We start from the raw sequence: 57,671 nt of genomic DNA on the forward strand, positions 1-57,671 counted from the left end.
CCAGCCCGTCCAGCCCGTCGTAGCGAAGCAGGACGGAGCTCGCATCCGTCTCGGCAGCATGGGCCATGCCGCGCTTCAGCCTTGTCGAGCCGCGCACTTCGAACATGTCGCGGAAATCGGCGGCAAAATGCAGCGAAACGCGGATAGTGGAGTGGTCCTGGCTGTAATTGGAAAGGGTAATGCGTTCAAATAACCGGTCCTGCCAAAGCAGCCTGACGCGTTCGATATGGATCGCGCCCTGCGGAATGTCCCGGCCGCGGGCGCTCTGCATCGGCAGATTGGTCAGGTTGGAGGTGAAGAGCACATTGTCCTGGCTGAGCGACGCACCGAGCAGCGATGTCTGCCGGCCGCCGACGGTCAGCCGGAATTCGGAAAGCACTCGGGTGTCGTCACGGAAGAAGCCGTCGCCGGCGCCGCGGATACCGCCGTAGGCGTCGGCCACGGCAAAGCAATCGCCTTGTTTGAGGGCGAACAGCCGATGCGGCTCTCGAGGTGCGGTGGCGTCCAGGCAAGTGCTACCGCGGGATCAAGCTTGCTCGTCGAGTTGGGCCATTCGCTACACATCCCTCTCGTTTCGCCCCCGAGGTAAAGCCGCTCACAACGCTCTTGCTTCGGCCGAGGCGCCGATCAGGCGCGCATAGGCGGAAACGTAGTCGCGGGTCATTCTTTCGGCGGAAAACCGCCTTTCGAAGACAGCTCGCACCTTCCGCCTGTCGAGCCGCAGCATGCCCGGCACCGAGGCGACTGCGCCCTCCATGGAATCCACGATAAAACCGGTCGCGCCTTGATCGACGATTTCCGGCATTGCGCCGGAGTTCCAGGCGATCACCGGCGTGCCGCAGGCCATCGCCTCTATGACGGCAAGACCGAACGGCTCTGGCCAGTCGATCGGGAATACGAGGCCGGCCGCCTTGCCGAGGAATTCCGCCTTCTTATCCTCCTCGATCTCGCCGACATAGTCGACACGGTCACCGTCGACCAGCGGCTCGACCATCTCCCGGAAATAGGCGCGGTCGTCGTCGCCGATCTTTGCCGCAAGCATCAGTTTCAGCCCCGAGCGCAGCGCGATCTCGATGGCACGATCCGGACGTTTATCGCGCGACATCCGGCCAAGGAAGGCGAGGTAGGGCTCCCCTGGGCTCGTCTCGAAAACCGGTTTGTAGAGTTCGGTCGGCAGCCCGTGGTGGATCGTCGTCAGCCAGTTGGCGTTGGCGAGCCCCGTGCTTTGGCTACGGGATACGGAGATCATCGGAAAGCGCGGAAAACGCTCATAGGCCGGCGCCAGATCGACATAGTCGAGCCTGCCATGCGGCGTCGTCACCGTCCGCTCGGGCATATGCTCGAAGAAGGAAAAATGCAGGAAATGGCTGAGGTGGAAGTGAATGATATCAAAATCATGAGCTCGTTTCCTAACCTCGGAAAGCATCGAAAGGTGCGCGGCTGTCTCGGATTTCAGCGGGCGTGGGTCAAGACGCAGCGCACGCTCGCGACACGGCACCAATTTTGCCGACGTTTGTGTATCGCCACTGGCGAACAAGGTTACGTCATGGCCAAGCTCGACCAATCCTTCGGTCAGATAGGAGACAATGCGCTCCGTACCTCCATAAAGCCGGGGCGGCACGGATTCATAGAGCGGCGCCACATGGGCTATTCTCATAGGCTGGCATTTCCCTCAAACATCATCGCTGAAGTCGAAATGCATCACCCCCCTGAACGTTCCGCAACGGCAAGAAGTCGGGCGATGATTGGCGATTCGCCAGCCGACCATTTACCAAGGCCGTGGGCGTTTTTTGCCGGGAACCAATTGGCTGGCCGTGAATTTAATTAGGTTCGATCGAACGCATCGCGATCGACGGGGAGGAAAAGATGAATCGCCTGCAGTTCTTTACGCCGGTGCGAATTTCGCGCGGGCAGGGAAAACCTGTCGAAGAAATCGACAGTGTCAGCGAAGCGATGACGTTTTTGCGCCACTGGCCGAAAGGGCGGCGCGGCCCGGTGTATCAATGCGCGCTGAACTGCTGCGCTGCGGCTCTGGCGGGCCAGATGTCTGCCGAGGAAGCAAGAAAGGCTTTCACGGGCTTTGCCCGGATCACCCGGCTGCTGGATGACGACATGTCGCTGCCGACAGGCAGCGAAAGGATGGACAGCCTATACACGGCGAGGCGATAGACGGTAGACTCTACTCGCGACGATCCGAGCAGTGCGTCCACGCCGCCAAAAGAGACGGGGCTTCAAGCTGCAGTTCGTGCACCTGTCTCTGTCGGCGGGCGCGGGCCTTCACGCGAGGTCGTTTTCCCGTTAGCTCGTTCAGGTCACAAAGAATGCAGTTGCCGTGAGCGACAGACCTGGAGAGAGAGTGGCGAATTGTGTTTGAACCGCGCCGCCGATCCCGTCGCTGTCGAAAGAGAGCGCTCCGGTTGAATTGTTGTAGAGGATACGGTCGGAACTGTCGTGCGCGGCCGCACCGGCAAAGAAAGCGGTGGATGTGAGCGCGCCTGAGCTCAGCCCGGCAAATATAGCGTTGTCGATGTGGATCTTGTCCTGGGACTTATTGAAGTCGGTAATCCTGTCGATATTGCCGGCCCCCAGAGCGGTATTGAAAACAAAGGCATCATTGCCGCCATTGCCGGTCAAGGTGTCGGCGCCGCGGCCGCCATTGATGACATTGGCGCCGGCATTGCCCTTAATGGTCTGGGCGAATTCGTTGCCGGTGAGGTTGATTGCCGTGGTGGCGGACGGATATCTGGCGGCCAGAAGTTCGACCGCCGAGCCGGCCGCAAGCGCGTAGCTCACCGTGGTGGCCACGGTATCGCGACCGCCGCCTGCGGCCTCGATCACCTTGTCGCCGGCATTGTCGATATAGTAGCCGTCGTTGCCCCCATAGCCGATCATCGTGTCGGCGCCGCCGAGACCATTGATGGCATTGGCGCCGGCGTTGCCCTGGATTGTCTGGGCGAACTCGTTGCCGTTGAGGTTGATTGCCGTCGTGCCCGACTGGCTGGTGGTGGCGAGAAGCTCGATCTGCGAGCCGGCCGAAAGAGCATGACTCAATGAGGCGAGCACCTTGTCGGTGCCGCCGCCCACCGCCTCGACGACCCTGTCGCCTGCATTGTCGACATAATAGGTGTCGTTGCCGCCGTAGCCGGTCATCGTATCGGCGCCAGCGAGGCCGTTGATGACATTGGCGCCGGCATTGCCCTGGATAGTCTGGGCAAACGTATTGCCGGAGAGGTTGATTGCCGTCGTGCCAGACGGATTCGTGGTAGCGAGAAGCTCGATTTCCGAGCCGGCCGCGAGCGCATAGTTCAGCGAGGTGAGCACCCTGTCGGTGCCGCCGCCGGCCGCCTCATTCACCTTGTCGCCGGCATTGTCGACGTAGTAGGTATCGTTGCCGCCGTAGCCGATCATCGTGTGGGCACCGGTTCCCTGAAGTACATCGGCTCCGCTGGTGCCATAGAGCGTATCGTCGGTTGGAGGTGGGGTCGTGGTGCTGGTGTTGTGTCGCAGGAAAAAGTCTTGCATCGCCGGAGTGTTCCCAAGCGAGGTTTCGCCGTTCTGAGAGGACCATTTATAAGCCATGTCAAAGGCAGGATTGGGTACCAGCCTTTCCCAGTGGTCCATCATGGTCTGCATCTGGGACGTCGTGGGCATGACATATGACCCGCCCGTATTGGTCGTCCAGCCGCCGCCGCCAAACGCCTGATAGACGGGAACGATCGCGCTCTGCGGGATGCCTGCTTCCAACGCCGCAGCCACAGCTCTATCAATGTAGTTGAAGTCCACCGCAGTCGTGCGCACCGGATAAGGATTTATTCCGTAGTAATCGATCCCTGTGTTGGCAGGATTGTAGGTATTGGAATAATTCGAATCTGTGTACGACCCCATGTCCATGAGGGTGATGAAAGTCTTGGCGCCTGGAAAATGGGAATGGATCCAGTCGGATTCCGCCTTCAGATTGGCAGCGCTCACTTGGGTATGATATCTGCCGGTGGGATCCGGCTCGTCAGTCAGAAAAAATCCAAAAACCTTCGGATTATTGAGGAGAGGCGTTACCTTGTCGATAAACGACTGGGTTACACCATTGCTCTCGCCGAGCCAGATCAGGGCTTTCGAGCCATCCGGCAACGCGTTGACCGATGACGCATATTGAAGATCAACCAGATTGAAGCCATAGGCCTTGGCCTGGGCAGCTGAGGCGCCCCAGGTGTAGTGCATCGTGGCCATGCGAATATCCCCTCGTGTGATTCTGTAGCGCTCCGATCCCTGCCTACGCGACGGTCCATATTAGCGCCAAATCAATTAGCGACACGCTGTTGATAGAATCGTTGATCTTGGATGGATCACCAATTTTCATGCGATTTGACTGCAGGGACTTGCGCGAAACTTGATGACGGCAATGTTGGATATATAGTCAGTCAGTTGGGATTGCCTGGTTTCCCGAACGCTTCTAGAGCCGCTCTCTCGTGTGAGGAAGGCGTCGATGAAGGCCGCACCGAACCGCAGGCGCTTGGTGTTCGGCTGATATTGTCGCCATGTCGTTTGTACGACTAAGGATCGTTGATTGCGCTCGCCCTCCGAAGGCAGAGGTCGCACGTTCGACTCCTGTCGGGTGCGCCAAGTGGCGCCGGTCCATTCTGGACACATAGGTTACGGTTTATACCGCTGCGAGTGGCTCTGGGCCAGATATCGGACGAGGAAGCAAGGAAGGCTTTTGTGGGCTTTCCCCGGATCACCCGCCTGCTGGATGACAATGTGGCAGGGCCGATAGATGGTGAAAAGATGGACAGCGTCTACACGCCGAGGCGATATGCTGTGCCGGAGTCGGGCGCGAGCGGTTATCTGGCGGTGAGCCGCGTCTCAAGAGTGGTACTCAACCCAAGCTTCCTGCGCCCCGCCATGACGCTATATCCATCTTCTAAATCGAATGCCGGCTTCGCCGAATGCTTGCACCATTCTGGCTTCGAGGGCGCGCTTCTCCCGTCTCGCGGGATTCCTCAGTTTAAGAGAGTGGAATTCCACGTAGGCGGCATATAGATCACGATGGGTTCCAGCCCTGATCAAATCATCAAGAATTTCGTATTCTGCCCCCTCGACGTCGAGCTTGAGAACGATCACGTCATACAGCGTACGCTTTGTCCGGATCATTTTTGAGAGTGAAAACGTTTCGACGAGGTCCGGCGCAAATCGCTGTGATTGATACAGGCTTTCGTTGTGGTCCAAGACTATCGAGCAACTTTGGTGGGTGGCTTCCGCTCGATCTGGAGGAGGCCCAAACAATTCAGCGTAGCCGTCTTTTACGCTCGCCGCCTTTGGGATAATCTCCATAGTCAAATTTTTCGCGCGCAATGCATTAAGCTGCGCAAGGCAATTCTTGTTTGGTTCGATCAAAACGTAATCGTATTTGTCGGGCGTATAGTATGTAGAAAAGAATCTAAGACCTTGACCTATGTTTGAACCGCAATCGATAAACAATCCGCGACTTCGATTTGCCAAATTGAGATGGGACAATGCCTGCTTTGCATCAGACGCAACGCGAGGACGAAGCCCTTGCCATCTGAGCGGCTCGATCAGCGATAGGGCAGACAATTGGAGGAGTCGACCAGGCCCTTCGGTTCGTAAAACCTCCAAGGATCGCTTGATCTTTCCCATGACCCCTCATTGCCAATCGCCCTGCCGGCCCAGTTGCGCCCTGGCATCCCCGGTTTTAAAACCCGCTTGCTGCTTTTGCCCGCGGAACTGACGCCCACCGGATGCTCTCCAAAGTCAAACACGCATCGCCTGCGGAGAGCCTCCCTTTGAAGGGCAGGTCCACTCATCTTCAATCCCTAGCCACTAAGGTATGAATTCTCATCCTACGAATGGATGACAGCGACAGGCGTTTCGCCGAAACAATGCGTTAGCGAACCTGGCGTGGTTCCTTCGGCCTGCTGCTGGTTCAGGGGACTGGCACTTGAGCTAACCTTACCATTCTGGAACTCAAACGGTCCGGGGTAGCCTGCTTCGCAGGACGTGGAGGAGAATCGACAATGCCGAAATGGGCTTAGAACGGTTCTGGGGACGGCCGGCGCCACGCAGGTGCCGCGACGATCCGCGCAAGAGCATCCACGCTCGCCAAAGGAGACAGGCTTCAAGGTGCAGTTATCCACCTGTCTCTGTTGGCGACCGCGCGGGCGCTCGCGCGATCTCTCTTCCCGCTAACTCGTTCAGGTCACAAAGAACGAGGCTGCCGTAAGCGACAGATCTGGAGAAAGAGTGGCGAACTGTGTTTGAGACGCGCCGCCTGTGCCGTCGCTGTCGTAGGAGAGCGCTCCAGTCGAACTGTTGTAGATGATGTGGTCGGAACTGTCATGCGCGGCATTACCCGCAAAGAAAGAGTCGGATGCGAGCTTGCCTAACTTAAGCTCGGCAAAAATCGCGTCGTCGAGGTGGATCTTGTCTTGGTTGAAGTCGACGACCTTGTCGACATTGCCGTTACCAAGGGCGCTATTGAAGACGAAAATGTCGTTGCCGCCGAAGCCGCTCAACTTATCGGCACCGCCGCCGCCGTTGATGACGTTGGCGCCGGCATTGCCCTGGATGGTTTGGGCCGACTCGTTGCCGGTCAGGTTGATTGCCGTGGTCCCGGCGTCCTTTGTGGTGCCAAGGACTTCAATCGACGAGCCGGCTGAGATCGCATAGCTAACAGAGGTCCACACCCTGTCTTGACCTTGGCCAGAGGACTCGACCACCTTGTCGCCGGCATTATCGACGTAGTAGTCATCGTTGCCGCCAAAACCGCTCAACTTGTCGGCACCGCCGCCGCCGTTGATGACGTTGGCGCCGGCATTGCCCTGGATGGTTTGGGCCGACTCGTTGCCGGTCAGGTTGATTGCCGTGGTGCCGGCATCCTTCGTGGTGCCAAGGACTTCAATCGATGAGCCGGCTGAGAGTGCATAGCTCACAGAGGTCCACACCCTGTCTTGACCTTGGCCAGAGGACTCGATCCCCTTGTCGCCGGCATTGTCGACATAGTATTCGTCGTTGCCGCCGTGGCCGATCATGGTGTCGGCACCGACGCCGCCGTTTAGAGTGTTGGCGCCGGCATTTCCCTCGATGGTCTGGGCGGGGCCGTCGGATGGGGGCGTGCCAGAATCGCTAACTGGAGGCGTATCAGAATCGCTAACTGGAGGCGTGTCAGAATCGCTGACTGGAGGCGTGTCAGAATCGCTAACTGGAGGCGTGGCAGGATCGCTAACTGGAGGCGTGGCAGGATCGCTAACTGGAGGTGTGGCCGGGGCGTCATCCTGAAGATTGTGCTCCCGGAAAACAGCCTGCAGTTCCGGCGAGCTCTCAAGTGCGACGTCGCCTTCCTGCGAACCCCAGGCATAGGCAAAGTCGAATTCGGGCGACGGAACCAGTTCGTCCCAGTGGTCCATCATCGTCTGCAGCTGATCCGCGGTCGGCATGACATATTTGCCGCCCGTGTTGGTCGTCCAATTGCCGCCGCCAAAGGTCTGATGGACCGGAACGATCTGGCTGACCGGGATGCCCGACTCCACCGCAGCAGCCACGGTTCTGTCGATCATGTCATAGTCGACCGTGTCTGTTCCGGTGCGCACCGGATAGGCACTTATTCCAAACAGATCGATATGCGTGTTGTCATAGTTGTAGGTGTTGGAAAAATCCGGGTCTGCGGCAGACCCCATGTCCATCGCGGTGATGAAGGTCTTGGCGTCTGGCATGCGAGCGTGGATCCAGTCGGATTCGGCTTTCAGATCCTCAGCGTCTACCTGGGTGTGGTATTTGCCGGTGGGATCCGGCTCGTCGACGAGAAAAAAACCCATACACCTTCGGATTGCCAAGGAAGGGGGTGACCTTGTCGATAAAGGACTGGGTCACGCCCTCGCCCTCGTTGAGCCAGACCATAGCCTTCATGCCATCCGGCAGCTCGTTGACCTGGTCGATGTATTGAACGTCGACCAGATTGAAACCGGCGCTAGCGACTTCTGTGGCGGACCCACCTGCTGCGAAATGAAGTGCCATTAATAATCCTTTTTTCTTAGCGCCCCGCGGTGCCTGCCTACTCGACGGCGTATATTAGCTTCAAATCACATACCCACACCCCTCTGATAGATTCGTTGATCACCAGCAGGATCGCCTCACGGAAGCAGAATCTTACTTAGGATCACCACGGTATTTCCAAGTAAAATTCTATTTTATTATCGTATACATAACCACGGCGTTCAGATATATTGTCCGTTTTTTCAAAATGGTCTTTTACATTGCTTATATTTGATCCGTCTTCGACAGTGATGTCCTGTCGAGGATTTTGCCTTTCAAAAAAATTATAAATGGCGCCGAAGCCGGTATTTCGCGAAGATGCCTTGGTGGTGCTGACCCGCTGAAGTGGCGCCACAGAAGTCGGATTTTAACTGCCGGCAACTAGAGTCCATGAATACAACGGCAGCCAGAATAGCTTTTCTGTACAATATACACTTACCTGCGGGCAAATCTGACTGCGTTAAGCTAGGTGCTGAGCCAAGCCATGTTCTCTGGCGTCGCAACCCAATTTTCTGTGGACACAGTGGGCAGGTGCTCGCTCATAACGATGTCATCCGCCAACGACATTGCCGATATCGGAGATGATCGAGCTAGGTTACCTGCTGGTCGCAGGCAGATTCTACCAGGGGCGGAGTGACTGAGATGCTGTTCAACCAGCGTACAGGGGCACCGGCCCACGATCGGGACGATGCTCAGGCTGGCAAAGTCACCGACCGACCCAAACTGAGGTGACAACGGACGGTTATCGGAAGCGCAGTCCTTGATTGCCCCGCCCGCCGGCGAATGTGCCCGCAGGATTTTTCCTCAAGTTCGACGTGCAAACGATCCCGCCACACCCCTCATTGCGCAGAAGGATATGCGCGTCGAGGAGGCCCGCCATACGGCCTCGGTAGCACACCCTGTGCAGGTCCTTGGCGTGGATTGCCTCGCCAAGTCGGAGACTTAGCTGCCTGATGCTCGCAAGGCCTTGATCCAAATGCGGTTTGCGTCATGCAAACAGACGAGGACAGTAGGCAAGCCTGCCCGTACCGTGACTTGGCATCCATACACGCAGAAGAAGCGAAACCAAGATCATGAAGGCAGAGTCAAAAGCCCGCCACTTCCCGCGATTCGGGGACGGCACATGGTCGGGAGAGGCAGGATGAATCCGCATCTCGTGTGTGTGGGAGGCGAGGATCACGCCTTAAGAATTCCGTTCCTGATGTCGCTTCGCGAAAGGGGTTTTCGGGTCACCGCAGTCTCGAGTGGCGGTGAAACCGCGTTTTCGCGGCATGGCATTCCGCATCACCGCTATGGTTTCGACCGATTTGCCAGCGGCGGCAGCGGCGAGTGGGGCGCCATTCGAACGATTCGAAAATTAATGTCGGAACTGCGACCGGATGTTGTCCAAAGTTTCGACACCAAACCGAACCTGCTGACGCCACTTGCGGTGCGCGGGAAGGCTCCAGTCATCCGCACGATCAATGGTCTGGGCTGGACATTCTCGTCGCAGGAGCCACGGGCTCTGGCCCTGCGTCCAATCTTTTGCGGACTGCAATGGCTTTCGTCCTTCTGGACGGCTGCGACGGTCTTCCAAAATCGGGACGATCAGGCTTTCTTCGAGCGCTATCGACTGATCCGACGCGGCAGCGGACGGCTGATCCGCAGTTCAGGAATCGACATCGATGCGTTCGCCATGGCAAGGCATCTTGCCCCGTCCGCGATGAAAATGCGCGAAGAGCTTGGGCTCCAATCCGCTGAAGTCGTGATTTTTGTCGGCCGGCTGACCCGCCAGAAGGGTATCCCGACACTCCTCAAAGCAGTCCCGCACATCCTGTCCAAAAGGCCCAATGCGCGTTTCGTGCTTGTCGGCCCATGGGAATCCGAAGGGCCATTTGCCGTCGACAGATCGGACATCGATCGATATGCCCCCCATGTCATCGCCTTAGGCCCACGACGCGATGTTCCAGCCCTTCTTGGCATCGCCGATCTGTTCGCCTTTCCAACACAATATCGGGAAGGGATTCCGCGCGTCCTGCTCGAGGCCGGACTGGCGGGATTGCCTATCGTCGCCTCAAGGATGCCTGGCTGCAATGACGTGGTTGAAGACGGATGGAACGGCTATCTCGTCCCACCGCACGATGCCGATGGCCTTGCGGCTCGAATAGTAGACATCCTGTCCGACCGCGATCACGGAAAGATCATGGGCGGTCGTTCCGTCGAAATCGTCCGGGAGCAGTTCGCGCTGCCGTGGGTAGTCGACCAATATTGCGATCTTTACAAAAACGTCCTTAGCGCCGAATCCAATGGCGGTCTTGCTCGACCGGCGCCATCGATCGTGCTGGAAGAGGATGCCGCAAGCCGCGGATTGAGTGGAGCGCGCCGATGATCCGGAACGCGTTGCTGGCCGGCGGTATTGCGATGGGCTATGCGGTGCAGCTCAGTGTTCCCGGTCTGCCCTTCGGATATACCGAATTGTTGCTAGCGCTCTGGATCATGCTGTCGATCGGGCGAGTAGTCATCGGTGGTCGGTTGGAGGCCACGCCGGCCCTATTCCGTCTCGCGACCTTCTGGCTGATCATGACGTTCACCCTGGCGGTCGGTGCGATTGTCGGCTTGCTGACCACGGCGGTCCTGGACCTCTCGGCGCCGATTCACGACATAATGGCCTACATGCTGTTGGCCAGCGTCACCTGTCTGGCCGCCGCGGAGCCCGACGCCGATCGCCAACTGCGCCGCACTGCCTGGTGGGCGATCGGGATAGTGAGTGCATGCTTTGTCTTTCAGCTGGCGCTTGGGTGGGGTTGGATCCACCAGCCCGGCGTCAATCCCTGGTTCTGGGATCGCTTCACCGGCTGGTCCGAGAATCCGAACCAAATTGCTATTTATTGCGCAATCTTTGGTCCGCTGGCTTTGCATCTTGCTACGACCACAAGCAGTCCATGGGGGAGGGTGATCGGGTTCAGCAGCCTTGTTCTGACCGTCTATGTCGGTAGGCTGACAAAAAGTGATGCCTATCTTCTTACAGGCGTCCTGACCTGCCTGATATTTCTAGGACTGCGGGTTCGGACATGGCTCACGACCGGTGACAAGGGCAGCGTTTCCCGGCAAGTCGCCGTCCTCCTGATGGTCGGCTTCCTCCCTCTGGCGATGTCGATGACGCCCTACGTTCTCAGGGACATAAGCAGCATTGAAAATTTCGCCAAGAGCCTCAGCAAGGGGAGGGGCGGCGAGGATACCGCCGAAACCGCTACACTTCGCGTCAGGCTCTGGGGTAATGCAGTCTACAAGGGCGTGACGTCAGCGTCTCTTGGCCTTGGTCCTGGCCCGCATGTGGACCGCCCCTCGGTCGAATATCGGCAGTTTCTGCCCGAACCTTTCGAGGCTCACAACACGATCCTCGATCTGTACACGCAAGGTGGTCTGATCGCGGTCCTGGCCCTGCTTTGGATCGTCGGCTCGGCGGCCATGTCAGCATGGCGTGCGAAGCTCGATGCCCTTTTTGCGCTGGTGGTGGCGATCATGATTTACGGGTTTCCGCACCTGATCATCCGCCACCCGATCGTTTGGTTTGCGCTGACCCTCTGCCTTGTTGCCGGAACGCCGCGAGCAGTGTGGACTACTTCTAGTGAAACTTCCAGGGACTTGGGGTGACGGGATGTGTGGGGTTGCCGGAATCCTTCTTGCACCCGATGCGGCCAGTGCAAAGCCGCTGAGGGCAATAGCGCAAATGACGAAAGTTCTTCGTCACCGTGGGCCTGATGGCGACGGCTTCTGGACAGATCGTGAAGCCGGCGTTGCCTTCGGCCACAGGCGTTTGGCCATCGTCGACTTGTCAGAGGCGGGACACCAGCCGATGCATTCGGCGACTGGCCGATATATCATCACCTTTAACGGCGAAATATACAATTTCCAGGATCTGCGCCGCGAACTTGAAGGCGCGGGCCATTGTTTCCGCGGCACCAGCGATACCGAAGTCATGCTGTGCGCGATCGAGAATTGGGGACTTGACACCGCACTCAAGCGCTTTGCCGGCATGTTCGCGTTCGGATTGTGGGACCGGAGGACGAGGACCCTTCATCTCGCCCGCGACCGAATGGGCAAAAAACCGCTCTACGTTGCTTCAACACGCGTCGCACTGGTTTTTGCCTCCGAGTTAAAGGCAATCAACCGTTTTCCAGATTTCCGTCAGGAGATCGATCTCGATGCGGCGGCGGCGATGCTGTCGAGGGGATGGGTACCGGACAACAGGTGCATCTGGCAAGGCGTCTTCAAGCTGCCACCCGGCTCGGTTCTGTCCCTGACGGCCGCAGATTTCGCCCACGCACGCAGTGCCGGGTCCCTTTCGAACCGCATCCGACAATGGTGGTCGCTGGCCCGGGTTGCCGAGAAAGGTCGGCAGGAACCAATCGCCGGCACCGATCAAGAACTGACAAATGAACTCGACAAGCTGCTGAGACTTGCCGTTCGGCAACGCATGGTCGCCGATGTGCCGCTGGGCGGCTTTCTATCTGGCGGCGTCGACAGCTCCGCTGTTGTAGCCCTGATGCAGGCTCAATCCTCAAAACCGGTGCGCACGTTCACGATCGCATTTGGAGAAGGCGGGTTTGATGAGGCACCCCACGCCGCTGAGGTCGCCCGGCATCTGGGCACCGACCATACCGAACTTCACCTTTCGCCCGCCTCCGCGCGCGATATCATCTCAGAACTGCCGCAGACCTGGGACGAGCCGTTTGCAGACGAATCGCAGATACCAACTCTGCTCGTGGCGCGGCTGGCTCGCCAGCACGTTACGGTGGCTCTGTCGGGCGACGGTGGCGACGAATGCTTCGCCGGTTACGCTCGCCACCTCATGGCAGCCCGAGCAAAACGACAGCATGAGCTGCCGTTGCCGCTGCGTCAGACGCTTGCGACAGCTGTTGGGTTGCTGGCCCGTGCAGCCCGTCACGAACTCGTCAGCAAGCTGCCGCTTTCAGCGCATGCGCGGCATGCGCTGCGCAGCGACCGGCTGGATCGCCTGGCTCGGCTGCTCGCCGCGGCAGATGAGGATGAGCTGTATGAGCGGCTTAGGGGATCATCGACCGAGAACCTCACCCATCACAGGCCGCCCATATCGATCAATGGTGCGCCGCAGCTGGATGGTCTTCTGTCACGTCTCCTCTACGAGGACATGGTCGGCTATCTGCCTGGCGACATACTGGTGAAGCTGGACCGCGCCAGCATGGCTAACAGCCTTGAGGGCCGATGCCCGCTTCTCGATCATCGGGTTGTCGAGTTCGCCTGGCGGCTGCCGGCGGACGTAATGGTTCGCCGCGGCAGGGGCAAGTGGATACTTCGTCAGTTGCTGCATCGCTATGTTCCGGAGCGGCTGATCGACCGGCCAAAACATGGCTTCGACGTCCCTATAGCAGTCTGGCTCAGAGGGCCGCTGCGTATCTGGGCCAGCGATCTGCTCGCCGATATGCGCCTGTCCGGGGACGGGATCTTCGACTTTGCAAAGGTGCAGACGTGCTGGCGAGATCACTTGGATGGAAGGCAGGATCATTCTCGTGATTTGTGGGCGGCGTTGATGTTCCAGGCCTGGCGCAACGAGGCCCGTCGGCCACCGGCGCCCGCAACGGACCTGTATCGTGTACCCGAACCGGCAGGAGTATAAAATGGAAGGTTCCATAATCAGCCGCAAGCAACTTCCGCGCGCCACTGAGATGCACGTAACCGCGCACGAGACCAAGCCGCGCATGAGGCGGCCGCTGCGCGAGCAGATGGACGCGCAGAGCTCCATCCATCAACTCCTCATCACCATCGCGAGGAGAAAACGGTTCCTGCTCGCCATGGTGGTTCTGGGCGGTGTTTTGGCCGGGCTTGCGGGTTTTGCTGTCCCTGTCCGGTTCGAGGCGAGTACGCAAGTTATTCTCGATGCTCCAAGCAGGAATGGGCCCGCCGGCGCGGTACCTGCTCCGGAGATGCTGGATGCCAGCATTGACGACAATATAACCATGCTCTTGTCGCAAGGAAATCTGCGTCGCGTGATGGCAGAGCTGCGCAAGACGGAGTTCGGCGGCACCGCCGAACAAGCTGATGCCGGAACTGGAAGTTCTCGTCCCGACGCTGCTCGCGGCGGCCGGCCGATTTTGCGCTCATTTGCAGACGGCCTGCTGGCCGGAATTTGGCCGCAGGGCAAGCCGGAAGCTGCGGATGCGGCTGAACTAAAGGCGTTGCGAAAGGGCATGAGGGTTGGACAGGAACTGCGATCGAGAGTCATCAGCATAGGCTTTACCGATCCTGATCCGGCGCGAGCCGCTATGGTGGCTAATACGTTCGCCCGATTGTATATCGACGATCTCGCGAAGAGACGCCAGGCAGCGGATAGACTGGAACTCACCTCGATAGTCGCGGCTCTGCCGGGCGTACAACGCGATCTGGCAGCAGCGACCGATCGTCTGGAAAAGTATCGGCTGAGCCATGGTGCAGTCGACCAAGGTGCTGCGGACAACGCCGCCAAGGAGACAGCTGAACTCAGCCAGCAGATTTCCTTGTCGAAAGCGGATCTCTCCGCCACGGAATCTCGCCTTCAACATATTCAGGAGCTGCGAAAGGAGGGGGCATCGGTCGCCTCGCTGGCTCAAGCTATCCGATCACCGGCGCTGGCCGACCTGGCGGCTCGCCAGGCCAATGACACGGCAGATAAAAATTTGAGCGATGCGATCAACCGCGAGATCGAACAAGAAACCGCTCGTCTCGCTGCCGAGGCCAGCATCTACCGGGCCCAGATTGCAGCTCTGGAAAGTCGCAAGAATGTGCTCGACGCGGTTGTGGCCGATACGGCCGGCCGGCTGTCCGGGCTGCGTGCACTCGAGCCGCAGGTCAGTATCTTGACGGAACGATACAACCAGCTTCTGACCCAACAACAGGACTTGATACGGCGCATCGCAACTCCCTCGGCCGGAGTGTCGGTCCTTTCGGCGGCATGGCCGCCGACGGTTCCTAAGACCCTGTCGCCGATTTTCCTTATTCCACCTGGTATGGTTGTGTTTGGGCTTCTTGGCGGGGTCTTCGTTGTCGTTCGCAACCGCCTCGATCAGACTTTGCGGGGCGAGGCCGAAGCTGAGGCAGCGCTCGGGGTTCCGTGCTTGGGGCTGATACCACAAGCGGCCACAATGCACGCCAAACGGCTGAAGCAGCTGGTTTTAGGCCAGCAGAGGTCCAGATACAGCCGCGCCGTGACATCCCTGCTTGTCACCGCAGCACCCAAGCAAGCGAGGGATCGCTCGTCGCACATCATTCTCGTAACGTCCAGCGTCCAGGATGATGGCAAGACCGAGCTTGCATGGAGCCTGGCCTTGGCAGCCACCCGACTGGGGGGCCGAGTGCTTTTCCTCGATCTTGACCGCACGGGCGCCCGCCTCACGAACGAATTCCTGGATGAATTCACGGCGCTCAAGCCACACAACTTTTTCGGGGACTATGTGAGTGAACGCTGTGCCTTGCACGATGCAATCGCGGGAATGCCTGAAATCGGAATCGACTTTATGGCTCTCGCACCGTCGGAAGATCTGCTGGCGTCGCTGTCCACGGTTGACAGTTCCCTGTTCACGGATGAGCTGCACTCGATCTACACTGTCGTCATCATAAATGGACCGCTGGGACTTGGAGGACCGGAGGCCGGGCTTCTGACGGGCTGGGCTGATGCGGTTCTTTTCGCGGTTCGCTGGGGCAGGACGCGACGCAGTATCGCACGCGGTGTTTTGGAAACGCTTGCGAGCGATGCGTCAGTTTCGGTCCCTGTGGGGAGCGTCCTCACGCAGGTTAATCTCAAGAAACACGCCGGTTACCAGTTCGGGGACAGCGCTGATCTTTTGCTCGAGGAAACATCATGAGCGTCACAAGCGGACTTCGAAGCAACGATGGTCGCGGAAATCGCGCAGGTATCGCCACGAACGGATTGGACCCATGATCATTGAACTCTTCGGACCGCCTGGATCCGGCAAGAGAACCTTTGCTCACGCCCTTGCCCGGCGACTGCGGGAGGAAGGGTACCACGCCAAGGTTGCCCCCAGTCACCGCCCTCGCGAGAGGGGATCGAGTGTCGATCTTGGAATCTTTCTGGCTATTTTCAGGATCGTGTCGGCAATATTTTCAACATTAAAAATCCTGCTTTCGCCGAGAGGCAGGATCAAGGATCTTTCAACGTCGCTTTCCATGATAAGAGTGATGCCGCCAAAAAAAAGGATATGGCGGGCCCGGCTCTGGCAGCACATATTGAAGCTTTCGCGCCGCTGGGATGAGGCGAAGCAATCCAGAGAAGTAGTCATATTCGATCAGGGCTACGTCCAGGCGATTGCCTCGCTGGCAATGTTCAATGGATCCGCAGACAGGGTCGCGCTGGCAAAGGCGCTCAGCCTGGCGCCAGCAGCTGATTTCACACTCAGAGTTGTTGCGCCACGCGCGATCGTTGAGACGCGCTTGCAGCAACGGATGGAGCATGAAGCGCCTGCGGAGCGAATTTTCGAAGCAGATTTTGACACAAACATGCGCACGTTTGGGATATTTCAAAGCATAAATGATATTCTCGTCGGGGCCGACCGAAAAATCATTCCGATCCAAACTCTAAACGATCAGTCCTCGTTAGAAGGCATTCAGTGTGTCGAGCGGAGGATAATCTCGAAAATTTTGCAAGCGGGAGGTCGACCTGCGGCCAAAGGCAGCCAAGGCCATAAGATACTCGAGGTTGACCAAAGCGACGTCGACGATTGTGATGTGAAGGCCGCACGAACTTCTGCGGCCTCTCTTGCTGCGGCGGATGTAATTTTGTCCCACCAGGAAGACATGGGTCGGACTCTCGGCTACGCTAGCATCTTCGCCCTTTTGATCTATATCGGTGGCGCGGGGTTGACCAGCTTGGCGCAGTTGTTGATTGCCCGCCTCGTCGGTTCCACCAGCTATGGCATCTATTCCTATGTCCTGGCCTGGACCACCCTGCTTGGCTATCTTGCAATGCTTGGTTTCAATGTCTCCCTACTGCGCTTCGTGTCCGCCTACCGGGCAGAGGGGCGACTTGACCTGGCACACGGTGTCGTCAGGTTTGCTCTGCAAAGATCGCTGGCGGCGGCGACACTGTTCGGCATGATCGGCGCCGCTCTGATCTTTTTCTTTTCAGATCCTTCTCACAAGGAACTTGAAATCAGCCAACTCCTTGGCATGGCAGCCGTGCCTTTGTTCACCGCCTCGGCCTTGGGTGCAGCACTTGTTCGTGCCTTCGGCGGTGGTGTCTCAGCCCTTTTGCCAGAACGCATCGTACGCGACGGCCTGTTGGTGATGTTGCTGGGAGTCGCGGCCCTTTCCGGATCATGGACCCTCGACGCCCCCCTGGTGATGCAAGCGGTGCTGGCAAGTTCGGGCATCACAGTCGGACTGGTGTTCATCATGGCGACAAGGTTTCAGCCGCCTGGCTTGCGGCACACTCAACCCAGCGACGCGTCCCAAGAGTGGTGGGCGGCGGTTCCACCAATCATGCTCATGGCCGGGCTCGATGTTTTCATCGGTCGGGCAGGGGTTATGGTGCTGGGCTGGTCAGGTCATATTCGAGACGCAGGAATCTTCGCCTTGGGACTGAATGTCGCGTTGCTTGTGAGTCTTGCCCTCGTCGCCGTCGGCGTGATGTTTTCGCCAGCAGCGGCTGCCCTTCATACCCGAGGCGATCGGAAGGGCCTGCAGCAGTTATTTTCGCGAGCCGCCATACTTTCCTCTGCCGGCGCCATAGCGATGGCCCTCCCGCTGGTTGTGATTGTTAAACCTCTCATGAGCTGGTTCGGTGAGGATTTCAGCACAGGAGCACCCATCGCGCGGGTACTGATGCTCGGATATGTCTTTGTCGCGCTATGCGGACCCCAGCTGAATCTCTTGACCATGACCGGAAACGAATGGGCAGCAGCAGCAGCCATGATCGTTGGCGCAATCGCCGGCATCATAGGCTGTGCGGCAGGAATCGAGCTTTACGGTCCGCTGGGTGCTGCAGTGGGCCTGACGCTTGCATTGGCCGTTTGGAACCTGGCGATGGCGATCTATATCAGAAAACGACTGAAGATCATGCCTGCGCTGATTTTTGCGCTAACGTCGTTCAGAACAGGCGCAGGCGACAGCCGGCACCGGTATCGGTTCTTGCGCTGACCTGAGGTTGTCGGAGCTGGATTCCAAATTCGCTCCATTGGGCCGCGCCAACACTGGGCCGCTCCAAAATTGATTTTGCGGATATCAGATCACACTGACGCCGCCGCCCGACAGGTGCGCGGCCGACACATCCGGCTCTCAGACCCGCATGAACGCTTGTGCTGGCTGCAGCATCCGTCCCATGAAAGTGTCGACCATTGCGCTCCGTTCTCGAGCGCTGTCGCAGGTGCGGAGCCGACAGCATTGTGAAGGTCGCTGACGCCGGCGCGAGTGCCCAGAACGTCGCCGGGGCGGCAAAGGTACATCGCTGCCAGCCGTCTCGACGATTTAAACAGCCAGCTTGATCTCTTCTGGCCGGTTATTGCCGATATTGCAGCCGCGATGCGGCGCAATGGTTGCTCGGAAAACGGTATAGTCGGGCTCGACGAGGCGTAAACGAGGTGATCAATGCCGAAGTGCCGGCAGCCCTCAAGCACATTGAGAAACGCCACGATGTACGACTGCACATAGGCTGCGGCTCAGGGACGGAGTAACGCACGCCGGCCCTGAGCGGTGAGATGCACGGCTGAAAGTCTGACAACAGCAGCTGAAGGCGCCGAGTCCGCCAGATCCATTCGCAGCGGGGTGAACCCCGGCTCGGCACAGAGGCGTGCAAAACCCGCTTCGTTAGAGTTGGATCATAAAAGGGGTGTGATTGTCGACGCTACGACCTCGATTCCGTCCGCCCAAGCCGCAAGGCCACGTGATAGCAATGAAGCCTGCGGCCCCGGTGACGAGGATCGAACCCGCCCGGGCTAGTTCCACCGCGGAGCGGTCTGATCGCGATCAAACGGATTCCATCTTCAGCGCGCGGAAAGAGCAGACTGGTTGTGTGGATCATTGTCCAACCGGTGGTCCCCGCCTAGACGTTGTACGCCGGCGCATCGAAGCCAGCCGTGGTTGGGCAACCTATGTTGGAACAGCTCCAAATTCCGGCCGCCTGAATCCTGGTGGATGCTGACGCCTGGCGCCTGGGAACCAGACCATGATCCCGAGAAGCGCAAACCGGTTGTCAGGAAAGATCATTGTAAAATAATAAGTTAGGCTCCATCCCGATTCTCTCGGGATGGAACATGCCCCTAGGCGGCGGCCCTTATGGCAACACCGAAATGCGCCCCAGAAGAGCCACCAGTTCCGCCTGACGTCTCGTTTCGGTCTTGGCGAATAGCGAGGCAAGCTGGGAGCGGATCGTGGTGCGGCTGAGGCGCCAACTGCGGGCGATCTCCAACGGCGCATCGCCCTGAGCTAAGCGCAGCGCAAGGTGCGTTTCCGCGCTCGTCAAGCCAAACATCCTTTGCAGTGTCTGAGGATTTGGCCCCGACCTGTTCTCACGATCGAGCAATGCCACAATGCTCGTTCCGTCAGGAGCGATAAGGCCGTTCTCTTTCAGTATCACCGGCCTGTCGCTTCTGCTGCGGATCACCACCCAAGACAGTGAACCCGGCAGGAAATGGGCCGGAACATTTGCGATCAGCCGCCTTAGGGCTATCGAAAGCTCACCGGCTGTATCAGCCGCTTCGCCCTGGCGCTCCAGTGTGGTTTGGGCAGCTGCGTTCCATTCGATTACTTTTCTTTCTCGGTTCAGTACGAGATATCCACAGCCGATGCGATCCAGCATGCCAGTGATGGATTCCAGGCTGCGTTTCTTTGGTTCGTCGCCCTCTGCGTCCGGCCGATCTGATGCTCGAGTTGAAGGATAAGCATACGAGGGCCGCGTCATCTGCGTGCCGGCGTTATACTTGGTCCCTATTGTAATGTATCGTTTGCCCGCAACGACATCGCTGTGTCTATCGATCAGAGTCATTTTTCAACCTCCCCAAGTTTCACAGCCCGAAAATAAGTTGTTCGGGATTTACAAACAGTCTTGTATGCATAGGGCTCGCAAAAACGGGCCCTATTACGTTGAAACTCGATATATTCTGAGGAGTTCTGACCAAGTCATGCCTCCCCCCGTCGGTTAAAATGCGCGCTGTGATAGTGGTATGGCAATCCGGCAGTCGGACTAGGTTGTACGTTTTTTGCTCTAGTCTCGACGGCCTAGTCAAATGGTTGTAGTCTACACCTATGAACTCGCAGTCGCGCAGGCCGGATTCGAACCCATCGGGCAGGCTGCTAACTCATGTGGCCTCCGCAGTGGTACTGGCTGCTACACTGATATTTGAAAAAAAAGCGTCAGTATATGTTGGGGAAGGTTCGAGTTTTCTGGAATTTATTCCAGCTATTATAATCATTTCCTATCTTGAAGACCGTGGGCCTGCGCTTGCGGCGACAATCCTGATGGTGGCTGCCGGCCTGTGGGCACGAAGCACCCTGCATGGTCAGATCTCTGGCGAAGATTGGGCGCGCGCCATTCTGCTTGTGGTTTCGGGCGGCGTGATTGCCATGACGTTCCATCGGCTGCGGCAGGACTTGCGTGAGCTGCTGGAAGTAGCGGAAGCCAGACTCGCTGCCGTCGAAGCAACCGAAAACCGCTACCGTTGGGCTTTCGAACGCGCCGCCATGGGATTCGCAAACACCAACGAGAGGGGTGAGCTTCTGCAATCCAACAGACGCCTCAGTGAGATGACTGGCTACGAGGAGGAGGAGCTTGCCCAATTGCGGCTTGAGACACTCGTTCATCCGGACGACCGTGATGCCTTGGCGCAGTTGCTGGCGGGCCTGGGTAACGACTCTGCTTCGTTCGCTTCGGAGGTGCGTCTGTTAAAAAAGAACGGTTCGGCATTTTGGGCGCGGCTAACCCTGTCGTCATCCGTGCCCGACGGGGTTCTCTCAGAGAGCATCTTCGTGGTGGTCGACGATATCTCGGAACGACGAGCCGTACACGAAGCGCTTCGGGCTCAGAAGGAGTGGCTGGATCTCGCTTTGTCTGCCGGACGCCTGGCCACGTGGCGGATCGACCTTAAAGACGGGATCGTCACCGGCTCCGGCACGTTCTGGGACATTCTCGGCCTGCCCCCGGCCGCTAGCCGCCGTTTGGACGAACTGTCAGCCGTCATTCATCCGGCGGACTGGCCAAAGCTGGTAGCATCGAGAAAGCTCGCATCAGTCACGAATTACGACGTCGAGATTCGCGTCCGACGACCGGACGGACATATTCGCTGGGTTGCCCTGCGCGGAAGGGAAGAAAAATACGATGATCGTCTACAGCGGCTCGGCGTGGCTGCCGACCTGACCGAGCGACGACAAACCACGCTGCTACGCGCCGCGGCAAAGAAGCGGGAGCGCATTATGCTCGAACAACGCCACAGGTTCAGCAACCTATTCCCTGTGATCACGGCGCTGGTGAACATGGTCGATGTTCCCGAGAATAATGTCGCCAGGTACAAGGAGACGCTCGTCGACCGAATTCGTGCGCTCGAAGCAACGCATCTGCTGCTTTCACGCAACGGCAATGCGTCGGGGATGCTCCACGATCTCGTTGTCCAGGAGTTGCAGCCGTATATGGGAACACGCGACATATCGGTCAGCGGTCCTTCCGTTGTGATTTCAGGCGGCGCCGCCGAAAGCTTCGCGATGATTGTTCACGAGCTTGCGACCAATTCCTTGAAACATGGAGCGCTTGGCGATTCAAAAGGCCGGATCGAGGTAAATTGGACGTTCGCGTCTGAAGACGCAGGTAGTGACATCGTGTTCGAGTGGGTGGAATCGGGGCGACGGCGGACTTCAAAAGTTGTCCGTCATGGTTTCGGTTCCATGATACTCGGAGTGGATGGGGCGCCGCTTGTCGGTTACTCGCCCAAGTTGGAAATGTCGGATCACGGGCTGCGATATTCGCTGCGGCTGTCGCGCAAGGAAATCGGCCCATAACGCATTGGCGCAAAAATCGGCCTCGTTTCTAGAAGCCATAATGCGTAGATTCAAGTTTTAGAGCGTCCCTTGCGCGCCCAACAGGACGCGGCGCTCTAATTGCTATCCCTGGTTAGCCAAGTCTTCAGCATAACGGCAGCTTCTGTCCGATTCCGTACCCCAAGCTCACGCAGAACCGCAGCGGCATGAATTTTCGTCGTCGCTTCGGCGATTTCCAGATCGCGCGCAATTTCCTTATTCGAATACCCTTCCGCCATCAGCTTGAGGACCTCCTTTTGCCTCGAGGTCAGCCTGCCAAGATTGCCAGTGGTGGTACGTCGATGTGGGATATGCTCGGACGGAGTAGGTACGTGCGTTGCTTGTGCGGCTCCGGGGCGCGACAGAAGTGCAGGAACGTAGATGCGGCCCGAAAGGATTTCGTTGACGGCCATGATCACCTCCTCGTCTCTTTGCGACTTTACGATATAGCCGTGAAGGCCGATCGACAGAGCCGTGAGTATCTCCGAGCGGGAATCATTCCCGGAAACGATCGCAAAGCGTGTATCCGGATAAGCCGACAGTATGCCGCTGAGCACTTCCTGATTGAACAATCCCGGCATGTTCAGGTCCAGGATCGCAAGATCAACTGACGCCTGTTCCGCCAGCAGACTGAGTACGGCATCGAAACACGACGCCTCAAATATTTCCACACCTGGAATGCCTGCGGTCAGTGCCAATCGCAAGCCACGACGATACAAGCCGTGATCGTCGGCGATGACGATTCGATACATTGAACTACCCCAACGAATCCTGGAATGATTGAACGGTGATGGCCTTAAAGTCTTGGCCGACCACTCGTCGATTCATCCAGTCAACACCTGCGATGCCCCAACACCGCAAGCGTCAGATTGCTAATATAATCCTAAATAACGGGAAACGCTCCTCTTATTTTTGAATTCCGCGAACGGAGCCGGCTGACCTGTCGAACATTCGTTCTCAGCCTCCAAGACCCGTGTCCCAACAGCTCGCTTCGATGCCGATACCGCGCAATCGCCGGGTTGTCCTGGGTCGTTCCGGCGATTGGTGGATACTAGGCTCATTGTAAGCACTCATTCGGGTTTTGTCGGTCTTGTGGCCCCAAGCTGATCGGCCAAGAACTGATCGCTGAAGCGCGCTCCGAGCCTGCCTCTGCGACAGGCGCCAGCCTTCGTCGATCGGCACGGTTATTGAATACCAGAATGTCTGAATCGCTACCATTCGAATGCACGACGACATCCCCCCCGACGGCCACATACCATCTAGCTACAATGTCCGGATCAGGGCCGGCGGGAAACCTCACCGGTCCTTTAAGAGAACAAGAACGAGCTTTCCGGATGCTGTGGCGTAACGATGGCGTTCAGGTCGAGTGAACATGGGAGGACCAGATGAAAGCAGTGATTCAATGTGGTGGAATGGGGACACGCCTTCGCCCCTTCACGTCGGTCTTGCCGAAACCGCTCATGCCGATCGGTGCTCGACCGGTTCTTGAGATGCTTCTGAAATGGCTGCGACGCAATGGCATCCAAGAGGTCTACATCACAACCGGGTATCTCGGCCACTTGATCCGCACCGTATGCGGAGATGGCTCGCAGTGGAACCTGAAAATTCGATACACGCAAGAAATGGAGCCGCTCGGCACCATCGGACCGCTCTCATTGATCAGAGATGAGCTGACAGAACCATTCATAGTCCTCAACGGCGATGTCCTTACCGATCTAAGCCTCAGTCGATTTGTGGCAGCGCACCGCAGGCACACCGATCCGGTGACGATCGCGACAGCTTGCCGCCTGATCAAAATGGACTTCGGCGTCATAGACGAAGTCGACAACACCGTGCAGATCTTTCGCGAGAAGCCGACGCTTTCGCACCTGGTCAGCATGGGAATCTACTGCATGAATCCAGACGTTCTGCAGTTTATTCCATCTGGCATTCCCTTCGGGTTTGACGATCTGATGCTGCAGATGATGCAGAACGGTACAACTGTCCACGTGTACAAGCATGATGGCCTCTGGCTCGATATTGGGCGCGTCGACGATTTCCAGAATGCACAAGCCATTTCCTGGGAAGACCAGTCGGCCTCGATCGAGGTCACTGCCACGGCCGCATGACGACATCGCCAAGCCGATCCCACAGTCCAACAGTCTAGGAGGTTATGATGCTCTTGGTCAGTGCCCCAATTTTGGGTGTGCCGGAGAAGGCAGCTTTGTCCAAGGTCATCGATAGCGGCTGGCTGACCATGGGAGAGCAGGTGAGAGCCTTTGAAGAGGCTTTTGCCCACATGCATGGTGCAGAGGATTGCGTCGCGGTCAATTCTTGTACTGCAGCGCTTCATCTCATTCTACATGCACTCGGTATCGGACCAGGCGACGAAGTGCTGGTCCCGTCAATGACCTTCGTGGCGACCGCAAACGCGGTTCTCTACGTCGGTGCCACTCCGGTCTTTGTCGATATCGAGTCGGCCGACGTGCCGCTGATGTCGATCGTGGAAGCTGAAGCGCGATGCACTGCGCGCACCAAGGCGGTCATTCTCGTACATTTTGCCGGCTATCTCGCCAATCGGGAAGAATGGCAGAAGTTCGCTCGTGCCCGAGGGCTGCAGATCATCGAGGATGCCGCGCATGCGCCCGGCCTGAAGGAGGTAGGTACATTTGGTGCCGCGGCCGCCTTCAGCTTCTATGGCAACAAGAATATGACCACGGCGGAAGGTGGGGCCGTGATTGCCCGAGATCCCAAGCTGCTTGAGACAATCCGCCAGGCCCGTGGGCACGGCATGACCACGGGGACACATCAGAGGCTGAACAGTCGCACGCCGCAGTACGATGTCACCATGCTCGGATTCAACTATCGCATGGATGAAATGCGCGCTGCAATCGGACTGGTCCAGCTGCAGAATCTGCAGGAGTGGAACGAGATCAGGCGTATTCTGGTCATGCTGTATCGACGTCTGATCGCAAAACATTGTCCGGCCGTGACAGTTCCGTTCCACGAGCCGCGGACGTCCGCCTATCATATCATGCCCGTCCTTTTGCCGCGTTACGCTGACAGGCAAGACGTCATCGATGAATTGCGCAGGCAAGGAATACAAACCACCATCCATTATCCGCCGGTGCACCAGATGACGCTTTATCGCGAGCTTTTCCCCGGCACATATTTGCCGCGGACAGAGGACTTTGCCCAGCGTGAGCTCACTGTGCCACTGCATCCCCAGATCACCGCGCCTGTCGTCGAATCAGTGGCGGCCGCTCTTGCCGCTGCAGTCCACAGTTGCGCCCAAGCAGGAACAGCAGCATGAATGCCTTGGATTTATCCATCCATCGATCTGTTGTCTCAAGCGCCGCCCATGGGTTTGCGAGACGAGCAATTGATCTCGTAATCGCTGCAGCAGCCGCCATAGTCTTCGCTCCGCTGATGCTGGTGATCGCCCTGGCGCTCTTACTGGAAGGCGGCCGGCCCATCTTCTTTACGCAGACCCGCGTGGGTGCCGGTGGGCGGCCGTTCCGCATGTATAAGTTTCGCAAATTCGCGGTGCGGTGCGATCCCGGCGGCTTGGCGCTGACTATGGCCGGCGACAGCCGCATGACGAGAATAGGTCGGTTCCTCGCCCTCACCAAGTTCGACGAGCTCCCGCAATTGTGGAATGTCTTCAGAGGCGAGATGGCAATTGTCGGGCCGCGGCCGGAGAGCCTTGTCTTTGCCGATTGTTTCCGCGGTGGCTTCGAGGCCGTTCTACAATACAAGCCGGGCTTGTTGGGTCCGGCCCAGGTTCTCTTCCGGCATGAGGCCAAATTCTATCCGCGATCCGCGGATCCGGTACTGTTCTACCGCGAGGTTCTGTTTCCTGCCAAGGCCAGGATCGACCTCTCCTACTATCCGCAGCGGACGATCGCCGCTGACATCATCTGGATGATGCGCGGTTTTCTGGCGGTTCTCGGATTGGTCTCGCGGCCGCCGGTCGGCCTGGTCTCGCCGCCACCAATCGGCATGTGAGAAATGCTTGGCATGGCCAGGCTCTGGTGAATTCGCAAGTCAGCGCTTCACGTCATAGGGGGAGGAACGCTTAGTCATGAACTACAGGGGTAGGAAAGTTCTGGTTACGGGTGCCGATGGGTTCATCGGGTCGCATCTCACCGAAGCGCTCGTCCGGAGTGGGGCGGATGTCACGGCGCTCGCCCTCTACAATTCCTTCGACAGTCATGGTTGGCTGGATGATTTGCCGGACACCATTCGAAACCAGTTGAACCTCGTCCGCGGCGACGTTCGCGACAGCGCGTTCCTGAGCCGGATCATGCGTGGCCAGGCCGTTGTGTTTCATCTCGCCGCACTCATCGCGATTCCATACTCATACGCGGCCGCCCAATCCTATGTGGAGACCAACATCCTGGGCACAGTGAATGTCCTCGAAGCGGCGCGGCAATGGGAGACAGAGCGTGTGGTGCACACCTCGACCAGCGAGGTCTATGGCACTGCACAGACCATGCCTATCCGCGAATCCCATCCGCTGCAGGGCCAGTCACCCTATTCGGCATCCAAGATCGGCGCGGACATGATGGCAGAGTCCTACGCCAGGTCGTTCGACGTCCCCGTCGTGATTATGCGACCGTTCAATACCTACGGCCCACGTCAGAGTGAGCGGGCCATCGTGCCGACCATCATTAGGCAGGCTCTCGACAAAAACTGCCCGGCGATCATGGTCGGGGACACAAGTCCGGTCCGCGACCTTACTTTTGTGGAAGACACTGCGGCGGCGTTCCTGACCGCAGGTTCGGCCGAGCTCGAATTCGGCCATGCCTACAATGCCGGAAGCCAGCGCGCTGTGACGGTCTCGGACGTATTGGATCTGGTGCTCGAGTTGAGCGGCTCCAAAAAACCGGTTCACCGCGACGAACGCCGTCTGCGGCCGCAGAATTCCGAAGTCCGTGCCTTGCTGGCCGATTCTTCGCAACTCGAGACGAAGACCGGATGGCGGGCGCAGACCAGCCTGCGGGAAGGATTGGAGCGAACCATCGGATGGTGGCAGGCGCGCCTCAGCGAAGGCCGCGTACGCCGCGAAATGGGTTATATGACATGACCTTCTACCAGCGTGCATCGGCTCTGCTGTTGATTGCCGTTGCCATGTCGTTGGGTCTGCCCGCGGCCGGAAGCCGGCAAAGCAGCGAGCAGACACAATTTGTCGCGCCGGTGATGATGGATCTGCCCGACTATCTGCGCCCAGTGACGGATCCGGCGTTTGGGATAGTCTTTACGCGCATTACCAAGCCGGGAGTGCTTGGCAATGGGGTCGCATGCGGGAACAAATATTGCAGCCACCGTTATTCGAGTGCCCAAGCCTGGAATTCAGACCAGAGCCTTATCGTCATTACCAACGGCTGTAGCGGCGGCATGTGCTTTTTCAACGGGCACACATATGCTCCGCTGTTCCGCCGCGCTCGATCGACTGAATGCGAATGGCACCCTCAAAACGCCGATCTGATGATCTGCGTTCAGGGTCGGCAAGTGTCGAGCTGGGCGCCACGGACCAATCGCGAAGATGTCCTGTTTGTTTCGACTGAGTATCACGATTTCCATTTCGGGCCGGGCAAGGGCAATCCAAGCCGTGACGGTGACCGCATAGCCGTGCGTGCAGTGCGTAAGAATGGCGATGCGGTGGTCTTTGCTTACGATCTCAAGCAACGGCGGAAATTCCCGGACATCGATCTTGAGCATATTGGCGGAACCAACGGCACCTGCTCGATTTCTCCGCTCGGAACCAACATTCTATGCCTTCAGGAGATAACAAGCGGCATCGAACAGGGCTTCATTTTTAGTGTCGAGGGCACTTTGCTCCAGAGGTGGATGGAACATCACCGGCCCGGGCATGGCGATATGACAGTCGATGACGACGGCAGCGAAGTCTATGTCGGTATCAGCAAGTCCGATCCGGACAAGTATCAGGTGATCAAGCGAAGGCTGTCCGACGGCAAGGTCACCCCACTTATGAAATACGGCGAAGCCATGCATGCATCCCTGCGTGCGCTGGATAGGCCTGGTTGGGTGTTCCTGACCTATGGCGGCGATCCGGATGAGATATCGGCTCACCCGGACTGGGCGCCATATGCACAGGAAGTGATCGCGCTGCGCATCGATGGCAGCGGGGACGTCCGACGCATCGCACAAACGAGAAGCACTCAGTTAGACTATCGAAGCGAGAGTCATGCCTCACCGTCCCCTGACGGCTCGCAGGTAATCTGGTCGAGCAACTGGGGCGTGCCCGGCGGGCCAGTCTACGACTTCGTCTCCCGTGTCGATTGGCCGGAAGAGTCGACGTTGAACCGGAAGGAGATTGTCACCAATGGTCTTCACTAATCGTATCCTTCTTGCCGCGCTTGGTATGCTGGCTGCCGTGGGTATGGCCGCCGCAGCGGAGACGCGGGTCGCGTATCGAATTTCCGCCGGCGATACCGTCGAGATAGGAATTGCCTCCATCCCGGAACGAACGCAACGTGTCATGGTTCAAATGGACGGCACGATCGCGCTTCCCGAAGTCGGCATGGTTTCGGTCGGCGGCCTCACTCCGGCCGAATTGCAGACACGCATGGAGACGATCTTGACTACCAAGATATTTCACCAGCGTTTGCCCGATGGGCGGGAGCAAATGATCGTCGTCAAGCCGAGCGACGTCACCGCCGTGATCGCAGAGTATCGCCCGATCTACGTGACCGGCGACGTGCTCACTCCCGGACAGCAGGCTTACCGACCGCTCATGACCGTGCGGCAGGCGATCGCCGTGTCTGGCGGTTTCAGCCTTCTGCGGGCAAGGGCAAACCAGGTTGGCCCAGATCCGGTGGATCTGCGGCGCGACTATGAATCGGCCTGGGGGGAGTACACCAGAGACTATTTTCATAGCGCCCGCCTGCGCGCCGAACTTCAGAACCAGGCGAATTTCGACATGAAGCCACCACAAGGGTCACCCTTGTCGGCCGCTTTCGTGTCGGCAATCGCCCAGGCTGAAGCAGAAGGGCTCAAGATTTCCCTGGACAACTTCCAGCAGGAGCAAAGCTACCTTGAACAAAGTGCCAAGGCTGCTGCGGCACAGATCGAGGTCCTGCTCAAGCGCGAGAAGGCCGAAGCCGAGGCAGTGAAAGCGGACGAGGACGACCTGGCACGAATAACGAAAGTGCATAAAGCAGGCAATCTGACCAACGACAGACTCGCCGATGTCCGGCGCGGTGTGATTCTCTCTTCCAGCCGGGCGCTCGAAACGTCGGTTGAGCTCATGAGAACACGACGCCAGCAGGATGATTTTCTCAGGCAGCGCGAGCGCAATGACAACCTGAGAAGGATGGCTCTATTGACTGAGCTGAAGGACACCAACGTGCGTCTTGCCGACATCACCGCAAGACTTCGCGCCGCCAGCCAGAAGTTGCAGCCCACGGGGGCGTCCGCCCAGCCACTGCCAGTTGCCGGCGAAACCATCCAGGCTCAGGTCACGATCATTCGCAAGATGGGTGAGGAATGGCGCAAACAGCCGGCCGGAGAAGACACCGAGGTATCACCGGGTGACACGATTGAGGTAAGGTTCAGCAACGGTCTCGAGACCGCCGCGGTCCGATAGACTGCTGTACCTTGTTCTGTCGCGATTGCCGATTGCGTTACTGTCTGAAAGCTCTGGAAACCTGGTCGGTAAAGGGTTTCAGCAAATAGGACCATACATTGCGCTCGTCAGTGCGTATGTGAACTTCGGCGGGCATGCCGGGTTTGAGTATTTTCGCTCCCGTCAGACAGGTCGTGGAATTTTCGACATTGATGCGCGCCGAAAAATATGAAAGCTGACGTTGCTGATCCTTAATCAGATCTGCAGAGATGCGGTTGACCGAGCCTTGGCAAACAGGTGTCGTCCCTACGTCGAAAGCCGGAAAGCGGATTGAAACCCGCTGTCCTGGACGCACGTCATCGATACGCTCTGGAGAAACGAGCGCATCGACAACCAGGTTGTCGGCATCGGGCACAATCATCATGAGCACTTCTCCGGGAGCAATCACCCCTCCAATGGTGTGGACCGCGGATTCTTGTACCGTTCCCGACTGTGGGGCGCGGATATCTGTCCTGGCGAGTTCGTCTTCCGCCACTACCTTGCGCTCATTGAGTTCGGTCTGCTTGGCTTCCGTTTCGCGAAGTTCGCTCGTTACCTCGCTCCGCATTTGCTCGTCGAGCTGAAGCACCTGCAGGTCAGTCTCACTGATGCGGGCTTGGACCTCGGCGATTGCCGCGACAAGGCGTCCTGACTCGCCGCGAGTCCGGCTCTTCTCCAAGCTGATGGTGCTTAGCCTTTCTTTAGAGACCAACTTCTTGGAGTAGAGAGACTCGACGTCAGCAAGGTTCAGCGTCAGCAGATTCAGCGACTCGTCCATCGCCGCCTGCTGCGCTTTGAGGCCATCGATCTGACGTTCCAATTGCTTCGAGCGGCTTTGCAATTGTGCCTTCTGGCCCGCCAGCGCCGCAGCACGGCTTTCGAACACGGCCCGCTCGCCACTGATAAGCGTCGCCAGTTGCGGGTCGCCCATCTTGACCCGAAGGCTGGGCGGAATCTGCATTTCCGGCAGACCCTGTCGCTCGGCTTCCAGCCGGGCCAGACGAATGGTGGCGCGATTGAGATCCTCGCTGATTATCTGCAGGTTTGCTCGGGTCAATGTGTTGTCCAGCCTGACCAATACGTCGCCGGCCTGCACATGATCCCCGTCCTTGGCGAAGATGCCGCCGACAGTGCCGCCGGTTTGATGCTGGACTTTCTTTATGTTGCTTTCGACCACCACAGTGGCAGGGGCAATCACCGCGCCGGCAATCTTGGTCAAGCCCAGCCAGAGTCCTCCGCCGAAGATCAACAGGAAGGTGATTGCCAAGCCCAAGAGCAGATTGGCCCGGATGCCATCCGGCTCTGGCTTCGTCTCGAACGATTGGCTTTCGCCAGCGACCGCGGCATATGACGACACGGTCACGCTAGAACAATACCTCACATAGGCCCGCCTGCACCTTTCTGCAGCGGAACGATAGTATGCTGCCAGCCCCAAGAGCAGATTGGTCCGGAGGCCATCCGGCTCTGGCTTCGCTCCAATCGGTTGGCTATCGCCAGCAACCGGAGCATATGATGACAGGGACACATCAGACACGGAGCAAGACCTCACGCATGGCCGCTTGCACCTTGTTGCAGCGGGACGAAACTATTTTGCCGCGGGAAGGGCCGGACCACATTTGCCAGAACGTCTTCGCGCGAGCCAAATGAATGGAGCATGCCATTCGACAAGACGAGCACCTGATCGATGTTGACGAGAGCTGACGGACGATGCGCAACAACAATCGCGATGCCGCCACGCTCGCGCACGGCCAGGATTGCCCCAGCCAGGGCAACATCGCCATCTGCATCCAGATTGGAATTTGGTTCGTCGAGAACGACAAGGAATGGATCGCCATAAAGCGCCCTGGCGAGCCCGACGAGTTGCCTCTGCCCAGCCGACAGGGCCGCTCCGCCTTCCCCGATGCGCGTTTGGAAACCTTCCGGCAGGCGCATGATCATCTTGTCCACGCCCGCAGCCTTGGCGGCTGCCAGCACGCCCTTTGCGTCACTCTTGCCGCCGAACCGTGAAATGTTGTCTGCGATCGTTCCGTCGAACAGTTCAACGTCCTGCGGCAGGTAGCCAATATGGGTTCCGAGCAGTTCCGAATTCCACTGATCGAGCGAGGCGCCGTCCAACCTTACCGTTCCACGAAGCGGCTTCCATGCCCCGACCAAAGCACGCACGAGCGTCGTTTTGCCAGAGCCGCTCGGGCCGACGATCGCCAACCCCGCGCCCCTCGACAGGCGAAAGCTTACATTGACGAGCGTTGGTCTCTGCAGACTTGGTGGCGCGACCGTCAGTTCCTCGACCGCAAGCTGTGTCTGTGGGCGCGGCAGCTCCATAGGGTCTTTCTGGCTACCGAAAGCATCCAACGCTGCCGCCAGATCGGTATAGCTTCGCCGGGTGGCCAGAAATCCTCTCCAGTTTGCGATTGCCACATCGACCGGCGCCAATGAGCGGCCCAGTAATATGGACGATGCGATGATCACGCCGGGCGAAGCCTCGCCGCCGATCACAAGGTAGGCACCAAGCCCCAGTACCGAGGACTGCAGGGCCATTCGAAGTGTCTTCGACAATGAACTCGCTGCGCCGACGACATCGGAGAGCTGTTCCTGGTTCTTGAGGTAAAGATGGCTGATCTCATTCCAGCGCCGACCGAGCTGAGCGGAAAGGCCCATCGCCTGGACAACCTCCGCATTGCGGCGGCCGGAATCGGCAAGAAGCCGCTGTGCCACGAGCGTCTCAGACGCACGCGCGGCGGGTTTGCGAGCAACGACTTCCGCGACTACCGTCAAAAGCACGACAGCAGCCGCGCCGACGGTTGCCAACACACCAAGCGAAGGGTGCAGCAGATAGATGACCACCATATAAAACGGAATCCAAGGAGCGTCGAAGACGACCGTCGGTCCCAGTCCGGAAAGAAATCCGCGCAACTGGTCCAGATCGCGAAGCGGCTGCACCCGGTTCGCATCCTGCCCAGCAGTAAGCGGCAGGGAAAGCGAGGCAGCGAACGCCTTTTGCTGCAGATCTCTGTGCAGGCGGCTGCCGATGCGGACCAACAGGCGAAGCCTGACGAAATCGAGGAGGCCATAGACAGCGTAGAGGCCAAGCATCCCGATCGTAAATCCGATGAGAGTCGGAATGCTCTGGGAAGGCAGCACGCGATCGTAGATCTGGAGCATATAGACGGAGCCGGTCAGGGCGAGAACGTTTATCACTGCCGAGAAAACGCCGACGCCAATCAGTCCATGCATTGAGCCGAACATAGCGGAGCGTAGATCGGGCGAGCGCCCTTGCGTTGACTTCATGATCTGCGATCTTTCGTGCGAAATTGCCGCGCGAACGTGTTGGTCATGTCGATGATGGGTAAACCCTCTTGCCTTGCGGGAAGCGGCTGCTTTCCGTTAGCTACTGAAACATTACGCTTTGCTTACATATGTGCCTTTTGATTAAAATGTAGCAAAATCGTGACGCAGGACCGAGAATTCGGGAATTGGCTTTGCAAGGCTGGGGATAAACGGGGCTGGGAGCCCGGATATTTCCAATGATGAGACAATATTCCCAATCATGCGACAGATGAGAGGCTCATGATCACCTTTTGTTGCATCATGTCTTCAAACCTTAGGGCGGCGAGTGTTTTTCGATTTGCCCATCGAGAATTTAATGAATTTGGGATACACTTAATTGGGGCGGAATTGTCGGACAACGGCACCGGCAATGTCAGGAAGGCGGGTCTGTCATGAGCGAAGAGATCAGTGTCGCCGAAGCCTACAGCAAAGGCCGCACCAACTTCATGGGGCTGGAGTTGCTCATCGCGCCCGGTGCGCTCGTTCCCCGGCCGGAGACGGAGTTGCTTGGCACGACCGCTCTTGGTGTTCTGAGTCAAATGAACCTGCCGGCGCCACGCGTCGTCGATATGTGCTGCGGGGCCGGCAATCTGGCGTGCGCCATCGCGCACTTCGCTCCCACCGCGCGTGTCTGGGCGAGCGATCTTACCGATGGATGCGTCGAAGTCGCGCGCCGCAACGTCGCCCATCACGGCATGGCGGATCGCGTGTCCGTGCTTCAGGGCGACTTGTTCAGTGCTTTCTCGGGCTTGGAGCTTGATGGTACGATGGACGTGATCGTCTGCAATCCGCCCTACATTTCGGAAAAGCGGCTTGAGGGTGACCGCGCGCATCTGACGGAGCTTGAGCCGCGTGAAGCGTTTGCGGCCGGCCCCTACGGCCTGAGCATCCATATGCGGGTGATCAAGGACGCGCCGCGTTACTTGCGGCGCGGAGGCGTCCTGCTCTTCGAGGTCGGCCTCGGCCAGGACCGGCAGGTCATCAGTCTGCTGGAGCGTTCCAAGGCTTACGAGAACATCCGCGCGGTCACGAACGAAGCCGGCGAGGGCAGGGTGGTTGTGGGACATACCCCGTCGCAAGCGTGAGCCGTGCCGCGACTGCGGCAGGCTCGGTGGCGCTGTCGGCGGCGTAAAACAACGCTAGGCAGATGTCGGCAATCAGTTTTGCTTGCGGAGAACATATTGCGCAATTCCTTGGATAGAATCGAGGTTCTCCGGCAGGAGTTCGCTGTCTTCCACGGTGATGCCGAAGGTCTCCTCGATAAAGCCGATAACCTCGAGTACCCCTGTCGAGTCGACGATGCCTTGGTCGAGAAGGGACGTGTTGCTCTCCAGAGCATCCGCGTCGGCTATGTAGAAATTCGACGCCAGGAAAGCGCGAATCTGATCCTTGCAGGTCTCGGCTCTATCCTTGGTAGACAACATTTAATCCTCCTCCGATACTGATACTAAAGATGAATGCTGATCAATTTCATCTAGAAACCGCCTCATGACAGGGCCGTTTTTTTGAGTTTGCCTGTGTCTGTCATCGGTAGGCTGGGTACGATCACGATGGACTTCGGAACCATGAAATTTTCCAATCGTCTCTGGCATTCTTTCTGCAACTGCCTTTCGCCGACGATTCTTCCTTGCTCGATCACGACGAAGGCTTTCACAGCTTGTCCGAGCAACTCGTCCGGAACGCCGATGACCGCGGCTTCCCGCACACCCGGAATATCCAGCAGCGCGTTTTCCACCTCCTTCGGCGCTATCTTCTCTCCTCGCGATTTTATGATCTCATCGCCGCGACCGATGAAGTAGAGGTAGCCTTCCGCGTCCATCCGGCAGTAGTCGCCGGTGTACAAGACCTGCTCGCCCGGCAACGGGCCGGGTTTGAGTTTTCTGGCCGTGGCTTCCGGCTTACCCCAATAGCCCTTCATCACCGTCGCCCCGCGGATGACGAGTTGGCCAACGACATCAGGACCGACCGGCTTGTCATGCTCGTCGACAATCCACATTTCCGTGTTCGGGATGGCGACGCCGACGCTCAATGGCTTTCGCTCAAGGTCTTCCGGCGGCAGATAGGTGCAGCGCTTGCATTCGGTGAGGCCATACATTGAATAGATGCGCGCATCCGGAAACAGGTCCTGCAGCATGAGAATGTGCTTGAGCGGCAGGGCAGCCGCAGTGTTCGTGACGTAGCGAATGCTCGAAAAGTCATGGTCTTTCAGCGACTTGAGATCCGAGAGTGCGGCGAAGATGGTCGGCACGCCGGGAAAACCTGTCACCCTCTCCTGCTTGATCAACCCGAGGATCTGCGCCGGGAAAGCGAACGAGCGTTCAAGCACCAGCCGAGCGCCAGTGCGAAACGCCATGATCATCTGGTACAGGCCGTAATCGAAGGCGAGAGGCAAAACGTTGAGGATCACCTCGTCTTCGCACAGCTTCAGGTATGAAGCGATCGACGTGCACGCGGCAGTCATGTTCCTGTGCGTCAGCATCACGCCCTTGGGTTCGCCTGTCGATCCAGATGTGTAGATGATGGCAGCGAGATCGATATCGATGCACCGGCGCGCCGGCGGTACGCTACCATCGGCGGCGACTACGCTGTCCCAGCGCACGGCGTGCGGCAATCCTGTCAGCTCGGCCTCGATGATCGGCCCGGAGACGATCACCCGGCGCAATGACGGGCAGTTGCGTGCCGGCCCGCTAAAGATCGAGTGCAGGTGCCTGTCCGTGATCAGTGCCGTCGGTCGGCAATCGTTGAGCAGGTAATCAAGCTTGTCGCTCTTGGTGAGGGGATTGACGATGCACACCACGGCGTTCGCCTTGAGCACGGCCCAGAAGCCGACGACCGTCTCGACAGTGTTGTCGGCGAAGATCATCACGCGATCTCCGCGTGCAACCCCAGACGCGGCCAGATGTTGCGCGATGGCGTTCGAGCGCGCTTCGAGCTCGCCATAGGTGACACGTTGCCCGCCGCACACCAGCGCCACCTTCTCATGGACCCGGCTGGCGGCGTGGGTGAGGTAGTCATGCAGCAGTGGTACGGCGCCATGCATCATGCCAGCACCTCTTCGCGATGCTCGCGCTCAACGTCGACGCTGAGCTCGCCCACGCGGACCCCACCGGGACGGCTTGCGACAAACTGCTGGTGAAGAAGCTGGGTCGACAGCACGCCGACCAGCGCCATGTTGTCGGAGTTGGACAGATCGCCGTCGCTCGCCCTGGCTCGACACTTGTCCAACAGGCGCGTGACCGACTTCGGATCGAAAACGTTTGCCTCGCGCAGCGCCGTCTCCGAAAGCGCTTCGCGGACATAGGCCGGAGCATCGTCGGCAACGAAGCAGAGCGCGTTGGGCGCTCGGTACGGCTGCTTCTTGCGGGCCACGATTTCGGACGGCACGATCGGTTCCGCTACCCGCTTCAACACGTGCTTTTCGTCGAGGACGCGCAGCTTGTAGGCAGCCGGAAGCGAATTCGCGAGCGTCACGAGTTCATCGTCAAGGAACGGGAAGCGCCCCTCGACGGAGTGGGCCATGAGCATCCTGTCCCCTTGTGAAGAAAGCAGGTATCCCGACATCAGCGTCTGGATCTCGACATACTGGTCCTGCGCGAGCGAGCCCCATCGCGAAAACTCCGCGGGCAGGCGGGCGATCAGCTCGGGCACGGCATTGCGGCGCTCGGACTCGGCGCGCATGTCGGCGGAGAACAATCGCTTGATGGCGCTGGTGGTGCGCCAGCGTGTGTCATGCGCAAAGCCGGGCGTGTCATAGGCCAGGATATCGCGCCCGAAGAACTGGCGCGCCATTGCTTGCTGATGTACCGGCGAGCGGCTGAGATAGGGATACAGGCGCTCCAGCAGCCGTGAGCGTCGTGTCGATGCGGGCTGGCGTCCCCAAAAGCGGCGAACTTTGCCTTCGCGGAACAAGTCATAGCCAGCGAACATTTCGTCAGCTCCTTCGCCGGTCAGCACGACCTTGATGCCGTGTTCTCGCACCAGCCTAGAGAGCAGGAACAGCGGCGCAGGCGCGGTCCTCAGGATTGGGCGCTCTGTGTGGTTGATCACCTCGGGAAAGATCTCGGCGATGTCGCTGCGCGAAACCACCACCTCATGGTGCTCGCTCCCGGTCGCGCCGGCGACCAGGCGCTGGAAACGGGTCTCGTCATACTCGGCGTCGGCAAAACGCAGGGAGAAGGTCTGGAACCGCTCGCCCGCGTAGCGCCTTCCCAGCGCGGCGACTAGCGAGCTGTCAAGCCCGCCCGACAGATAGCAGCCGACTGGCACGTCGGCCTGCACGATCCTGAGCGCCGTCGCAGCCTCCAGGGCGCCGCGCACGTCGTCCACCGCGTCGTCGAGCGAGCCGGTGAATTCTCCACAGCGGGGATCGGAAATTTCGGGATAGCAAGGCTTCCAGAAGGCCCGCTCGCGAACGGTGCCACTTTCGTAAATGCGGACGTGCCCCGGGGTGAGTTCGCTGATGCCCTGAAATACGCCTTGCGGCGGGACGACTGTCCAGAGCGTGAAAGTCTGATCGATGCCGGCTGGATCGAAAGCACGGGGTATATTCATGTCGGCCGCGAAAATGGCTTTCACTTCGCTGGCAAAGTAAAGGCGCCCCCCATGCTCGCAGAAATGCAAGGGGCAGATACCAAACCGATCGCGCGATAACACGAGACGACCCGCTACCGAGTCCCAGATTGCGACCGCCCATTGCCCGTTCATCCGCTCGAAGGCAGCCTCGCCCCACGCGCGATAGGCATGGACGATGACCTCTGTGTCGCTATGGGTGCGGAAGCGGTGGCCGAGGGCGATCAATTTTTCACGCAGATCGAGGTAGTTGAATATCTCGCCGTTGAAGACGATCCAAGTCGTGTCGCCCGCATCCGCGAGTGGCTGCTGGCCGCTGGAGAGATCGACGACGGAAAGGCGGGCATGCGCCAATCCCGCGCGTTTGTCGCGGTAGAGGCCGCGCTCGTCAGGACCGCGATGCGCGAGTGCGCCCACCATGCGCATCAGTGCCTCCCGCGAAGGAGGCGCCGCGTAGGCGCTTAGCGAAATGATTCCGGCGATGCCGCACATCCGGTCAGCCCTCGCCCATGGCAGTGGCCGGCAAAGGCCGTGCGTGAAGATAGCGTGCGGCACGCCGTTTGCTGTCGATGTCCTTGAAGACTTTCTGAACCTGGGCCGCGGTGAGGCCGGCAGCTGCCGCGACCTCGTCGACAGAAATTCCGTGGTTCAAGCCGTAGAGGCACAGATCCATCAGATGGTAAGGCAGCGCGAAATAGAATTCCTCCTGACTCTGGGCCATGGAGAAAGTGTCCGTGGTCGGCGGCCGCCGCCGGACCTCTTCATCCACCCCAAGGTATTCAGCCAGCTGGTAGACCTGGGTCTTGTAGAGGTGGACGATTGGCATCAGATCGGCAATTCCGTCGCCCTGCTTGACGAAAAAGCCTTGGTCATGCTCCAGGCGGTTTGGCGTACCTGCAACGGCATAGTTGAGGCGGTCCGCATGGTAGTACTCGGTCATCTTGCGCAGGCGCTGCTTGTAGTTGGTTGCAGCAACGATCTGCAGATAGGCTGCCGGCGACAGACGCACCGTATCGGTCTTGCCCTCGGGATCCTGAACCGTGAGGCGTGTGATGTTGAGACCGTTGCTCTCGAGAACCGACGCGAGCACGAGCTTGCATTTCCAGCCGTCGCCATACTGGGGAACGACCGTCTGGATCGCTTGGATCTGTCGGCGATAGGCGCCGACGGCCTCAAGTGCTGGTGCTAGGTCTTCCAGGATCGTATCGATGCCAAGCTGGGCTGCGACGCTGCGGCCAAGCCTTAGCGAATCGCCGGAGGAATGGCGCTCCGGCATGAATATGCCCAAGACCTTGTCTTTCCCGAACGCGCGTGCGCACAACGATGCGACAACGGAACTGTCGATACCCCCGGAGAGGCCGACAACCACGCCACGACGCCGCAGCGTGCCAAAAACCTGCTCGCGCAGGATCTGAACGATGCGATCGACCTCCGCGCGAGCATCGAGCACCAGCGTGCCCATGCTGAATTGTGAGATCAAGTCGATGGTCTGTACTCCCGTTTGCGAAGCTCAGCCGCAGAATAGGTTTGCTTCAACGCATTCTCGATGAGTGGGCGGTTGGTCGCGAGATAGGGCTCTGTGACCATATCGAAGTGACTGCCAACGACCGGAATCACATCCAGATGCGCGAAAGCGCCATCCCACCCTATGGCCAGAGGCATATTGGGCCGAGCGCAGCGGAAGAGGATTGCAGTGATCGGCAGCGTCGGTCTGGGTATCGCCAACCACTGGTAGAAAGCTCGCCCCCGCAACTGCCCCTGCAGTTCCAGTTTGGTTCTGAAGCTCGTCGCGTTGAACTCGTCCTGGGCATAGCGATCGAGGATGCGGGCGAGCTGCGCCTCGAAGCCCGTTTTGACAGCGACTTTTGCAAGGAAGCGGCAGACCATCCGGTCAGCGGTCACCCGGTTGGTCCGGATTCGCTGATATGTGCGGACAATCATCCCCCAATAGGTGCTCCGCTCGCCGAGGAGACTCGTGTCGAGGATTCCCAGGAACTTCACAGTTCGCCCCGCGGCCAGCAGCCGCGCCGCGACTTCGAACGCGACGGCGCCACCGAGTGAATGGCCGAGAAGTCGTACGTGACCCGCAGGCTGGGCGCGGCGGATCTGCTCGACGGCGGCGTCGGCCATGTTGGCGACGGTGTTTTGGCCGCCCAATATCATAGCCAGGGCGGGGTACCTGATGGGGGCTACTCGGGCAACCTTGCCCATAGCGGCTGCAAAGGCAGCGAGGCTCGGGCCATAGCCGACCGAGCCCGGGAACAGGAAAAGAATTGGCGCGTCGTGCGCCTGCGCGCGCGCGCGCCGGTCGCCTGGTTGTGCCGACACGACCGCCTTGACCATTTCGTCCGCGCTCATACCGACCGTGAAGCCCTCGAGACTGAGTTCCTGCCCGATGGCGCTTTCGATTTCCATCACGCATTGCAGCAGCTTCAGTGAATCTCCGCCTGCGTCATCCCAGCGGCCTGCGGCGACGCGTGTATTGAGGATATTGTTCCAGGCATGCTGCACTATCCGGTGGACGGTCGGTTCGCTCGTATTCGACGGCTGCGCGGCCGGGGCGATCTTCCTGGCTGCAAGATCAATCTCCGCAAGCGTAGCCATGTCGACCTTGCCGCCCGGCAGACGCGGAATCCCGGCGATCGTGTGGAGCCGCAAGGGACACAGCGGCGGCGGCAGCTTCGTTCTGACAAGCTGGCGAAGCTCGTCCAAAAAGGCAGGCCCCGCCCATGGCTGGGGAATGGCGAATGCAACAAGCTCATTTGCCGCCGTCACAATTGCAACGGCATCCTCCACGTCAGGCTCGTTACGCAACATCCGTTCGAGTTCGGCAGGCTCGATAGGCCGACCATTGATCTTTATCTGGCGCCCCTTACGTCCGACGATCCGCAACAGGCCATGACTGTCAAGTTCGACGAGGTCACCCGTCGCGAAGATCCGAAGATCCGGGTCATCCGGATCCGATTCCGCCGGCACGACGGCGCCGTTCTCCCAATGGCCAAGCAGGACATACGGGCTTCTTATCAGGAGCTCTCCGCTCTTGCCCGGCTGAACGCGGCGGCCTCTTTCGTCGACAATCGCGAACGCGATTCCTGGAAGCAGCCAGCCAACCGGAACCGAGGCGCCTTCCTCCGGCCAGTCCTGCGGTAAGACCCATTGCGCCCCTGTGGTCTCGGTTGACGAGTAACCGATCTGGATGAGGCAAGTGCTCGAAACGACCTTGCGCAGCAGGGCGATATCGGTCCATGACACCGTCTCTCCTCCGATCCGGGCCACTCGGAGCGAGCGGAAGGCGTCAGCAGGTTTGTCCGCCATGAGTGCGCGGAGCAAGGCCGGAACAAGATAGGTCACCGTCACGCCTTCGGATTCTACCAGGCGTTGGACCGCCCGCAGGCCGATGGCTTCGAGCTCGGCGAGATGCAAGGTGGCGCCGGTCAGAACGGCAGCGAGAACCTCCCGGCAACCGGCGATCGTGGCGGGCGCGGTCAAGGGCAGGAAAACATCATCCGAATTGATGTGGCATGCGTCGACATATTGCTGAACCCGCCACAGCAGACTGCGCTGGCTGTTGACGACGCCTTTGGGATGGCCAGTGCTGCCTGAGGTGTAGAGTACTATCGCGGGCGCGTCGACCGAGACGGAACAGGACTGGGGTATCGGCTGCACTTGCGGAGTGATGCTGGTAGTCGCATCAATCCAGTGGACATCCTGAGCCAAACCGACAGGGCGAACGTTGCCGTCGCCTATGACCGCCGAGAGCCGCGCCGCAACAACTATCTCATTGGTTCGCGAGTAGGGATCTCTCGTGTTGAGTGGCACGGAAGGCCGCCCAACCGCCATGCTCGCCAAGATAGCCACCGGGTACCAGGCAGAGTTGGCCTGAAGGATTCCGATCGCCTGCCCGTTGGGAACGACGGCCGCAATACGGTGGGACAACATCTCGACGGCTTGGAAAAGCTGGGAATACGTCAGACGAGTGGTGCCGTCGCTGATCGCGAGTTTGTTGGGATATTGCTTGGTGACGTCTCTCAAATGATCGAAGACGGTAACGTTCGCAAAATCGACGCCCATGCGTTGATGAGGGCGCAGTACAGGACCGCCCTGATCAAGTGCGTAATCCGGCACGTTTGACCACCTGCGGGAGGCCGCTGGCTGACAATCCGCCCCTAGATCCAGACGTGCCTTTTCTGATCCCAAATATGCCGGAGACATGAGTGGCTCACGCTAAGATTAAGGTCACTTATCGCCCCCGGCCGAAATCTTTTCATCGATCATTCTGATGATGCGGCGATCTTCACCAAACGGCCGCGGTTGCTCATTTTGGCGTCATCTCGTGCTGCGGACGCTTCGCGTCGACAGGAGGCTCACGGCGCACAGGCGATCGCGCCTGCCAACCGGCCAGCGCCGCCGCCATTGGCTTTATTCGTGCTGTCGCGGTCCTGGGCGATAATCGGCGTGGCAGTAGGCGCCCCGCTGTCAGTGGTCGCGAAGTCGTCAGGAAATTAGCGCGATACAGCTAGGAGCAAAGATCCAGGGGTTTGAGCTTACCCGGCTCTCTGATCAGTTTTTTGGGCTTTTCTTGGTTTACCTGGTGCTTTTGTCGGGCCACGCCCGCTGGTGTCGGAGTCTCCGTCGGAGACAAAGCAGTATGCAAAGATATGTCCCCGGTTCTCGTCGGTTACTCGGATCCAATCCTTTTCCCACGTTCGGAGGGTAACATGTCGATCTGTCGACATGGCGGCGGCTTTGAAAGGGCTCGGCGCGTTGATGATACGCACCGCGATCACGTCATCGCCCTCCATTTGTTCGACGAGGTATGTCTGCATAAAGGCCTCCCAGCGCCCATTGCAACCTTAACGTCAGCCAAAGAGTGCGGTTGCAGCGTAGCAAAGAGATTTTTGACAAATGTGACGACCCGAGGGGGCCGTTCAAGGCGTCGGGCGAGGGTTAACGCCGGATCGACCAAGCGGCGCGCAGGTCGTCGGCCTGGGCGCTCCTGACGCCGCAAGCAGTCAGCGCGCCTTTGGTCGCCGTTACGAGCGCGGCATTGTCCTTGGCGGTTGTACCGTCGGCCAGAGTAAAATTGTTCTCGAAGCCGACGCGGGCATGACCGCCCAGCAGCGCACCGGCCGTAACGCAAGCGGTTTCTTCCCGACCGAAGGCGCAGACCATCCAGTGCGCGAAGCGCGGGCGGTCATGCGCAAGGAAGGGAAGCAGATCGGCCGGTCGCGAAACCTTGCCTGGCGTGTAGCGGCCGAGCACATAGAGCACCGGGATGCCATCGAAAGGCACCAGCCCGCGCTGCTGCATGGCGGCTAGGGCCGAAGCCTCTTCGGGCGCGTAGAGGATCATCTGAGGGGCGATCCGCTCGCTCTTCAGCCACCACAGGAACTCCGCGAAAGCGGTCTCATGGGCAGCGTCTGGCACCAGTTCGCGCAGCGCCAGCGAAACCGCCTCAGGGCGGGTAGCGCGCACCACCGCCATCTGCTCGGCCGGCTGGTATCGGCCGACCGCTTCGCTGGTGATCTGGATGATCAGCCGCTCGCCCACCGCATCGCGTATCGCTTTCGTCGTCTCGCGATAAGCGTGCGCGTCGAGCAAATGGCCGCCGTCGCGATCGCGGACATGCGCATGGATCATAGCGGCGCCCGCCTCGAGGCAGGCGGCGGCGGTCCGGGCCAGTTCCTGGGGGCCGATCGGCAGGGCAGGGTGGTCTTCCTTGCCACGCCGTCCACCATTCGGCGCAACGGCGATTGCCGTCGGCGCGATAAGTCCGGGGCCGGTCACGTCCCTGTCGACGGTCATAGGTGCAGTCCAATTGTTTCAGTATTGCGCACTATGTAACATGTGTTGCATGATAGGGTCGCTCCAAACCGCGCCATCGTCAATCGAGGAAAGCATGACACACATCCTGCATCGCCAGATCCATGCGACCCTGCCCGTCGCGATAGGCGGCAAGGGTATCGAACTCTTCGACCGCGATGGCCGCGCCTATATCGACGCGTCAGGCGGCGCGGCGGTTTCCTGCCTCGGCCACAGCCATCCCGACGTGACGGCCGCGCTCCACGCACAGGCCGATAAGCTCGCCTATGCCCACACCAGCTTTTTCACCAACGAGCGGGCCGAGACATTGGCCGACAAGCTCGTCTCCGGGGCGCCACAAGGTATTAGCCACGCCTATTTCGTGTCCGGCGGCTCCGAAGCGGTGGAGGCGGCGCTCAAGATGGCACGGCAGTTTTTCGTCGAGACTGGCAAGGCCGAGCGGCGATACGTCGTTGCCCGTCGACAGAGCTATCACGGCAACACGCTCGGCGCTCTCGCTGCCGGGGGTAATGAGTGGCGCCGTGCCCAATTCCGCCCGTTGCTGATCAACACGTACCACATCGAGCCATGCTATGCCTACCGCTACCAGGAGGCCGGTGAGAGTGAGGAGGCCTACGGCCTGCGCGCCGCCCAGGCGCTCGAGGACAAAATTCTCGAACTCGGTCCGGACACCGTCATGGCCTTCGTCTCGGAACCTGTCGTCGGCGCGACAGCAGGGGCGGTGCCCGCCGTTCCCGGTTATTTCAGGCGCATCCGCGAAATCTGTGACCGCTACGGTGTGCTCCTCATCCTCGACGAGGTGATGTGCGGCATGGGCCGCACCGGGACGCTGCATGCCTGCGAGCAGGACGGTGTCGCGCCCGACCTGATGACAATAGCCAAAGGCCTCGGTGGAGGCTACCAGCCTATTGGTGCGGTGCTGCTTTCACGCCGCATCTTCGACGCTTTCGCCGAAGGCTCCGGCTTCTTCCAGCACGGCCACACCTATATGTGCCACCCGATGGCCTGCGCGGCGGCTCTTGCCGTCCAGGAGGTGATCGCTCGCGACGATCTGCTCGCCAATGTTCGGGCGATGGGAGCACATCTTTCGCAGCGACTGGGCGAGCGGTTCGGCAACCATGCCCATATCGGCGACATTCGCGGGCGCGGCCTTTTCATGGGTGTGGAACTGGTCGAGGATCGCTCGACCAAGGCGCCCTTTGACCCGAAGCTGAAGCTCAATGCGAAGATCAAGTGCGAGGCAATGGCGCGCGGACTGCTCGTGTATCCCGCTGTAGGCACGATCGACGGCGTGCGCGGCGATCATGTGCTGCTTGCGCCGCCATTCATCGTAGACGCCGCAGCAATCGACGCGATTGTCGAACGACTCGGCGACGCGATAGACGCTGCGGTGGCATAGCGCCAGCGCCCCTCATTCCGGCAGATAGGCCCCGAACGCCTGTAACTCCAGTTCCGTCTCCCTGACACGAGCCGCGGCGGCCCGCCCGCTGCGCGCCAGCATCGTTGCAGCCAGCGCTTCCACGATAGCCATAGCTGCGGCTACCGACGGGAAGAAGGACGGGCTGTCGGTAGAGAATCGCAAGGTAACGTCGGCATGCCGCGCGATCGGAGCAGCCATGCTGTCGACGATCGCGACAATCGGAACGCTGTGCCGTTGCGCAGCCTCCATCACCGGCCCGAGTTCACGCGAATAGGGCGAAAAGCCGATCGCGACGACCGCTTCCCTCTTTCCAAGCGCTGCGAGTTCCGCCTCCATCGCACCGCCGTCGCCGCCGAGCAGCGTGACGTCGCGCCGAAACATCCGGCAGAGGTAGACGAGCGCGTGGGCGGGCGCGCGGCAGCTTCGGAACCCGGCGACACGTATGCGCTGTGCCTTCTCCAGTATCGCGCAAGCCGTTGCTATTTCTTCGCTGCCATTGGCCGCTTCGGCCGCCGCCAGATTGGCAACCGTCGTCCTCAGCGATTCCGCGAAAATCGCTTCCGACCCGCGCTTGACAAGCGCATCGGCCCTTGCCGCGAAAGGAGCCTTGCCGGAGCGCAGCCGGTTTTCGAACGGCTTGCGCAGCGCCGCCCAGTCACCGAAGCCCAGGCGCCGCGCCAATCGCACGAAGGTTGTCGGCGTCACCTCTGATCGCGCGGCCAGAACCCGCATGGAAACCAGCGCCACCTCGTCGGGATGATCGACCAGGAATCGCGCCGCCTTGCGCAGTTCTGAGCTCAATTCGGGAAGTTCGGTCAATATGCGCGCCAGAAGCGCGTCGAAACCCATCTCCCGCGTATTCATTGTAACAAGCATTTCCCTTGATTGATAAAGCGCAACAATCGTAGCATGCATCGACGTGCCTTGACACTAAAACACCGGACGGCGCGACGGCACGCAAAGTACCAAGGGAGAACCAGATGAAACATGCCCGGACTGCACGCCACGGAGCGCAGATCGCCGCCTTGTCGGCCGCGCTGCTGTTCTCGGCCAGCGCAATGGCGCAGCAGAATTTCGTTACCATCGGGACCGGTGGCGTCACCGGCGTCTATTATGCCGCCGGCGGCGCTATCTGCCGCCTGCTCAACAAGGATCGTAAGACGCATGGCATCCGCTGCTCGGTGGAATCGACCGGCGGATCGGCATTCAACGTGAACACGATCAAGCAAGGCGAACTCGACTTCGGCATGGCGCAGTCCGACGTCCAGTACAACGCCTACAAGGGGCTGGAATCATTCAAGGACGGTGGCGCCCATACCGACCTGCGTGCGGTTTTCTCGATCCATCCGGAGCCGTTCACGGTCCTGGCGCATCCGAATGCCGGCGTGACGAAATTCGAGGACTTCAAGGGTAAACGTTTCAACGTCGGCAATCCCGGTTCCGGGACACGCGCTTCCATGGAACGTCTGCTCGGCGCGATGGGCTGGACGTTGGCCGACTTTTCGCTCGCATCGGAGTTGAAGGCTGACGAGCACGGCCCGGCGCTCTGCGACGGCAAGATCGACGGGTTCTTCTACGGCGTCGGCCATCCCTCCGCGAACATCCAGGATCCGACCACTACCTGCGCTGCCAAGCTGGTGCCGTTGACCGGAGAAGTCGTGGACAAGCTGGTCGCAGAAAATCCCTACTACGCCAAGGCGGTGATCCCGGGCGCGCTCTACGCCAACAATCCCGACGATACCGAGACTTTCGGGGTGCTCGCCACGCTGGTCACCTCGGCCAAGGTTCCTGACGAGAGCGTCTATCAGCTGACCAGGGCGGTGTTCGAAAATTTCGACGAGTTCAAGTCGCTGCATCCGGCCTTTGCCAATCTCGATCCGGCCAAGATGGTGTCGGAGGGAAATTCCGCGCCGCTGCATCCGGGCGCTGAAAAATACTTCAAGGAGAAGGGCTGGCTGAAGTAGGCTTCGTGATCTGACGACAGCCCGGCGGGTCCAGCGGACCCGCCGGACCCATCCGCAACAGGAGGCGTCATGAGCGAAGTGAAGGCACAACCGGCCAGCGTCGATCTCCAAGAGCTCGAGCAGCTGGTCGCGGAGGCTGATACCGGTGGCCGGCATCCGAGCGGAACAGTCGCTCGAACCCTGCTTTGGGTTGCAGTTGCCTGGTCGCTTTTCCAGCTCTGGTACGCTTCGCCTTTGCCGTTCGTGTTCGGCTTCGGCATCCTTAATGATACGGAAGCGCGCGCCATTCACCTCGGCTTCGCGCTGTTCTTGACGTTCCTCGCCTATCCGGCGCTGAGATCCTCGCCCCGCGATCGTGTGCCGCTGCTCGACTGGGTGCTGGCCGCGGTCGGGGGGTTTGCCGGCTCCTATCTCTTTCTCTTCTACGTCGAGCTTTCCGGACGGCCCGGCCAGCCAACCACGCTCGATCTCGTTACCGGCACAATTGGCATCCTGTTGCTCCTCGAAGCGACGCGCCGCGCGCTCGGCCTTCCAATGGTGGTCGTGGCATGTGTCTTCATCTTCTACACCTTTGCCGGCCAGTACATGCCGGACGTGATTCAACATCGCGGCGCATCACTCAATAAGTTTCTCAACCATCAATGGCTGACCACCGAAGGCGTCTTCGGGATTGCACTTGGCGTATCGACGAGCTTCGTCTTTCTCTTCGTCCTGTTCGGTACGCTTCTGGAAAAGGCAGGCGCCGGCAACTGGATGATGCAAATCTCCATCGCGCTGCTCGGCCATCTGCGTGGCGGCCCGGCGAAAGTCGCGGTGGTCTCATCGGCTCTCAACGGTGTCGTGTCCGGTTCGTCCGTCTCCAACGTGGTCTCAGGCGGCATCTTCACCATCCCGTTGATGAAGCGCACCGGCCTGTCCGGCGTCAAGGCGGGCGCCATCGAGGCTTCAGCCTCGATCAACGGCCAGATCATGCCGCCGGTCATGGGCGCGGCCGCCTTCCTGATGGTCGAATATGTCGGCATTCCCTATTCGGAGATCGTCATGCACGCGCTGCTGCCGGCGGTCTTCTCCTATCTCGCGCTGCTCTACATGGTTCATCTCGAAGCGATAAAGATGGACCTGAAGACGATCCCGCAGCGTCCGACGCCGGCAAGAGAACGGATGCTGCGGATGGGGCTGGGACTGTCGGGCAGCATTCTCGCTGTCTGTATAGTCTATTACGGCATCGTTGCTATCCTGGCTGTCTTTGGCGGGACTGCGCCGCCGGTGCTCGCAATCGCTGGCGTAGCTCTCTACGTCGCCTCGGTCTGGTATTCCTCGCGCTATCCGGACCTCGCACTTGACGATCCGAACGCGCCGATCCTGGAACTGCCGCGCGCCTGGGACGTCACGCGGACCGGGCTCGATTTCCTCATCCCGATCGCGGTGCTTCTGTGGTGCCTGATGGTGGAGCAGATGTCGCCAGGCCTCTCGGCGTTCTGGGCGACCCTGTCGATCCTCGGTATCGTCGCCACTCGCAAGCCGCTGATGGCGGTATTCCGTAACGAAAACCTCGCCGCCTCAGTGCGTGCTGCCTGGGCCGACCTGATCGACGGGCTGGCGCTCGGCGCCCGCAACATGATTGGCATCGGTATCGCCACGGCCACCGCCGGCATCGTCGTCGGCACGATCACGCTGACTGGTCTCGGCCTGATGATGACGGAGCTCGTCGAGTTCATCTCCGGCGGCAACGTCATCCTTATGCTGATCCTCATTGCCGCGATCAGCCTTGTGCTCGGCATGGGTATTCCGACCACCGCAAATTACATCCTCGTGGCGACGCTGATGGCGCCGGTGGTGGTCGATCTCGGTGCGCAGGCCGGACTGCCGATCCCGCTGATCGCGGTCCACCTGTTCGTCTTTTACTTCGGCATCATGGCCGACATCACCCCGCCGGTCGGGCTGGCGGCCTTCGCTGCGGCGGCGATTTCCAAGGAAGACCCGATCGCCACCGGCTTCCAGGGCGCGCTCTATTCGCTGCGCACGGCGATCCTGCCGTTCGTCTTCATCTTCAATCCGGCGATTCTGCTGATCGGAGTCGACACCTGGCCCCAGACGATCTGGGTGGCGACGGTCTCATTGATCGCCATCCTGCTGTTTTCGGCAGCGACAATGAACTGGTTCGTGACGAAAAGCCGACTTTGGGAAAGTGCTGCCTTGCTTCTCATCTGCTTCACGCTGTTTCGGCCGGACTGGTGGCTCAACCAGGTGTCGCCGCCTTACGAGGAATTGCCGGCGAGCGAGTTCCTGTCGGCGGTCGCGCAGACGCCGGCCGATGGCCGCATCAATTTCGTCGTCGAGGGTGTCGACCTCATGGGCGAAGATGTACGCAAAACGGTCAATGTGCCGCTCGGCGAGCCGGGCGAGCCGCTGGAGCGGCTGCGCGGCATCGGTCTTACCATCACGCAAGCGGGCGACGTGCTGATGATCAGCAATGTCGATTTCGGCTCCTACGCCAAGCGCATCGGGCTGGATGTCGGATATGACGTGGTGGCGGTGCTCAGAAAGGCCGACCAGCCCTCGAGCCTCATTCCGATCGGCCTGGCGCTCGCTGCGACCGCCGGCGTCGCCGGGCTGCAGTTTGCGCGGGCGCGTAAGCAGGCAGACAGGAAGGAAACCGGGCCGGCGCGCTGAGACTGCAACGGTTGATAACAGCTGGTGGGAGGCCCCGGGGAAAAAACTCCTCAGTCGGCGGTCAGCACCACCTTGACGCTCTGCGAGCGGTCGGCGGCCAGGCGAAAGGCATCGCGGGCCGAGGAGAGGGGGCGTTCGGCGGTCACCAGCTTCAGGACGTCTATCTCCCCGCCGACGATGAGATCGACCGCCTGATCGAATTCCGCGTCGAAACGAAACGTGCCGTGCAGATTGATTTCCTTGGCCATCACCGCGTTGGCCGCCATCGGGATCTGACCACCTGGCAGATTGCCGACCTGAACGACCGTGCCGCCGCGCCGAACGCTGTCGATCGCCGCCGCGAGGCCCGCTGCCGTACCTGAAATCTCGAACGCGACATCGATCGCCCTGTGGGACGCGAGCGCCTTGAGCTCCTCGTCGCCGCTGAACAGGTCGATCGTCCTGTTTGCTCCAAGCTTGCTGGCGAAGGCGAGTGGCGCCTCTGCTATGTCGACGACGGTGAGCTCGCCACATCCGTTGAGCCTGGCGGCGAGCATTGTCAGGAGCCCGATCGGGCCGGCGCCGAACAGGATGACGTTGCGGCCGGCAATGTCGCCGGCCCGCGCCACCGCGTGCAGGCTGACGGCGAGTGGTTCGGCGAGTGCCGCGGCCTGATAGGCGATAGAATGCGGAACCTTGACGCATTGCGCCGGCGTGGCATCGAACACGCTGGCAAAACCGCCCTGCATATGCGGCGTTTTCGAAGCCGAGCCCATGAAATAGATGTTTTCGCAGAGATTGGCGCGGCCCTCGGCGCATCGGGCGCATTGGCCGCACCAGCGCGACGGGTTGACTGCGACGCGATCACCGACGGCAAGTCCGGGCGCGTCCGCGCTGATTTCGACAATCTCTCCGGCGACCTCGTGGCCAAGCACGAGCGGCGATTTGACGACAAAATCGCCGGTCCGCGCATGACGGAAATAATGCAGGTCCGAACCGCAGATGCCGCCTGCGCCGAAACGCACGCGCACCATTTCCGGCGTGAGGGGGCCGAGCGGATGCTCGACGACACGCAGATCCTCGGGGCCGAACAGCGTCGCGGCGACTGCGCTGTCGGTCATCGGATCAGTCCCATTTGCGTCGGCAGCCACAGCGTGATGGCGGGGATGAAGGTGATCAGGATCAGCGCGACAATCAACGGGACGAGCCAGGGCAGAATTGCCATAGTCGTACGCTCGACCGACAGCTTGGCGACCCGCGAGAGGACGAACAGCACCATGCCGAGCGGCGGATGGAGGAGACCGATCATAAGATTAAGCGTCATGATCAGACCGAAATGCACAGGATCGATCCCGTAGAGGACCACGATCGGCAGGAGGATCGGAACAAGGATCGTGATAGCGGCGATCGTGTCGAGGAAACAGCCGACTACCAGCATCAGGATGTTCACCAGGATCAGGAACACCCATTTGTTTTCGGTCAGCGATGTGATGAAGACCGAGAAGAGCTGCGCCGCCTGACTGACCGTGAGCAACCAGGCGAAGATCGACGCTGCTGTGACGATGAAGAGGACTGACGCGGTCGTCTCGATCGTGTCGAAACTGGCCTTGGCCAAGGCTGCGAGTGTCATCGTGCGATAGCGCACGAGCCCGAGAAACAACGACCAGATGACGGCGGCCATGGCCGCTTCGGTCGGCGTGAACCAGCCCATGGTCATGCCGCCGATCAGGATGATGGGTGTCATGAGCGCCATGACGGCGGAGAAATCGAAATACCAGTCGCAGGCGATCAGGACGACGAGCGCGATGCCAACGGCAATATTGAGCGACAGTCCCATCTCGACAAGGACATAAACCGCCAGCGGAAAGCAGCATACGACGGCTACCTCGATCGAGGCGGCGGCGAGCCGGTTCAACTTGAATGGCGTGTCCGAACCCCAGCCCCGGCGATGGGCGAAGATCGCGACCGTCACCATCATCAGGACCGTCATGACGACGCCGGGCAGGATGCCGGCCATGAACAGCGCGCCGATCGAGACGTTGGCCATCATGCCGTAGATGACGAAGGGCAGCGACGGCGGGAAGATCGGACCGAGCGTCGAGGACGCCGCGGTGACGCCGACGGCCGCCTCCACGGGATAGCCGTGGTCGCGCATCGCCTTGATCTCAATGGTGCCGATACCGGCGGCATCGGCAAGGGCTGCGCCCGACATGCCGGCGAAGACCACCGATCCGATGATGTTCACCTGGGCGAGACCGCCCTTCATCCAGCCGACAAGCGCCAGCGCGAAGGAATAGATCCGCCCGGTGACGCCGGCGATGTTCATGAGATTGCCGGCGAAGATGAAGAACGGCACGGCGAGCAGCGGAAAGCTCTCGACACCCGCGATCATGCGCTGCGCGGCAATGATGTCGGGCGCCACGCCATAGAAGGCGAGATAGAGCAGCGACGACACCGCCATCGACACAGCGACGGGCACGCCGACCAGCATCAGGAGGAGAAACGCTCCGATCAGAAGCAGCATGGCCTATTCCCCCAGTCCGTCGAACGCGGCGGGGCGCTCCAGCGCCGAGTAGCCACGGCGGATGTTGCCGATGAATAGCTGGATGGCGCGCAGCATCATCAGCACGAAACCGGCGAAGACGGCGTAGAAGACGACGTTGCGCGGCAGGTTGATGGTGACCATCCGCTCGCGGTGGACGATCCCGACATAGCGCCAGAGGAGCCAGGACATATAGGCGAAGAAGCAAATGGTAATCAGATTGACCGCGAGCGCCAGGTAGCGCCCCGCCCCAGCGGGGAGATAATGATAAAGCACGTCGACGTGGATGTGGCGCGTGGTGCGCGTGCACATGACTGAGCCCAGGAAGACCACGACGACGAGGCAGTTGATGGCGATCTCCTCGGTCCAGGCAAAACTGTTGTTCATGACGTAGCGCGTGAAGAACTGCAGGAACACGCAGAGCGACATGCCCCAGAACACGGCGAGCGTGACCCAGTCTTCCACCGCGTATCGCGACAGATCGACGGGCGCGGTTTCTTCCTCGAATGCATGCGCCAGTTCTTCGGGGGTAACCTGGGTGTGGACCTCTTGGGTCATCGGCAAGCTCCGGACACCGTTGGGATAGCGGGCTCAACAGACCCGACGCGCTTGTCGCGCCGGGCCGGGATTGATGCAGGTTACTTGACGGCGCGGATCGCCTCCCAATCCTCCTTGCGGTAGCCGAACTCCTCGAACGTCACCTTCTCCATCACGTTCTTTTCGAAATCGGCGCGATCGACTTCGGTGACGGTGAGACCGCGTTCCTTGAAGGTCTCAACCAGGGCCTTCTCGCGATCGACGATGATCTTTGTCGCTCGCGCGGCGGCTTCCTGCATCACCTCGGTGAAGATCGCCTTGTCCTCGTCCGACAATTGCGACCAGCGCGATTGCGACACGATCGTGTTGAGATGGTCGACGATGTGTCCGGTCAGGATAATATGCTTTTGCACTTCGTAGAACTTCTTCGCGTCGATCGTCGTCAGCGGGTTTTCCTGCGCTTCCACCGTGCCCTGCTGCAAGGCGAGATAGACCTCGGCGAAGGCGATCGGCGCGGTGTTGGCGCCGCAGGCGCGCGGCATGGCGAGATAGGCCGGCACATCAGGCACGCGGATCTTCAGGCCCTGCATGTCGGCGCATTTTTCGATCGGCCGGTTGGAGGTCGTGTGACGGGTGCCGTAGTAGGTGGTCGCCGTGATGTGATGGCCGGACGCCTCTTCGTAGCCGCCGGTCAACTCCTTGTATTTGTCGCTCTTGGTGTAAGCGAGCAGATGATCGGCGTCGCGGAAAGTGAACGGGAAGTAGGTCACGCCGATCGGCGGGAATTCGCGGGCGGCGAAGCTCGATCCGGAGATGATGATGTCAACCGTGCCGAGGGTCAGCCCCTGGTTGATGTCGGCTTCCTTGCCGAGCTGCGAGGCCGGGAAGACGTCGATTGTATAGCGGCCGTCGGTGCGCTTCTTGATCTCTTCCGCCGCCCACACGGACTCGGTGTGGAAGGGTTCGGACGTTTCGTAGACGTGAGCCCATTTCAGCGCGGTTTGTGCAGAGGCCGAAGCCATGGGCAGAGCGATTGCGGCGATCGTGACGAGCAGAACGACGTATTTTCTCAACATCATATTCCTCCCTGTGATTGGATTTGACTGTGCCGACAGGATCCTCCCGGTCGGCCGACTCCTATCCCGCGACCTCCCTGGCCGCAGATTTCTCACCGAAATTGCGTGAGAATCTCAGTTGAGACTGACGCAGATGTTCCTGCATGGCGGCCTTGGCCCGTTCGGGCTCGCGCGCCGCGATCGCGTCGCGCACCGCGCGATGCTCCTCCGCCGCGGCCCGCCAGGACTCCCTGTTCTCGAAATAACTCGACAGTCGTTCGAAATATGGGTTCATGCGCTGGTCGAAAAGCTCGCCGATGCAGCGCACCAGGACGGCGTTTCCGAGAATGCCCGCCACCATCGTATGGAACTCGCGGTCGAGCGCGATCGTCATCTTGGTCGGGTGAAGTATGTCCTCCATGCGTCGCAGCACGTCATCCATATGTTCGATGTCAATCGGCCGAACATGGAGGGCGGCTTCGGCGGCGATCGCCCCTTCGAGGAACTCGCGCGCCCGCAACAACTCGAACGGGCCTTCATCCATCTCTGCGGTCAAAACCTCGGCACGCGGCCGGTCGGTGACGTAGATGCCGGAGCCGACGCGAATGCGTATGCGCCCCTCGACCTCGAGGGCGATCAGCGCTTCACGGACAGTCGGGCGGGAGATGCCAAGCTGATCGGCCAGTTCGCGCTCGGTCGGCAGCCGATCGCCGACTGCGAACTCGCCCGCGTCGATCAGCTGCCTGAGCTGATCGGCGATCTGTCGGTAAAGTCGACGCGGTTCAACGGCCTGGATCGGCATTGTTACCCATTTCTACTTCAACGGAATCATCAGGGCTGATCCCAGATCGGTAAATTGGTCTGACCTATTGATCGAAGGTGCCCCGAAAAAAACGAAGAGTCAAGCAGCAGAGAATGCCCATGGAACTTCGTGCTTTCCTGGAACGACGGATCGGCCACAACTGAACGGCAACGCTTGACCTTCCAGCAACTGGAAGGCTTATCGCGTGGTTTCGCCGCCAACATCATCTCAGGAGTTCTACGCAGGTGGGCTATGACGCGGCGCGTTCAAGAAGGCGGCCGAAACAGTCCGCCGCCCTAGGTCAGTGGAGAGAAAACCGATAGGAGTTCTGCAGTGTTCGTACAGCCCGTCGACTACTTTCTTGCAGTCTGGTTCGTTCTAGCGGCCCTCAGCACGGTTTACGTGGCGTGGGATCAGTTCCGCAACAATCCCGAACCCGTGGTGATGAAATGGGGCTTCATCCTGGTCACGCTCTATATGGGGCCGCTCGGGCTGCTGATTTACGTGCTGGCCGACAAGGAGCCGCGGCCGGGCGAACACGAGGCGTTCACCAAGCCGCTCTGGAAGCAAGGCGTCGGCTCTACGATCCACTGCGTCGCCGGAGACGCCACCGGCATCATCCTCGCGGCGGCAATCACCGCCGCGCTAGGGTTGCCGATGTGGATCGATCTCATCGTTGAGTATGTCGCCGGATTCGCCTTCGGCCTGTTCATCTTCCAGTCGCTGTTCATGAAATCGATGATGGGCGGCACCTATTGGGAGAATGTCCGCAAGAGCTTCATCCCGGAATTCATCAGCATGAATTTCATGATGGCGGGCATGGCGCCGGTCATGAGCTTCCTGATGATGGGCAGCGACATGCGGGCCATGGAGCCGACCGAGCTCCTGTTCTGGGGTGTCATGTCGTTCGGCGTGATCGTCGGCTTCATCACCGCATATCCTTCTAACGTATGGATGGTGGCCCGAGGCCTGAAGCACGGGCTGATGACCGAACGCGTACCGGAATTCGACAAGGCCAGGGAAGGCAGGCGCGAGCACGCATATGGCGGCGCGGAAGTCGGGAAGGCGGGGCACAGTCACGCTGACGCGCGCTTTGACGAACACGGCAACCCCAGACATGGCAACCCAGGCGATAACTCCGGAGCCGGCCATCATGGATCCAGCTATGGCTCCTCCCACGGCAATCGGGGAGGCGGGTCGCGTGGTACGCATGGCGGTCACCGCATGGAACCGGATGCAACTGTGCCGCAACTCGCGGCCTTGGGCGGCGTGTCCGTACTTGCGCTGGCGCTCGGCATGATCGCTCCGGCCAATTGGGTGAACCTCACCCTCAGCGCGCGAGACGTAGGCGGCGCCATCATGCCGCCCGGCATGGTCACGGACCGCGACACGCCGGCTGCAGCGATGCTGGACATGGCCGCCGTGCATCCTCGCCTGATCACGGCCAGCCATGGCCTGGAGGTTCGAGGCGACCGGGAACCGCAAGCCAGGATGGAGAACGGGGTGAAGGTGTTCGACCTGGAAACCTCGGTTATCCGCTGGGCGATCCTGCCGGACGTGAAAGTCGACGCCTATGCGGTCAACGGTCAGGTTCCGGGCCCACGGCTGCATATCCGGCAAGGCGACCGGGTTCGGATCAATGTCACGAACCGCCTGCCGGAGAGCACGACCCTGCACTGGCACGGGTTGATCCTGCCGAACGAAATGGATGGCCCGGCCGAGATCACGCAGGAGCCGATCCCGCCCGGAGGCAGCTACCGATATGAATTCACGGCGGGCCAGTCGGGGACCTACTTCTATCACTCGCATGACCATGTCGATCGCCAGCAGGCGCTCGGACTCTACGGCGCACTCATCATCGATCCCGCCAATCCCCAGGACGAGATTGCGGCCGACCACGACTATGTTATTCAGCTTCAGGAATGGCTGATGCGGGAGGGCCTGACTTTTCCGTCGATGCCGATGGACGGCGGACAGCCGAATTATTTCACCATAAACGGCCGCGCCTATCCGTCAACGGACACGATCAGGATGAAGGTCGGCGAAACTCTGAAAGTGCGCTTCATCGGCACCAATAATGGGTTTATCCACCCGATGCACATCCATGGCGGTCCATTCGAAGTTGTCGCCCGCGATGGCGAGACTATCCCTGAGCCGGCGCGATTCCTTGCCGATACGGTCAACGTCGGACCCGGGCAACGCTACGATGTCGTCTGGCAGGCACGCCGGCCAGGAAAATGGCTGATCCACTGCCATATCGGGCATCATACGACCAACAACAATGTCGAAGAGAAGGGCGGTGGCGGACTGATGGTCGTGATCGATGTGCAAGCCTGAAGCCCGCTCCGCAAGGCGAAACGTAGATGGATACCTTGGCCATCTACGGCGGCCTGTTTGCTATTGCCTTCGCCGCGGCGACCATCCTTCCGGCGCAGTCGGAGGCCGCCCTTGCAGGGCTCCTCGCCATGGATTCCTTCTCGCCCGCAATGCTGGTTCTTGTCGCCAGCCTGGGCAATGTCCTGGGTTCTGTGGTGAACTGGGGGCTTGGTCGAGGCATCGAACGCTTCCGGGACAGGCCCTGGTTTCCGCTGCCTCCCGCGACGCTTAACCGCGGCATGAGATGGTATCACCGTTATGGAAGATGGTCGCTCCTGTTAAGCTGGATGCCGATCATCGGCGATCCACTGACAGTGGTCGCTGGGGTTTTGCGCGAGCCGCTATGGAGCTTTGTCGCAATCGTCGCCCTCGCGAAGGTTTCGCGTTACCTGGTTGTCGCCGGGGCGGTGCTGGGCCTGATGTAAACCGAATGGCAGGCAGTTGCGTTCACTTTTGGTTGCACCGCAGCAAAGTGACCGCCACGACCTTGACAAATCAGACGAACAATTGTCGGAAGGGTGCGATGAGGGCTCTTGGTCGAATTACGATCTTAGGAAGCATACCGGTCCGAGCAATGCTGGCGGTTGGGTTCCTGGTCATGTCGGCTCTTCAGCCTGGTCTGTTCGCCACAGCCAATGCCACGGTTTTTCACGCCGGGGCGGATCTCCAAGCCGGGGCGGATCTCCAAGACGGGACATCCGCACACGACATGGGCCATCACGGCGCCACGGCGGACGGCGCGGATACGTCGGAGCATCATCACGGCGCCAAGCAATCCTCCGACAAGACCTGTGAAGTCCATTGCGCGCCGGCAAATGCGGTGCCAGTCGACTGCCCTGACTTGGAGCATGTTGTCTCCCGCTGCTTTGCGCCCGTTGTTGACGTCACCTTACCGCTTGGCGAATACACTGCGCTCATAAGGCCCCCCAAACATCTGAGCTGACG

The 57,671-nt window shown here is 59.8% G+C and carries 41 protein-coding genes and 1 pseudogene (1 of these 42 running past the window's edge); 19 read left to right on the forward strand and 23 right to left on the reverse strand.

The window, feature by feature from the left end:
• Both A9K68_RS18140 and A9K68_RS18145 read right to left on the reverse strand, forming a co-directional pair.
• A pseudogene (locus A9K68_RS18140) lies at positions 1-508 on the reverse strand (amylo-alpha-1,6-glucosidase) (it extends 1,605 nt beyond the left edge of the window).
• An 87-nt stretch (positions 509-595) separates the two neighbouring features.
• Complete coding sequence (locus A9K68_RS18145; RefSeq protein WP_065009602.1) at positions 596-1,657, reverse strand: glycosyltransferase family 4 protein; 1,062 nt, start codon at positions 1,655-1,657, stop codon at positions 596-598.
• Positions 1,658-1,866: 209 nt separating this feature from the next.
• Between A9K68_RS18145 and A9K68_RS18150 the strand changes: the two genes are divergently transcribed.
• Complete coding sequence (locus A9K68_RS18150) at positions 1,867-2,169, forward strand: DUF982 domain-containing protein (protein ID WP_065009603.1); 303 nt, start codon at positions 1,867-1,869, stop codon at positions 2,167-2,169.
• A 138-nt stretch (positions 2,170-2,307) separates the two neighbouring features.
• On the opposite strand, the gene A9K68_RS18155 is transcribed toward A9K68_RS18150, so the two are convergent.
• From A9K68_RS18155 to A9K68_RS31770, 4 genes are all read right to left on the reverse strand, one after another.
• Positions 2,308-4,125 carry a calcium-binding protein gene (locus tag A9K68_RS18155; protein WP_246811178.1) on the reverse strand — a complete coding sequence of 606 codons (1,818 nt, stop codon included), beginning with the start codon at positions 4,123-4,125 and terminating at the stop codon, positions 2,308-2,310.
• Positions 4,126-4,902: 777 nt separating this feature from the next.
• On the reverse strand, positions 4,903-5,649 hold the full coding sequence (locus A9K68_RS18160; RefSeq protein WP_065009604.1) for an FkbM family methyltransferase: 747 nt from the start codon (positions 5,647-5,649) through the stop codon (positions 4,903-4,905).
• Between the two features lie 554 nt (positions 5,650-6,203).
• Complete coding sequence (locus A9K68_RS18165; RefSeq protein ID WP_246811179.1) at positions 6,204-7,721, reverse strand: calcium-binding protein; 1,518 nt, start codon at positions 7,719-7,721, stop codon at positions 6,204-6,206.
• A 37-nt stretch (positions 7,722-7,758) separates the two neighbouring features.
• Positions 7,759-8,022, reverse strand: coding sequence for a hypothetical protein (locus A9K68_RS31770; RefSeq protein ID WP_246811180.1), 264 nt, complete (start codon positions 8,020-8,022; stop codon positions 7,759-7,761).
• A gap of 1,159 nt (positions 8,023-9,181) precedes the next feature.
• On the opposite strand from A9K68_RS31770, the gene A9K68_RS18170 reads away from it, so the two are divergent.
• The 5 genes from A9K68_RS18170 to A9K68_RS18190 all read left to right on the forward strand — a co-directional run bounded on the left by A9K68_RS18170 (position 9,182) and on the right by A9K68_RS18190 (position 18,186).
• Positions 9,182-10,408 carry a glycosyltransferase family 4 protein gene (locus tag A9K68_RS18170; RefSeq protein WP_065009416.1) on the forward strand — a complete coding sequence of 409 codons (1,227 nt, stop codon included), beginning with the start codon at positions 9,182-9,184 and terminating at the stop codon, positions 10,406-10,408.
• Positions 10,405-11,673, forward strand: a complete 1,269-nt coding sequence (locus tag A9K68_RS18175; RefSeq protein WP_065009415.1) for a polymerase — start codon at positions 10,405-10,407, stop codon at positions 11,671-11,673. Before A9K68_RS18170 ends, A9K68_RS18175 begins: the two co-directional genes overlap by 4 nt.
• Positions 11,674-11,677: 4 nt before the next feature.
• Positions 11,678-13,675 (forward strand): asparagine synthase (glutamine-hydrolyzing), encoded by a 1,998-nt coding sequence (asnB, locus tag A9K68_RS18180; protein WP_065009414.1) that lies wholly within the window; start codon positions 11,678-11,680, stop codon positions 13,673-13,675.
• A 1-nt stretch (position 13,676) separates the two neighbouring features.
• A complete protein-coding gene (locus A9K68_RS18185) occupies positions 13,677-15,896 on the forward strand; it encodes an exopolysaccharide transport family protein (RefSeq protein WP_065009413.1) in 2,220 nt (739 codons plus the stop codon).
• Positions 15,897-15,969: 73 nt separating this feature from the next.
• Positions 15,970-18,186: an oligosaccharide flippase family protein gene (locus A9K68_RS18190; protein ID WP_082982498.1), complete on the forward strand. Its 2,217-nt coding sequence runs from the start codon at positions 15,970-15,972 to the stop codon at positions 18,184-18,186.
• Between the two features lie 1,132 nt (positions 18,187-19,318).
• Here A9K68_RS18190 and A9K68_RS18195 read toward each other — a convergent pair.
• Positions 19,319-20,029, reverse strand: a complete 711-nt coding sequence (locus A9K68_RS18195; RefSeq protein ID WP_065009412.1) for a helix-turn-helix transcriptional regulator — start codon at positions 20,027-20,029, stop codon at positions 19,319-19,321.
• A 317-nt stretch (positions 20,030-20,346) separates the two neighbouring features.
• On the opposite strand from A9K68_RS18195, the gene A9K68_RS18200 reads away from it, so the two are divergent.
• Positions 20,347-22,032: a PAS domain S-box protein gene (locus A9K68_RS18200; RefSeq protein ID WP_348640686.1), complete on the forward strand. Its 1,686-nt coding sequence runs from the start codon at positions 20,347-20,349 to the stop codon at positions 22,030-22,032.
• A 95-nt stretch (positions 22,033-22,127) separates the two neighbouring features.
• On the opposite strand, the gene A9K68_RS18205 is transcribed toward A9K68_RS18200, so the two are convergent.
• Positions 22,128-22,802: a response regulator transcription factor gene (locus A9K68_RS18205; RefSeq protein ID WP_065009410.1), complete on the reverse strand. Its 675-nt coding sequence runs from the start codon at positions 22,800-22,802 to the stop codon at positions 22,128-22,130.
• A gap of 633 nt (positions 22,803-23,435) precedes the next feature.
• On the opposite strand from A9K68_RS18205, the gene A9K68_RS18210 reads away from it, so the two are divergent.
• The 6 genes from A9K68_RS18210 (at position 23,436) to A9K68_RS18235 (ending at position 29,641) form a co-directional block, all read left to right on the forward strand.
• On the forward strand, positions 23,436-24,158 hold the full coding sequence (locus tag A9K68_RS18210) for an NDP-sugar synthase (protein ID WP_065009409.1): 723 nt from the start codon (positions 23,436-23,438) through the stop codon (positions 24,156-24,158).
• Between the two features lie 47 nt (positions 24,159-24,205).
• Positions 24,206-25,342: a DegT/DnrJ/EryC1/StrS family aminotransferase gene (locus A9K68_RS18215; protein ID WP_065009619.1), complete on the forward strand. Its 1,137-nt coding sequence runs from the start codon at positions 24,206-24,208 to the stop codon at positions 25,340-25,342.
• Positions 25,339-26,037 carry a sugar transferase gene (locus tag A9K68_RS18220; protein ID WP_065009408.1) on the forward strand — a complete coding sequence of 233 codons (699 nt, stop codon included), beginning with the start codon at positions 25,339-25,341 and terminating at the stop codon, positions 26,035-26,037. The genes A9K68_RS18215 and A9K68_RS18220 overlap by 4 nt, the downstream gene beginning before the upstream one ends.
• Before the next feature lie 76 nt (positions 26,038-26,113).
• Positions 26,114-27,118, forward strand: coding sequence for an SDR family NAD(P)-dependent oxidoreductase (locus A9K68_RS18225; protein WP_065009407.1), 1,005 nt, complete (start codon positions 26,114-26,116; stop codon positions 27,116-27,118).
• Positions 27,115-28,392: a hypothetical protein gene (locus A9K68_RS18230; protein WP_065009406.1), complete on the forward strand. Its 1,278-nt coding sequence runs from the start codon at positions 27,115-27,117 to the stop codon at positions 28,390-28,392. The genes A9K68_RS18225 and A9K68_RS18230 overlap by 4 nt, the downstream gene beginning before the upstream one ends.
• Positions 28,379-29,641 carry a polysaccharide biosynthesis/export family protein gene (locus tag A9K68_RS18235; RefSeq protein ID WP_065009405.1) on the forward strand — a complete coding sequence of 421 codons (1,263 nt, stop codon included), beginning with the start codon at positions 28,379-28,381 and terminating at the stop codon, positions 29,639-29,641. Before A9K68_RS18230 ends, A9K68_RS18235 begins: the two co-directional genes overlap by 14 nt.
• A gap of 37 nt (positions 29,642-29,678) precedes the next feature.
• On the opposite strand, the gene A9K68_RS18240 is transcribed toward A9K68_RS18235, so the two are convergent.
• Together A9K68_RS18240 and A9K68_RS18245 are read right to left on the reverse strand one after the other, a co-directional pair.
• Entirely contained in the window at positions 29,679-31,016 is a 1,338-nt protein-coding gene (locus A9K68_RS18240) for an HlyD family type I secretion periplasmic adaptor subunit (RefSeq protein ID WP_065009618.1), read from the reverse strand.
• Positions 31,017-31,204: 188 nt separating this feature from the next.
• Positions 31,205-32,947 (reverse strand): type I secretion system permease/ATPase, encoded by a 1,743-nt coding sequence (locus A9K68_RS18245; protein WP_065009404.1) that lies wholly within the window; start codon positions 32,945-32,947, stop codon positions 31,205-31,207.
• 431 nt (positions 32,948-33,378) lie between these two features.
• On the opposite strand from A9K68_RS18245, the gene A9K68_RS18250 reads away from it, so the two are divergent.
• On the forward strand, positions 33,379-34,071 hold the full coding sequence (locus tag A9K68_RS18250) for a class I SAM-dependent methyltransferase (RefSeq protein WP_065009403.1): 693 nt from the start codon (positions 33,379-33,381) through the stop codon (positions 34,069-34,071).
• Positions 34,072-34,143: 72 nt separating this feature from the next.
• On the opposite strand, the gene A9K68_RS18255 is transcribed toward A9K68_RS18250, so the two are convergent.
• From A9K68_RS18255 to A9K68_RS18285, 7 genes are all read right to left on the reverse strand, one after another.
• Entirely contained in the window at positions 34,144-34,410 is a 267-nt protein-coding gene (locus tag A9K68_RS18255) for an acyl carrier protein (protein ID WP_029352679.1), read from the reverse strand.
• A gap of 62 nt (positions 34,411-34,472) precedes the next feature.
• On the reverse strand, positions 34,473-36,029 hold the full coding sequence (locus A9K68_RS18260; RefSeq protein WP_065009402.1) for a class I adenylate-forming enzyme family protein: 1,557 nt from the start codon (positions 36,027-36,029) through the stop codon (positions 34,473-34,475).
• Entirely contained in the window at positions 36,026-38,047 is a 2,022-nt protein-coding gene (gene asnB / locus A9K68_RS18265) for an asparagine synthase (glutamine-hydrolyzing) (RefSeq protein WP_065009401.1), read from the reverse strand. Before asnB (A9K68_RS18265) ends, A9K68_RS18260 begins: the two co-directional genes overlap by 4 nt.
• A gap of 4 nt (positions 38,048-38,051) precedes the next feature.
• Complete coding sequence (gene nadE / locus A9K68_RS18270) at positions 38,052-39,017, reverse strand: NAD(+) synthase (protein ID WP_082982495.1); 966 nt, start codon at positions 39,015-39,017, stop codon at positions 38,052-38,054.
• Positions 39,018-39,031: 14 nt separating this feature from the next.
• On the reverse strand, positions 39,032-41,767 hold the full coding sequence (locus tag A9K68_RS18275; RefSeq protein WP_065009400.1) for an AMP-binding protein: 2,736 nt from the start codon (positions 41,765-41,767) through the stop codon (positions 39,032-39,034).
• 332 nt (positions 41,768-42,099) lie between these two features.
• Positions 42,100-42,381, reverse strand: a complete 282-nt coding sequence (locus A9K68_RS18280) for a hypothetical protein (RefSeq protein WP_065009399.1) — start codon at positions 42,379-42,381, stop codon at positions 42,100-42,102.
• Between the two features lie 121 nt (positions 42,382-42,502).
• Positions 42,503-43,360 (reverse strand): 3-keto-5-aminohexanoate cleavage protein, encoded by an 858-nt coding sequence (locus A9K68_RS18285; RefSeq protein ID WP_065009398.1) that lies wholly within the window; start codon positions 43,358-43,360, stop codon positions 42,503-42,505.
• A gap of 94 nt (positions 43,361-43,454) precedes the next feature.
• Here A9K68_RS18285 and A9K68_RS18290 point away from each other — a divergent pair, with 94 nt between their 5' ends.
• The gene (locus A9K68_RS18290; RefSeq protein ID WP_065009616.1) at positions 43,455-44,777 is read left to right on the forward strand and encodes an aspartate aminotransferase family protein; all 1,323 of its coding nucleotides are present in this window, start codon (positions 43,455-43,457) and stop codon (positions 44,775-44,777) included.
• Positions 44,778-44,789: 12 nt separating this feature from the next.
• On the opposite strand, the gene A9K68_RS18295 is transcribed toward A9K68_RS18290, so the two are convergent.
• Positions 44,790-45,662: a MurR/RpiR family transcriptional regulator gene (locus A9K68_RS18295; protein WP_163603045.1), complete on the reverse strand. Its 873-nt coding sequence runs from the start codon at positions 45,660-45,662 to the stop codon at positions 44,790-44,792.
• A 116-nt stretch (positions 45,663-45,778) separates the two neighbouring features.
• Between A9K68_RS18295 and A9K68_RS18300 the strand changes: the two genes are divergently transcribed.
• Both A9K68_RS18300 and A9K68_RS18305 read left to right on the forward strand, forming a co-directional pair.
• A complete protein-coding gene (locus tag A9K68_RS18300; protein ID WP_065009397.1) occupies positions 45,779-46,762 on the forward strand; it encodes a TAXI family TRAP transporter solute-binding subunit in 984 nt (327 codons plus the stop codon).
• A gap of 69 nt (positions 46,763-46,831) precedes the next feature.
• Complete coding sequence (locus tag A9K68_RS18305) at positions 46,832-49,435, forward strand: TRAP transporter permease (protein WP_082982493.1); 2,604 nt, start codon at positions 46,832-46,834, stop codon at positions 49,433-49,435.
• Between the two features lie 50 nt (positions 49,436-49,485).
• On the opposite strand, the gene A9K68_RS18310 is transcribed toward A9K68_RS18305, so the two are convergent.
• The 5 genes from A9K68_RS18310 to A9K68_RS18330 form a co-directional block, all read right to left on the reverse strand.
• Positions 49,486-50,535, reverse strand: coding sequence for an L-idonate 5-dehydrogenase (locus A9K68_RS18310; protein ID WP_065009396.1), 1,050 nt, complete (start codon positions 50,533-50,535; stop codon positions 49,486-49,488).
• A complete protein-coding gene (locus A9K68_RS18315) occupies positions 50,532-51,938 on the reverse strand; it encodes a TRAP transporter large permease (RefSeq protein ID WP_065009395.1) in 1,407 nt (468 codons plus the stop codon). Before A9K68_RS18315 ends, A9K68_RS18310 begins: the two co-directional genes overlap by 4 nt.
• Positions 51,939-51,941: 3 nt before the next feature.
• Positions 51,942-52,514 carry a TRAP transporter small permease gene (locus A9K68_RS18320; RefSeq protein ID WP_065009394.1) on the reverse strand — a complete coding sequence of 191 codons (573 nt, stop codon included), beginning with the start codon at positions 52,512-52,514 and terminating at the stop codon, positions 51,942-51,944.
• A gap of 80 nt (positions 52,515-52,594) precedes the next feature.
• Entirely contained in the window at positions 52,595-53,569 is a 975-nt protein-coding gene (locus A9K68_RS18325) for a sialic acid TRAP transporter substrate-binding protein SiaP (protein WP_065009613.1), read from the reverse strand.
• Positions 53,570-53,630: 61 nt separating this feature from the next.
• The gene (locus A9K68_RS18330) at positions 53,631-54,350 is read right to left on the reverse strand and encodes a FadR/GntR family transcriptional regulator (RefSeq protein WP_065009393.1); all 720 of its coding nucleotides are present in this window, start codon (positions 54,348-54,350) and stop codon (positions 53,631-53,633) included.
• A 333-nt stretch (positions 54,351-54,683) separates the two neighbouring features.
• Between A9K68_RS18330 and A9K68_RS18335 the strand changes: the two genes are divergently transcribed.
• Together A9K68_RS18335 and A9K68_RS18340 are read left to right on the forward strand one after the other, a co-directional pair.
• The gene (locus A9K68_RS18335) at positions 54,684-56,687 is read left to right on the forward strand and encodes a DUF4396 domain-containing protein (RefSeq protein ID WP_065009392.1); all 2,004 of its coding nucleotides are present in this window, start codon (positions 54,684-54,686) and stop codon (positions 56,685-56,687) included.
• Positions 56,688-56,713: 26 nt separating this feature from the next.
• Positions 56,714-57,151, forward strand: a complete 438-nt coding sequence (locus A9K68_RS18340; protein ID WP_065009391.1) for a YqaA family protein — start codon at positions 56,714-56,716, stop codon at positions 57,149-57,151.
• Positions 57,152-57,671: the final 520 nt, after the last annotated feature.

The organism is Mesorhizobium sp. AA22, from assembly GCF_001672375.2.
In the GTDB taxonomy this organism is placed as follows: Bacteria; Pseudomonadota; Alphaproteobacteria; order Rhizobiales; family Rhizobiaceae; genus Mesorhizobium; species Mesorhizobium wenxiniae.

Excerpts from the sequence above, each read along its gene's own strand:
- A9K68_RS18230 (WP_065009406.1), top strand. The coding sequence starts at position 27,115 with ATGACCTTCTACCAGCGTGCATCGGCTCTGCTGTTGATTGCCGTTGCC.
- A9K68_RS18175 (WP_065009415.1), top strand. The coding sequence starts at position 10,405 with ATGATCCGGAACGCGTTGCTGGCCGGCGGTATTGCGATGGGCTATGCG.
- A9K68_RS18340 (WP_065009391.1), top strand. The coding sequence starts at position 56,714 with ATGGATACCTTGGCCATCTACGGCGGCCTGTTTGCTATTGCCTTCGCC.
- A9K68_RS18255 (WP_029352679.1), bottom strand. The coding sequence starts at position 34,410 with ATGTTGTCTACCAAGGATAGAGCCGAGACCTGCAAGGATCAGATTCGC.
- A9K68_RS18225 (WP_065009407.1), top strand. The coding sequence starts at position 26,114 with ATGAACTACAGGGGTAGGAAAGTTCTGGTTACGGGTGCCGATGGGTTC.
- A9K68_RS18145 (WP_065009602.1), bottom strand. The coding sequence starts at position 1,657 with ATGAGAATAGCCCATGTGGCGCCGCTCTATGAATCCGTGCCGCCCCGG.
- A9K68_RS18170 (WP_065009416.1), top strand. The coding sequence starts at position 9,182 with ATGAATCCGCATCTCGTGTGTGTGGGAGGCGAGGATCACGCCTTAAGA.
- A9K68_RS18190 (WP_082982498.1), top strand. The coding sequence starts at position 15,970 with ATGATCATTGAACTCTTCGGACCGCCTGGATCCGGCAAGAGAACCTTT.
- A9K68_RS18280 (WP_065009399.1), bottom strand. The coding sequence starts at position 42,381 with ATGCAGACATACCTCGTCGAACAAATGGAGGGCGATGACGTGATCGCG.
- A9K68_RS18205 (WP_065009410.1), bottom strand. The coding sequence starts at position 22,802 with ATGTATCGAATCGTCATCGCCGACGATCACGGCTTGTATCGTCGTGGC.
- A9K68_RS18330 (WP_065009393.1), bottom strand. The coding sequence starts at position 54,350 with ATGCCGATCCAGGCCGTTGAACCGCGTCGACTTTACCGACAGATCGCC.
- A9K68_RS18165 (WP_246811179.1), bottom strand. The coding sequence starts at position 7,721 with ATGCCAGACGCCAAGACCTTCATCACCGCGATGGACATGGGGTCTGCC.
- A9K68_RS18195 (WP_065009412.1), bottom strand. The coding sequence starts at position 20,029 with ATGACTCTGATCGATAGACACAGCGATGTCGTTGCGGGCAAACGATAC.
- A9K68_RS18185 (WP_065009413.1), top strand. The coding sequence starts at position 13,677 with ATGGAAGGTTCCATAATCAGCCGCAAGCAACTTCCGCGCGCCACTGAG.
- asnB (WP_065009401.1), bottom strand. The coding sequence starts at position 38,047 with ATGTGCGGCATCGCCGGAATCATTTCGCTAAGCGCCTACGCGGCGCCT.
- A9K68_RS18325 (WP_065009613.1), bottom strand. The coding sequence starts at position 53,569 with ATGTTGAGAAAATACGTCGTTCTGCTCGTCACGATCGCCGCAATCGCT.
- A9K68_RS18250 (WP_065009403.1), top strand. The coding sequence starts at position 33,379 with ATGAGCGAAGAGATCAGTGTCGCCGAAGCCTACAGCAAAGGCCGCACC.
- A9K68_RS18310 (WP_065009396.1), bottom strand. The coding sequence starts at position 50,535 with ATGACCGACAGCGCAGTCGCCGCGACGCTGTTCGGCCCCGAGGATCTG.
- A9K68_RS18260 (WP_065009402.1), bottom strand. The coding sequence starts at position 36,029 with ATGATGCATGGCGCCGTACCACTGCTGCATGACTACCTCACCCACGCC.
- A9K68_RS18275 (WP_065009400.1), bottom strand. The coding sequence starts at position 41,767 with ATGTCTCCGGCATATTTGGGATCAGAAAAGGCACGTCTGGATCTAGGG.
- A9K68_RS31770 (WP_246811180.1), bottom strand. The coding sequence starts at position 8,022 with ATGGCACTTCATTTCGCAGCAGGTGGGTCCGCCACAGAAGTCGCTAGC.
- A9K68_RS18210 (WP_065009409.1), top strand. The coding sequence starts at position 23,436 with ATGAAAGCAGTGATTCAATGTGGTGGAATGGGGACACGCCTTCGCCCC.
- A9K68_RS18290 (WP_065009616.1), top strand. The coding sequence starts at position 43,455 with ATGACACACATCCTGCATCGCCAGATCCATGCGACCCTGCCCGTCGCG.
- A9K68_RS18285 (WP_065009398.1), bottom strand. The coding sequence starts at position 43,360 with ATGACCGTCGACAGGGACGTGACCGGCCCCGGACTTATCGCGCCGACG.
- A9K68_RS18315 (WP_065009395.1), bottom strand. The coding sequence starts at position 51,938 with ATGCTGCTTCTGATCGGAGCGTTTCTCCTCCTGATGCTGGTCGGCGTG.
- nadE (WP_082982495.1), bottom strand. The coding sequence starts at position 39,017 with ATGGGCACGCTGGTGCTCGATGCTCGCGCGGAGGTCGATCGCATCGTT.
- A9K68_RS18215 (WP_065009619.1), top strand. The coding sequence starts at position 24,206 with ATGCTCTTGGTCAGTGCCCCAATTTTGGGTGTGCCGGAGAAGGCAGCT.
- A9K68_RS18150 (WP_065009603.1), top strand. The coding sequence starts at position 1,867 with ATGAATCGCCTGCAGTTCTTTACGCCGGTGCGAATTTCGCGCGGGCAG.
- A9K68_RS18160 (WP_065009604.1), bottom strand. The coding sequence starts at position 5,649 with ATGGGAAAGATCAAGCGATCCTTGGAGGTTTTACGAACCGAAGGGCCT.
- A9K68_RS18220 (WP_065009408.1), top strand. The coding sequence starts at position 25,339 with ATGAATGCCTTGGATTTATCCATCCATCGATCTGTTGTCTCAAGCGCC.
- asnB (WP_065009414.1), top strand. The coding sequence starts at position 11,678 with ATGTGTGGGGTTGCCGGAATCCTTCTTGCACCCGATGCGGCCAGTGCA.
- A9K68_RS18305 (WP_082982493.1), top strand. The coding sequence starts at position 46,832 with ATGAGCGAAGTGAAGGCACAACCGGCCAGCGTCGATCTCCAAGAGCTC.
- A9K68_RS18235 (WP_065009405.1), top strand. The coding sequence starts at position 28,379 with ATGGTCTTCACTAATCGTATCCTTCTTGCCGCGCTTGGTATGCTGGCT.
- A9K68_RS18320 (WP_065009394.1), bottom strand. The coding sequence starts at position 52,514 with ATGACCCAAGAGGTCCACACCCAGGTTACCCCCGAAGAACTGGCGCAT.
- A9K68_RS18295 (WP_163603045.1), bottom strand. The coding sequence starts at position 45,662 with ATGAATACGCGGGAGATGGGTTTCGACGCGCTTCTGGCGCGCATATTG.
- A9K68_RS18300 (WP_065009397.1), top strand. The coding sequence starts at position 45,779 with ATGAAACATGCCCGGACTGCACGCCACGGAGCGCAGATCGCCGCCTTG.
- A9K68_RS18245 (WP_065009404.1), bottom strand. The coding sequence starts at position 32,947 with ATGAAGTCAACGCAAGGGCGCTCGCCCGATCTACGCTCCGCTATGTTC.